The organism is Collimonas sp. GW821-FHT02H07, from assembly GCF_059421505.1.
Map to the genome: position 1 here is coordinate 1 of NZ_JBWKVC010000022.1, position 57089 is coordinate 57089.

Genomic DNA, 57089 nt, shown 5'->3' on the forward strand with positions numbered 1-57089 from the left:
ACACATTTGATTTACGGGGTCCTTCATACCGGCAAACCCTTCGATCCAAATTATTTGACCAGCGGGCTTGCTATTCAAGACGGTATCTGACCCCATTTTTTGTGTGGCAGCCTGAAATTGGCTGCCTCGTCGGGATTGGGCTATGGCGCCACGGGCGTGAGGGTTGCCGGTTTCAGTTTCGACTCCAGCATTTTTCCTTTGCGCGCCCGCTTGCCGATGTGCGGCGCCAGGCCCGATGCCGACAACGCTACCTGCTGGGCTTTGCCGCCACGGCCGACGCCTGTCACCAGCGCGCCGCGCTGGCTGATCGGTTGTGCCGCCAGCAGCTTTTCGTTGGCCTCCAGTTCCATCAGGATTACGCCGCGGCCGCCGTTGCTGAGCGTTTTGCATTCATCCAGTCCGAACACCAGCAGACGGCCTTTTTCCGACAGGCAGGCGATGGCGCTGGCGGTGCTGCCCAGCGCTTGCGGCGGCAGCGGCAGGTCGCCTTCGTCCAGCGTGACGTAGGCTTTGCCGGCCTTGACCCGGCTCAGCATGTCGCCGAGCTTGGCGGTGAAGCCGTAGCCGCCTGAGCTGGCCAGCAGCAAGACGGTATCCAGCGGGCCGGCGAAATAGTGCAGGATGCTGCTGCCGTTGGCGAGGTCGATCAGTGTAGTGATCGGGACGCCGTCGCCGCGCGCATTCGGCAGGGTTGCGACCGACACCGAATAGATGCGGCCGTTGGAGCCGAAGGTCAGCAGGTTATCGACGGTGCGGCATTCGAAGGCGCCGTACAAGGCGTCGCCAGCCTTGAAGCCGAACTGGCTGGCGTCATGGCCGTGGCCGGTGCGAGCCCGTACCCAGCCCTTTTGCGAAATGATGACGGTCACCGGCTCGTCGATGATCTTGGTTTCGACCACCGCTTTTTCGGCGGCCTCGATCAGGGTGCGGCGGGCGTCGCCGAACTGTTTCTGGTCGCCTTCGATTTCCTTGATGATCAGGCGCTTCATCGATGCCGGATTGTCGAGCAGGTCTTGCAGCGTGGCTTTTTCGCTGCGCAGCTCGGCCAGCTCCTGCTGGATCTTGATCGCTTCCAGGCGCGCCAGCTGGCGCAGGCGGATTTCAAGGATGTCTTCAGCCTGGCGGTCGGACAGGTTGAAAGCGGCGATCAGCGCAGGCTTCGGCTCATCCGATTCGCGGATCAGCTTGATCACCTTGTCGATATTGAGCAGGATCGCTTCGCGGCCTTCCAGGATATGGATACGGTCTTCGATTTTCTGCAGCTTGAATTCCGAACGTCGCGTCACGGTGACGAAGCGGAAGCTGATCCACTCGCGCAGGATCATGCCCAGGCCCTTCTGGCGCGGGCGGCCATCGCCGCCTATCATCACCAGATTGATCGAGGCGCTGCTTTCCAGCGAGGTGTGGGCCAACAGCATGTTGGTGAATTCGGTCTGGTCCAGGTTCTTCGACTTCGGCTCGAACACCAGGCGCACCGGCGCATCGCGGCCTGATTCGTCGCGCACCGTGTCCAGCACCGACAGGATGGAAGTCTTGAGCGCGATCTGGTCAGGCGTCAGGGTTTTCTTGCCGAGCTTGATTTTCGGATTGGTCAGTTCCTCGATTTCTTCCAGGATCTTTTGCGACGACGCGCCCGGCGGCAATTCGGTGACGACTGCCTGCCATTGGCCGCGCGCCAGGTCTTCGATTTTCCAGGTGGCGCGCACTTTCAGGCTGCCGCGGCCGCTTTCGTACATCTCGGAAATCGCCGTCGCAGAGGTGATGATCTGGCCGCCGCCCGGGAAGTCCGGACCTGGGATGATTTGCATCAGTTCGGCATGGCTCAGCGCCGGATTGCGGATCAGGGCAACCGCCGCCTTGGCCACTTCCTGCAGATTGTGCGATGGAATTTCAGTGGCCAAGCCCACCGCAATACCCGAGGCGCCGTTCAGCAGGACGAAGGGCAGGCGTGCCGGCAGCAGTTTCGGTTCTTCGGTGGAGCCGTCGTAATTAGGCTGGAAATCGACCGTGCCCATGTCGATTTCTTCCAGCAGCAGCCGGGCGATCGGCGTCAGGCGCGCTTCGGTGTAACGCATCGCCGCCGCGCCGTCGCCATCGCGCGAGCCGAAATTGCCCTGGCCGTCGACCAAGGGGTAGCGCAGCGAGAAATCCTGGGTCATGCGCACCAGCGCGTCATACACCGACTGGTCGCCGTGCGGATGCAGCTTGCCCAGCACGTCGCCCACCACCAGCGCCGACTTGCGCGGCTTGGCGGCGGCGTTCAGGCCGAGTTCGCTCATCGCGTACAGGATGCGGCGCTGCACCGGCTTCTGGCCGTCGGAGACGTCCGGCAAGGCGCGGCCCTTGACTACCGAAATGGCATAGTCGAGATAGGCGCGTTCGGCAAAGGTGGCAAGGGTTAAAGATTCAGCGTCCGGAGTTGGTGCATCTGGTGTTGCAAACAGATCGTTTTGGTCGGTCATGGAGAGTCGTGAATGATTCGGGCTGTTGTTCGGGCAGTTATTCGATTAAAGGAGTTGTCGCCGCAGGCAGCGCTGCGGCTGGCGGAATCAGGCCGACGGTCGGTGCCGGCGCGATGTCGGCCGGCATGCTGCGGCGGCCGGGAATCACCAGCTGGATGCGCTTCAGGCCGTTGCCGCCATTGCCGCCAGATTTGGCCAGGGCAGGCTGGTACAGCTGATAGAACTGCCGCACCAGCTGTACGTAATTGCGGGTTTCCGGATAGGGCGGCACCTGGTTCTTGTATTTTTGCACCGCGCCTTCGCCGGCATTATAAGAGGCGATGACCAGCTCTTGCTGGGCCGGATAGAGCTTGAGCAGGTCGCGCAGATAGCGCGCGCCCAGGCGGATGTTGGTGCGCGGGTCGGTGAGTTTCTGCTCAACCGGTTTTTTCTTGTCGCCGGTGAGGCCGTAGCGTTCGGCGGTGGCCGGCATGATCTGCATCAGGCCGATTGCGCCCTTGGGCGATACGGCGCCGGGGTTGAAACCCGACTCGGCCGCCATCACCGCCTTCAGCAAGGCCGGATCGAGCGCGAACTCTTGCGCTGCCTGGTTCACCAGCGGTTCGTATTTTTTCAGGTTGGGATGCTGCGACAGATAGCGGAACAGGGTGCTGTCGCGCACTGCCGGATCGAGCGGCTTCTGGCCCTTGCCGCTGAGCTGGGAGGAATCGAAAGCGCCGTCGCCGCGCATGAACAGCTGGTAGCGCTCATCCAGTTTTTCAGTCGAAAAATGGCCCATGCCTTCGGCATCGATATAGCCGAAGATATCCGCGCGCGCACTGGTGACGGAGGTCAGCATTGCGAACGTCAGCAAAGTGGCTGCGAGGAGTCGGCCCAAACGATGGCGAAGCAGATTCATCTATTCCTGCTGGCCGAGCTTCGGGCGTATGGCATGACGGCGTTTCATTAAAAGCAATATCCTTTGTGTTGGCAAGTTCAAGTGTGAACCGCGGTGAAACTCACGCGCATGGACAAGGCGGCTGCCCATGCTGCTGCAGGGACGCGATTACATGGAAGATCGGTTGAGCGCTGGCGACCCGGGGTACCGGGTCATGGCTAGTGAATCTCAAAACAGTGCTCATGATAATACGTTTCGCCGTTACCGATGGCCGACGGTAAAATTGTTACCAATTTTGCCATCTCCTGACATCCGTGGCGTATCTTGCGGCCGTACTCAGATATCCGCCTCGGCCTCGTTCCCGTGTTCTTCAATCCAGGCGCGCCGGGCTGCCGCTTCGCCTTTGCCCATCAGCATGTTGAAGCGGTTCTCCGATGCTTCCAGGTCGAAATTGCCGAGCGAGACCGGCAGCAGGCGGCGGGTATCCGGATTCATCGTGGTTTCCCACAGCTGTTCGGCGTTCATCTCGCCCAGGCCTTTGAAGCGCGAAATCGACCAGGCCGTATCCTTGACGCCATCCTTGCGCAATTTATCTTCGATGGCTTCCAGTTCGCCGTCATCCAGGGCGTAGATCTTTTGCGCCGGCTTCTTGCCGCGCGCCGGGGCGTCGACCCGGTACAGCGGCGGCCGCGCGATGCAGATGTTGCCGCGGTCGATCAGTTGCGGGAAATGACGGAAGAACAGGGTCAGCAGCAGCACCTGGATGTGCGAGCCGTCGACGTCCGCATCCGACAGGATGCAGATCTTGCCGTAGCGCAGACCGCTGAAATCGATGGTGTCGCTCTTGCTGTGCGGGTCGACGCCGATCGCGACGGCAATGTCATGGATTTCATTATTGGCGAACAGGCGGTCGCGTTCGGTTTCCCAGGAATTCAAAACCTTGCCGCGCAGGGGCAGGATCGCCTGGAATTCCTTGTCGCGCCCCATTTTCGCCGAGCCGCCGGCGGAATCGCCCTCGACCAGGAACAGTTCATTGCGGGTGATATCGCTGGATTCGCAATCGGTCAGCTTGCCCGGCAACACGGCGACGCCGGAAGATTTCTTCTTCTCGACTTTTTGCGCCGAGCGCAGGCGGTTCTGGGCCTGTTTGATGACCAGGTCGGCCAGCTTCTTGCCGTACTCGACGTGCTGGTTCAGCCACAGTTCCAGCGCCGGCCGGGTATAGGTCGAGACCAGCCGCACCGCATCGCGAGAATTGAGGCGTTCCTTGATCTGGCCCTGGAACTGCGGGTCCAGCACCTTGGCCGACAAGACAAAGGAAACGCGCGCAAACACGTCTTCCGGCAACAGCTTGACGCCCTTGGGCAGCAGCGAGTGCATTTCGACGAAGCTCTTGACGGCGCCGAACAAGCCTTCGCGCAAGCCGGATTCGTGGGTGCCGCCGGCCGAGGTCGGGATCAGGTTGACATAGGATTCGCGCACGATGGCGCCGTCTTCGGTCCAGGCCACCACCCATGCTGCGCCTTCACCCTCGGCGAAGCCTTCGGCGTCGGCGTTGGCATATTGCTCGCCTTCGAACAGCGGGATCAGCGGTTCGGCATTCGAGGATTGCGCCAGCGATTCCATCAGGTAGCCGCGCAAGCCTTGGTCGTACTGCCAGGTCTGGCTGTCGCCGGTCTTGGCGTTCAGCAGCGTCACCTTGACGCCTGGCAGCAGCACTGCCTTGGAGCGCAACAGGCGCTGCAGTTCCGGCTGCGAGATGGCCGGCGAATCGAAATATTTCGGATTCGGCCAGGCGGTGACGCGGGTGCCGGATTTCTTGTCGTCGCGGCCGAGCGGGCGCGACTTGAGCTTCTCAATCACGTCGCCATCGGCAAACACCATGTGGTGCACGCCCGCTTCACGCCACACCGTAATCTCCAAGCGCGAGGAGAGGGCGTTGGTGACCGAGACGCCGACGCCATGCAGGCCGCCGGAAAAGGAGTAGGCGCCGCCGCTGCCCTTGTCGAACTTGCCGCCTGCGTGCAGGCGGGTGAACACGATTTCCACCGTCGGCACTTTCTCTTCCGGATGCATGCCGACCGGGATTCCGCGGCCATCGTCCTCGACGCTGACGCTGCCGTCGGTATTCAGGGTCACCAGGATATTCTTGCAATATCCGCCGAGCGCTTCGTCCGAGGCATTGTCGATCACTTCCTGAATGATATGCAGCGGATTTTCGGTGCGGGTGTACATGCCCGGGCGTTGCTTGACCGGCTCCAGGCCCTTCAGTACACGGATCGATGATTCGCTATAGTCAGATTGCGGTGATTTTTTGGTTGCCATTCAGTCGGTTCAGGTAAATGTGAAATATTGTTAATTTGCAACTAAATTCGGAATTGCTGGTTAATATCCTGACCGCATTCTAATGAAAAAGCAGCCGGGGCGGGCACAATGTGCGCTTGCAATAAACGTATGGGTGGTCAGGCATGGGAGTTGCATGCTGTCGTGCACCATCTCACGGCAACCAGATAGAGGCCCCGTGCCTGGGTTTAGCGCCAATTTTGTTGGTGCATGGCAATGGCATGTTGCTGTTTTTGCACAGTATTTTGATAAAAATAAAAGCTAAATAAAGACGCTGCTATGATGATTCGTCGTGATTCGCGCAACAGGGGGGCATATAAAAATGAAAAATCATAACGCACCATTCGCCATTCGTTTCATCGGATTTTCCGCGCGCGAAATTAATATTTTCGATGCGACATTCTCGGTCGAGCAAAATCGCCAGAAGCAGTATTTTCGCTTATTCGCAGACAGCTTGCAGGAGCCGGACCTGTACCTGGTCAATTCCGACGATCTGAAAGCGCTGGCGATGCTGGCCGACATGGAGCCGAACAATCTGCGGCCGGCACTGCTGGTCGGCACGCCGCATGTGGATCTGCCGTTTGCCAATGTCGAGCGGCCCATCCGCTGGCTCAAGCTGTTCGATGCATTGGATATCCTGATGGAGCGGCGCCTGATCATGCTGGCCAAGCAGAATCCTGCCGATGCCGCGCTGGTGAACAACGTGCCTGAGCGGCGCCGGCGCGAACGGCTCGACCTCGACCTGACCGATCCGCAGGAATACGAGCGCATGCGCAACAAGGCGCCGCAAAGCGACCGCATCCTGGTGATCGATAATCAATCGACCTTTCGCGATGATCTGGCGATGGCTATGGCGCATCACGTGGTGCCGGTGGAGTGGGCCGGCAGCCTGGATGCCGCGGCGGAGGTTTACACGCGGCTCAGCATTTCCGTGGTGCTGATCAACCCCAGGCTGGCGCAGACCGATCCCTACGAGCTGTGCAGCACGATCAAGCGTCAGCATGAGAATACGCGGATAGCCGTGGTTTTTCTGAGCGATAAAGATTTCGCCTACGATCAGGCGCGGGCCAGCCAGGCGGGTTGCGACGGCTTTCTTAACCGCCACCTGGAGCAGCCGCAAATCTTGCTGGCGCTGGGCAAGTTCCTGTCGATGCGGGACCGGGTTTAGGGCCTGTTCACCCTAGGAGGCAGACAAGGAAAACCGCCGGCACGGCAGATTTTCATCTGCCTGTCTGCTATTTACTTACTTATTTACTTATTTGCTTAACAGCCGCATGCCGCGTTCCAGGCCGTCCATGGTCACCGGAAACATGCGGTTGCTCATCAACTGCCGGATCACTTCCACCGATTGCCGGTATTGCCACAAGCCTTCGGGCTCGGGATTGAGCCAGATGAATTTGGGGAAGGCTCGGGTAAAGCGCTGCAGCCATTCGGCGCCGGCTTCCTCGTTGTTGTATTCGACCGAGCCGCCGGGTTGCAGGATTTCGTAAGGACTCATGGTGGCGTCGCCGACAAAGATCAGCTTGGTGTCCGGCGTGTACTTGCGCAGGATATCCCAGGTCGGGAAACGTTCGGCATGGCGGCGCTGGTTGTTTTTCCACACGTAGTCATAGACGCAATTGTGGAAATAGAAAAACTCCATGTTCTTGAATTCGGTCTTGGCCGCGCTGAACAGTTCTTCCGTGCGGGCGATGTGGTCGTCCATGGTGCCGCCGACATCGAGCAGCATCAGCACCTTGATGTTGTTCTTGCGCTCCGGCCGCATCTTGATGTCGAGGTAGCCGGCGTTGTTGGCGGTGGCGCGGATGGTGTCGTCCAGCGCCAGTTCTTCGGCGATGCCTTCGCGCGCGAACTTGCGCAGGCGGCGCAGGGCGACCTTGATGTTGCGCGTGCCTAGCTCGCGCTCATCGTCATAGTCGCGATAGGCGCGCGCATCCCACACCTTGACCGCGGTGCGGTTGCCGCCGCTGCCGCCGATGCGGATCCCTTCGGGATTGCTGCCGCCGTGGCCGAACGGCGATGTGCCGCCGGTGCCTATCCATTTGTTGCCGCCTTCGTGCCGGCCTTTTTGCTCTTCCAGCAACTCCTTGAGGCGGTCCATCAGCTTGTCGTAGCCGAATTTTTCCAGCTGCGCCAGCTGTTCCGGCGACAGCTCGCGTTTCATGCGCTGCACCAGCCAGTCCAGCGGGATTTCGGCGTTCTTTTCAAAGATGGTCTGGATGCCTTTGAAATAACGGCCGAAAGCCTGGTCGAACTTGTCGAAATGGGCTTCGTCCTTGACCAGGGTGGTGCGCGCCAGATAATAGAAATTATCCAGCGTCGGTGAAATGACCTTCTTTTGCAGTGCTTCCAGAAGGATCAGGAATTCCTTGATCGACACCGGAATCCTGGCGTCTTTCAAGGTGAAGAAGAAATCGATCAGCATGTTGGTTGTTCGCGCTTGTCTATCCGATTACCGGTTCTTTCTTGCCATGAAAACCAGGCGCTCGAACAGATGCACATCTTGTTCGTTCTTCAGCAGGGCGCCATGCAAGGGCGGCACCACCGCTTTGGCGTCGCTGCTGTGCAGCGCTTCCGGCGGGATGTCTTCCGCCAGCAGCAGCTTGAGCCAGTCGAGCAATTCGGAGGTGGACGGCTTCTTTTTCAGGCCGGCCACATCGCGCACCTGGTAAAAGGTTTCCAGCGCCTGCGCCAGCAAATCCTTTTTCAGATGCGGGAAGTGCACGTTGACGATCTCCTGCATGGTCGCCTTGTCCGGAAACTTGATGTAATGGAAAAAACAGCGGCGCAGGAAGGCGTCCGGCAATTCCTTTTCATTGTTGGAGGTGATGATCACCAGCGGCCGATGCTTGGCGCGCACCATTTCACGTGTTTCGTAGACGTAAAATTCCATGCGGTCGAGCTCGCGCAACAAATCGTTGGGGAACTCGATGTCCGCTTTGTCTATCTCATCGATCAGCAGCACCACTTGTTCGTCCGCGTTGAACGCTTGCCACAAGACGCCCTTGACGATGTAGTTGTGGATGTCCTTGACCCTGGCGTCGCCCAGCTGGGAATCGCGCAGGCGCGACACGGCATCGTACTCGTACAGGCCTTGCTGGGCTTTCGTGGTCGATTTGATATGCCATTGCATCAAAGGCATGTCGAGCGCGGCGGCGACTTCTTCCGCCAGCATGGTTTTGCCGGTGCCCGGCTCGCCCTTGATCAGCAGCGGTCTTTGCAGCGTCAGCGCGGCGTTAACGGCTAGTTTCAGGTCGTCGGTTGCAACGTAACTGGCGGAACTTTCAAAACGTGTCTCAGGTCGCATTGTGGATAGTCATGTGTAAGCAAATAAAGTCGAGTATAAACGAGATGGCCAATTGGCTGGCCCCGACGGTTCCAATCGTGGCAGCGATAAAACGTTGTCATCGAACGTTGTCATCGCAATCAAGCAACCTGCCTCCACCGTCACCTAGATAGTCAATGAGCGATAGCCAATGAAATTTCTTCTTCTACGCCTGCGGGTGATGTGGCGCCGCTTCCGGCACGGCGAGCAGCGCCAGGCCGATAGCCGGCATTACACCCGGCAAGTCGACGCTTTGATGCGTCGCGCCAATCCCTTTTCTGCCTGGCAGGAACGCGCCGACTGGATCATCGACGTGGTCCACTGGCTGCGCCATGTGCCCAAGGTATCCATGCTGGACGAGGCCGGCCGGCTGCGTTTCAGGCAGGAGCGACTGCATTTCCTGCTGCAATGGCTGGACGGCAACCGCGATCTGCGCCGGGTAGTGCAGGCGACCTTGCAGAAGACCTTGCGCGAAGCCGCCGGGCCGGAACTGTTTTGCGCCACCGGCCTGCCGCACGAGCCTGCATTCTTCAGCGAACTGTCCGAGCATATCGTCAAGCTGGCATTGCCGAAACCGCCGTTCGAAGCGGACTTGTCTGCACTTTTCACTGTGCTGTTTCCGACCCCGGAAGATGCCGACTGGCTGCTGGCGCTGGACCGTCACAGCGTAGCGCAGCTATGGAAGCTGATGGCCGACGACGGTATCGCCCACAACTACCAGAAGCAGATCGATGAAGCGCTGATCTACCTGGCCACCATGGTGCTGGCGGACGGCATCAGCAAGGCGTTCCGGCAGAAACTGGATCCCAAGATGCCGCTGCAGGCAACGCCGTTCATGGTGCTGCGGCGCGAGCTGGAAACCTATTTGTACGTCAACCCGCGCGATGAGGCAGCGCTGCGCAGCGTGCGCATGCTGATCGCAGTCTGCCAGGCGCAGACCGACCGCATCTACGCCCACCTGGACGAACACGGAGTGTCGGTCAGCCTGGTTTACCGGGTCGAACGCATGCGGGCCCAGCTGACGCGCATGGCGCTGCTGACCGATCTGCGTTCCGTGATCTACAACAACGGCAACGGCGGCCGGCAGGACGGGCAGGTTCAGGCCTTGCTGGGCGACCTGATCGCGGCGCATCACCAGCGTTCTTCGGTGCGCGGTTTGATACGGCGCAGCTTCTCTCTGCTGGCGCGCAAGATGGTCGAGCGCAATGCCGACCACGGCGAGCACTACATCGCGCGCGACAGCAAGGAATACCGGGCGATGCTGAAAGCCGCCGGCCGCGGCGGCGTCATCACGGCGTTTACCGTGCTCGGCAAATCCATGGTGACAGCGCTCGGCGCCGCCCGTTTTTTCGAGGGTATTTTTGCGTCGCTGAATTATGCGGTCAGCTTCATGGCGATTTCCGCCGTTGGCGGCGTCCTGGCCACCAAGCAGCCGGCGGTGACGGCGCCGGTGCTGGCATCCAAGATGGGACAGCTGGATACGGTCGAAGGCCTGCGTGCCTTGCTGGCTGAAATCGCCCAGCTGCTGCGCTCGCAGGCGGCGGCCGTATTCGGCAACCTGATGGGCGTGATCCCGGTGATGCTGCTCATTTCCGGCCTCATCCTGCTGACCACCGATGCTCCCATGATGACGGCGGAACATGCCCATGCCAGCCTGCACAGCTTGTCGGTGATCGGGCCGACGCCCCTGTTTGCCGCCTTCACCGGCATCCTGCTATGGCTGTCGAGCCTGGCTTCCGGCTTTGCCGACAACTGGTTTGCCTTGCGCCGCCTGCGCGAAGCGCTGGCGCACCAGCGTCGCCTGGTGTATGTGCTGGGCGCGATGCGGGCGGAGCGCTGGGCCGGCTGGCTGGACCGCAATGTGGCGCAGATTGCCGGCAACGTCTCGCTCGGCTTGCTGCTGGGGATGACGCCGGTGCTGGCGCAGTTCTTCGGCCTGCCGCTGGATGTGCGGCACGTGACGCTGGCCACCGGCAGCCTGACTGCCGCCGCCAGCAGCCTCGGTTGGGAGGCGCTGGCGGCGCCGCAGTTCTGGCTGGCGGTGGCCGGGATTGCCAGTATCGGCATCTTGAATGTCGGCGTCTCATTTGCCTGCGCGCTGACCCTCGCCTTGCGCGCGCGCGACGTGCCGGCGCGTATCAGGCGGCTGGTGTTCCGGGCGGTGCTGCGCCGTGTCAGCGCCTCGCCGCGCTCCTTCCTGTTTCCTGAAGCGGCCATGGCTGCGGCCAAACCAGGGGCGCAGGCAGCATCGGATGCTGCCGATACGATTTCCGGCGATACGCGGCAGGCGGGCGCGGGGCAATCGTCGGATTCGACGCCGCCGGACAGGCATCCCGGCAGCCGTCACGGCTGACGCGGCTTACCTGCCTTACTTGCCTGCTTGCTGCCAAAAGAGCCGGCAGCGGACAACTTCCGCCAAAAGCCGGCAATTCCATGGAAATACGGGGGCTTCAGACAGGGACTGAGGCTGCGCCGCCGATGCTGTCTGGGTGACATCAGCGGGCGTGGACTATGCATGTTTCTTGGGGTAAAATTAGCCGGTTTTGGTGTAGGGTGGCGACGGCGGTCGGCGTCAGGCAGGGCTACCTTATTCCTTGCCTGCGCAGTATATGCCACGCGGCATAGGCCATATATGCCTTGCTTGCGCTGTATATCTCCTGGCATTTGAGGCAGTATTCGTGGCAGTTTCGAATAAACGTTTTCGCTACAATTACCCAGCTACTATGAAAAAACTAATTGCACTTCTCGCGCTTGCGGGTCTTGCCAACATGGCCGCGGCAGCGGATGTGGTCGGCAACGCTAAGGCAGCGGAAAACAAGATATCGATGTGTATCGGCTGCCATGGCATTCCCGGCTATAAGGCCACCTTCCCGGAAGTCTATCAAGTGCCCATGCTAGGCGGGCAGTCGGCGAAATACATTGAAAATGCATTGATCGCCTATAAAAAGGGCGACCGCAAGATGCCGACCATGCGTGGCATCGCGGCCAGCCTGTCCGACCAGGACATGGCGGATATTGCAGCTTACTATTCGCAGCAAAAATAAGGGACCCACACAATGAAAAAGACTCTTGCTGGCGTGGCGTTCCTGCTTTCCACCAGTGCGTTCGTGAGTGCCCATGCTGCAGGCAATATCGCAGCCGGCGAAGCGGCGACGAAAAAATATGCCTGCGCCTCCTGCCACGGCGCCGACTTCCACAGCCCGATCGATCCCAGCTATCCCAAGCTGGCCGGCCAGCCGCAGGATTACCTGCAGCACGCCCTGATCGCTTATCAGCGCGGCAGCGATGGTCCCAACGGCCGCAGCAACGCCATCATGAGCGGCCAGGCCAAGGCTTTATCGCATCAGGATGTGCAGGACATTGCAGCCTACCTGCACAGCCTGCCGACGACTCTGGTGCTGCGCAAGTAAAGCAAACCGGACCCAGGGCAGGGACAGAATAAAAACCACGCAATCGTTCCTGCGTGGTTTTTTTATGCCCCAGGATTGGGGAAGTACAGCGTAAACACGGTCAACTGGTCAGCTGAACGGCTGAGTTCAACCCGGCCGCCGTGCAGTTTCATGATCGATTGCACGATGGCCAGGCCGAGGCCGGCCGACGAGGCCGAATCGCTGCGGGCAGGGTCGGCGCGGTAGAAACGGTCAAACAGGCGCGGAATGGCGGACTCGGCAATCTGGGTTCCCGGATTGCCGATCCGGATGCTGGTGCCGTGGGCTTGCGGCTGCGCTTCCAGGAGGATGGCCTGGCCCGCCGCCGTGTAGCGGATTGCGTTGGCGACCAGATTGCCGATGGCGCGCCGCAATAGCATCGGATCTGCATGCACTGTGCCGGTCGCCGCAATACGCAGGCGCACGCCGCTGTCCTCCGCCACGCCTTCAAAATAATCGGCGATGCGTTGCAATTCGTGACGGCAGTCGAGCTGCTCGCAGGCGGCCGCCGCATGCGCATTGTCGGCACGCGCCAGGAACAGCATATTGTCCAGCATGCGCGCCAGCCGCTCGTATTCCTCGACATTCGATACCAGCAGTCCCTGGTATTCTTCCGCGTTCCGAGGCTGCGCCAGCGCCACCTGGGTTTGCACCATCAGGTTGTTGATAGGCGTACGCAGGTCGTGCGCCAGATCGGCGGAAAACTGCGACAGCCGCTGAAAGCTGTCGTGCAGGCGGTCCAGCATGCCGTTGAAAGCCGCCACCAGCTGCTGCAATTCGTACGGCGCACTGGCGACGTCGAGGCTGCGGTCAAGGCGCTGGGCGGTGATCGAATGCGCCTGCTGGGCGATCAGGCGGGTAGTGCGCAGGCCACGGCGCACCAGCACATATCCCAGCAAAGCCGCCAGCAGGGCGCCGCACAATGCGGCCCCGATAATCTGCTTGCGATAGCTGTCAAGCATGGTCAGGCTGTCGCTGACATTGTGAGCGACAATGATTTGCACCTGCTCGCCGCTGCGGTCGATCTTGCCCCACAGCGCCGTGGCGCGCACCGGCATGCCGGTGGAGGTGCGCAGGTTCTTCCTGGCTTGCTGGTCCGGGGTCTGGTCGATGGGGCTGAGCGGCAGGGCGGGCAGGCTGCCGGCGGCGGGTTGCGTATCGAGCAGCGGCGCGCCGTCCGCGCTGCGCAGTATCAACAGCAGATCGTTGTGGCCGAGTGCGGCATCCATGAACAGGTGCGGATCGTCGCGGATCGCCTGCACCGAACCGGCCTTGCCGACCAGGTGCCGCATCAGCTCGATCTTGCCCAGCAACTCCTGGTCGTCATGGCTCTCCAGCTGGCGCGCCAGCGAATAGTACAGATAGCTGCCGACCAGGGTGAACGTGAGCAAGGTCGCCAGCGCAAACAGCAGCGCCAGGCGTACCGTCAGCGAGCGCGGCGCCGATGGCTTCAAGCGCGGTCCTCCAGCACGTAGCCCATGCCGCGCACGGTATGTATCAGGGGGCGGGCATAGGGTTCGTCGATCTTGATGCGCAGGCGGCGGATGGCGACATCGACCACATTGGTGTCGCTGTCGAAATTCATGTCCCAGACCTGCGAGGCAATCAGCGAGCGCGACAAAACCTCGGTCTGGCGCTTGGCCATCAGATACAGCAAGGAAAATTCCTTGGTGGTGAGGTCGATCCTTTCGCCATTGCGGGTGACGCGGCGCTTCATGACGTCGATTTCCATGTCGGCGATCTGCAGCGTGTCCGATTCGCGGATCGGACCGCGCCGCAGCAGCGTGCGGATGCGGGCCACCAGTTCGGCAAAAGCAAAGGGTTTGACCAGGTAATCGTCCGCGCCCAGTTCCAGGCCCTTGATGCGGTCGTCGACTTCGTCGCGTGCGGTAAGAAACAACACCGGCGTCGAATGGGTCTTGCGCAATTCGCGGATCACCAGCCAGCCGTCCATGCCGGGCAGCATGACGTCCAGCACGATCAGGTCGTAGCCTTCCGTGGTGGCGCAATGCAGGCCGTCGGCGCCGGTCTGCACCCAGTCGACCACGTAACCGGATTCGGTCAATCCTTTGCGCAGGTATTCGCCAGCTTTTGGTTCATCTTCTACCAGCAGGATACGCATGTTTCATCCTTCTGTTGTCCGGGTTGAACCCTGATTATCTTCCATAAAGCCGTGGCGGTGGATTACAAAACCGTAATCCCGCCGTCACCATCCCGTTTCCGTCTTCTTCCTACACTTTGCTTCAACGATGCGGCCCAGATAAGGGCTGCTCGTTGAAACCCTTTAATTTTTGGAGATTGACATGAACGCTAAACAACTATTTTCCATCGTCGCACTGTTGTCTGCTTCGGGAATCGCGATGGCGCAAGCCCCGGTAGCTGAAAAGCCGGCGGGAGCAGTCGTCCAGAATGCCAGCGCAGAAACAAAAGACCGCATGGACAAAAAACAGGCCCAGGCCGACGGCAAACCGGCGAAGTCTTCTGCGCACGACCATAAAGAAGACGGTCCGAAAAAGACGATTCACTCGGGCGCCTGAGCGGCGTATCCGATAACCAGCTTTCCAGCGTCCTGGATTGAACCGATTTACTCAGGGGGCTGGTTGATGAAGCGGATTCCATGGCGCGGCGCAAACCAGTCGCGTCGTGCAGTCCGAGCCATCCCGGTCTTTTTTGGAGTAGACCATGCACAAGTTTTTCTTGCCGCTCGGTTTCGCGGTATTGGTATGCCAACCGTCATTGGCGCAGGAAGCTGCTCCGACATTGGCGCCGATCACTGGCCCGCAGCCAGTTATCAACTACAAGCTGCCGCGCCTTGGCAGCGATGAAATGGCGGGGCCGCTGACGCTGCAGCAAGCGTTGCTGCAGGCTTTCAAGAACAATCCAGAACTGGCCGCCGCGGCGCTGGAAGTAAAGGCGGTCGAGGCGTCGATTCTGCAAGCCGGCGCCAGGCCCAACCCGCAAGTCTCGGCCCTGCTGGAAGATACTCGCAAGGCGACCAGGACTACCACCGTACAGCTGAACCAGACCTTGGAACTCGGCGGCAAGCGCGACGCCCGCATCAAGGCGGCTGAAAAGGGGCGCGACGCAGCGCGAGCCGATTATCTGATCAAGCGCGCCGATGTCCAGGGCGCTGTGGTAGGCGCTTATTTTGCTGCGCTGGAAGCGCAGGAGAACCTGCAACTGCTGCAAAATTCCTTGCAACTGGCCCAACGCGCGAGCGACATTACAGCCAAGCGCGTCGCTGCCGGCAAGGTGGCGCCGATCGAAGCCACCAAGGCACGCGTCGCCGAGGCGGGTGTGCGGGTGGAGCTGCAGCAAGCGAACAGCAGCCTGAATATCGCGCGGCGGACGCTGGCGGCAACCTGGGGCGATATGGCGCCGGCCTTTTCTACAGTCGACGGCCATATCAATGATCTGCCCGACTTGCCCGATCTGGCAGTCGCGCTGGAGCGCTTGCAGAACTCTCCAGCCTTTGTGAAGACCCGAGTGGAAGTCGAGCGCCGCCAGGCGCTGGTCCAGCTTGAGCGCAGCCGCCGCATCCCCGATGTCACGGTCAGCATTGGCGGCAAGCGGGTAGAAGAAAACCGGCAAAACCAGATGATCTTCGGCCTGTCGGTGCCCATCCCTGTGTTCGACCGTAATCAAGGCAATCTGCAGGAAGCCTTGCAGCGCGCCGACAAGGCGCGCGATGAGCTGCGCGGCGCCCAGCTGAAGCTGGATGGCGAGCTGCGCGACGCTTATGAGCGGCTCAAGCTGGGCCGGCAACAGGTGGCCGCCTTCCAAGGCGAGATCCTGCCGGCTGCACAAAACACCTATGAGATTACAACCAAGGGCTTTGAACTCGGCAAGTTCAGCTTCCTGGAAGTGCTGGATGCCCAGCGCGTGCTGTTCCAGGCCAAATCGCAAGCGCTGCGCGCCCTCGCGGAAACCCATCGTGCTGCCACTGAGATAGAGCGCGTGGCAGGCGCTTTCCCGTCAACCGACTCTTTGTAAACAGCCGATATGAAAATCAATTTGAGCAAAAGAAAAGCTATCGCAGCCGCGACGGCCATTCTCCTCCTGTTAGCAGGCGGGCTGTATTTCAGCAGCGCCAACGAGTCCAGCCAGGAGGAAAAGGAAGAGGTGCACCGCGATGCGGTTGCCCATGGCGACGGCGAACACCACGGCGAGACGGCGGCCGAAAAACACGGCCATGCCAATCAGCATGCGGACGGCGAGCATCATCAGAAAGCAGAGGCCGCTAGCAAGGGACCGCACGGCGGCAGAATGTTTACCGAGGATAAGCTGGCGCTGGAAGTGAGTATGGAGGAAGCGGCGGGAGAGGCGCACTTTCAAGCCTGGCTGTTCAACGGCGGCAAGGCGTTGGCGCCGGATGGCGCTACATTGACGCTACAACTGCTGCGGCCCGATGGCGTGGTCGAGAACATCAGCTTCGTGTCGAAAAACGGTTCTCTCCGCAGCAGCGTGGCGATTGCGGAGCCGCATGTGTTCGATGCCAAGTTCCGGCTGCAATATGGCGGGCAGAAGCTGCAGGCGGCATTCGCACAGGAAGAAGGAAAGATTGAACTGAACCAGGCGCAGGTGGCGGCATCCGGCGTCAAGCTGGGAAGTGCCGGCGCTGCGCGAGTCAAGACAGCCATTACGCTGCCGGGAGAAATCCGCTTCAATGAAGACAAGACCGCGCACGTGGTGCCGCGCCTGGCGGGCGTCGTCGAGCAGGTAGCCGTCAACCTGGGGCAGCAGGTCAAGCAGGGACAGCTGCTGGCGGTGGTCGCCAGCACAGGCCTGGCGGAGCAGCGCAGCGAACTGCTGGCGGCGCAGAAGCGTTTCACCTTTGCCCGCACCACCTATGAACGTGAAAAAAAGCTGTGGGAAGAAAAGATCTCGGCGGAGCAGGATTACCAGCAGGCGCGCCAGGTCATGAACGAGGCAGAAATCGCGCTGCAGAATGCACGCCAGAAATTGAATGTGCTGGGCACCGGCGCCGGCAACGGCGGCGCCTTGAACCGTTACGAAATCCGGGCGCCGTTCAGCGGCCTGGTGACCGAGAAGCACATCGCCCTGGGCGAAGCGGTGGCTGCCGATGCCAGCATTTTCACCATTTCCGACCTGAGCACCGTGTGGGCCGAGATCATCGTGCCAGCCAAGGACCTGAACCTGGTGCGGCTGGGTGAGAAAGTCCAGATCAATGCCACCGCCTTCGAGTCGAGCGCGAGCGGCAGCATTTCCTACGTCGGCGCGCTGCTGGGCGAGCAGACCCGCACTGCCAAGGCCCGCGTCACCCTGGCGAATCCGGACATGGCTTGGCGGCCGGGCTTGTTCGTCAATGTCGACGTGGTTTCCAGCGATGTCGAGGTAGCGGTGGCGGTGCCGCCGCAAGCGATACAGGCGCTGGACGGCAAGCAGGTGGTGTTCGTCCGCATCGCCGACGGCTTCATGGTGCAGCCGGTCAGCACCGGGCGCGCCGACGGCAGGCAGGTGGAGATCGTCAAGGGGCTCAAGGCAGGCACGCGTTATGCGGCCGAGGGCAGTTTCGTTCTCAAATCGGAACTCGGCAAGAGCAGCGCCGAACACGCACACTAAGCGCATACCAAGGACCGGATCCCATGTTTGAACGCATCATACGATTCTCGATCGAGCAGCGCTGGCTGATCATGCTGGCCGTGTTCGCGATGGCGGCACTCGGCATCTACAACTACCAGAAACTGCCTATCGATGCAGTGCCGGACATCACCAATGTGCAGGTGCAGATCAATACCGCCGCGCCCGGTTATTCACCGCTGGAAACCGAACAGCGGGTCACCTTTCCGATAGAGACAGTCATGTCTGGCTTGCCGCATCTGCAGCAGACCCGCTCCCTGTCGCGTTACGGCCTGTCCCAGGTGACAGTGATTTTCAAGGACGGCACCGACATCTATTTCGCTCGCCAGCTGGTCAATGAGCGGATCCAGGAAGCCAGGGGCAAGCTGCCTGCCGGGGTGGCGCCGGCCATGGGGCCGATCTCCAGCGGCCTCGGCGAAATCTATCTGTGGACGGTGGAAGCCAAAGACGGCGCAAGGAAACCTGACGGCGGCGCTTACACGGCCACCGACCTGCGAGAAATACAGGACTGGATCATCAAGCCGCAGTTGCGCAATGTCAGCGGCGTTACTGAAATCAATTCGATCGGCGGCTTCGCCAAGGAATATCAGGTGGCGCCGCAGCCGGAGAAGTTGGCGTCGTACGGCCTGACCCTGCAGGATATCGTGACGGCGCTGGACCGCAACAACAGCAATGTCGGCGCCGGCTATATCGAAAAACGCGGCGAGCAGCTGCTGATCCGGGCCCCGGGCCAGGTCAGTTCGATGGACGACATACGCAACATCATCCTGGGCAATGTGCAGGGCGTGCCGATCCGCATCCGCGATGTCGGCGAGGTCGCCATCGGACGTGAGCTGCGCACCGGCGCCGCCACCGAGAACGGCAGGGAAGTGGTGCTGGGGACGGTCTTCATGCTGATCGGCGAGAACAGCCGGGCTGTGTCGCAGGCCGTCGACCGCAAGATGGTGGAAATCAACCGCAGCCTGCCTGCGGGCGTCGAGGCTGTCACGGTATATGACCGCACGGTGCTGGTCGACAAGGCGATCAATACCGTCAAGAAGAATCTGCTGGAAGGCGCCATCCTGGTGATCGCCATCCTCTTCATGTTCCTCGGGAATATGCGCGCCGCCATCATCACTGCGATGGTGATCCCGCTGGCTATGCTGTTCACCTTCACCGGCATGGTGCAGTACAAGGTGAGCGCCAACCTGCTCAGCCTGGGCGCGCTCGACTTCGGCATCATCATCGACGGTGCGGTGGTGATCGTGGAAAACTGCGTGCGGCGGCTAGCCCACGCGCAGGCGCATCACGGCCGACCCCTGACCCGCAGCGAGCGCTTCCATGAAGTCTTTGCGGCATCCAAGGAAGCGCGCCGGCCTTTGCTGTTCGGCCAGGTCATCATCATGGTGGTCTACCTGCCGATCTTCGCTCTGACCGGCGTCGAAGGCAAGATGTTCAATCCGATGGCCTTGACGGTAGTGATCGCCCTGGTCGGCGCAATGATCTTGTCGATTACCTTTATCCCGGCGGCGGTGGCCTTGTTCATCGGCAAGCGCGTATCGGAAACTGAAAACTTCCTGATGCGCGGCGCCAAGCGCTTCTATGCGCCGGTGCTGGAATGGGTCATGCAACGCAAAACCCTGGTGCTGGGCAGCGCGCTTGCAGTGCTGCTGCTGTCCGGGGTGCTGGCGACGCGCCTTGGCAGTGAATTCGTGCCGAGCCTGAATGAAGGCGATATTGCGATCCAGGCCTTGCGCATCCCTGGCACCAGCCTGACGCAGTCGCTGGAAATGCAAAAGCAGCTGGAAAGCACGCTGAAGCGGCAGTTCCCGGAAATCGAACGCGTGTTCGCTCGCAGCGGCACGGCGGAAATCGCTTCCGATCCGATGCCGCCGAACATTTCCGATGGCTACATCATGCTCAAGCCGGAAGCCAGCTGGCCTAAGCCGAAAAAGACAAGGCCGGAACTGCTGGCAGCGATCCAGGAAGCGGCCAACAATGTGCCGGGCAATAACTATGAGTTTTCCCAGCCTATCCAGCTGCGCTTCAACGAACTGATCTCGGGCGTGCGCAGCGACGTCGCGGTCAAGATTTTCGGCGACGACATGACTGTCTTGAACGACACTGCCGACAAGGTCTCTGCGGTGCTGGGCAAGATCGCCGGCGCGGCGGAAGTGAAAATCGAACAGACTTCCGGCCTGCCGATGCTGACCGTGAATATCGACCGCGACAAGACCGCGCGCTACGGTCTCAATGTGGCCGATGTGCAGGATGTGGTCGCTACCGCGATCGGCGGCAAGGAAGCCGGCACCTTGTTCCAGGGCGACCGCCGCTTCGATATCGTGGTGCGCTTGCCGGAAGAGCTGCGCAGCGACCTGGAAGCGTTCAAGCGCCTGCCGATCTCCTTGCCGCGCAGCGCCGGCGGAGAAGGGCGCACCAGCTACATTCCGCTGGGCGAAGTAGCCAGCCTGGAACTGGCGCCTGGACCTAACCAGATCAGCCGCGAAAACGGCAAGCGGCGGATTGTGGTGAGCGCGAACGTGCGTGGCCGCGATATCGGCTCGTTTGTGAGCGAGGCCGAGACCAGGCTGCAACGGCAGGTCAAGATCCCGTCCGGCTACTGGACCAGCTGGGGCGGCCAGTTCGAGCAGCTGCAATCGGCCACGCAACGGCTGCAGATCGTGATTCCGGTAGCCCTGCTGCTGGTGTTTACCCTGCTGTTTGCGATGTTTGGCAACGTCAAGGACGGCCTGCTGGTATTCAGCGGCATTCCGTTCGCACTGACCGGCGGCATCGTCGCCCTGTGGCTACGCGGGATTCCCTTGTCGATTTCGGCGGCGGTCGGCTTCATTGCGCTGTGCGGGGTGGCGGTGCTGAACGGACTGGTGATGATTGCTTTCATCCGCAGCTTGCGCGAGGAAGGCCGTGGCCTCGACCTGGCGATACGGGAAGGCGCGCTGACCCGTTTGCGGCCGGTGCTGATGACGGCGCTGGTGGCTTCGCTAGGCTTCGTGCCGATGGCGATCGCCACCGGCACGGGCGCCGAGGTGCAGCGGCCGCTGGCGACGGTGGTGATCGGCGGAATTTTGTCGTCGACCATCCTGACCTTGCTGGTGCTGCCGATCCTGTATCAACTGTTCCATCGCCGCGACGAGGACGATCCGCAGCCCGCAGCCGAGGAGGCAACGGGCCGGCATTGATTTGCTAGAAAGAAGATTTCCCACCCAAGCGTCCCCTTGGGCTTGTGCGCCCGGATACTTGCCAGTGTCCGGGCGTTTTTTTACAGGCGCTTTTTCACGCACTCGATATAGGCGGCGCCATCCGGCGGCAGGCCGCTGCGCTGCGAGTTCCAGATCATCTCGCCCAGGCATTCCATGATGTGGTGATGCGCCTCGTGCTCCGATTGCAGTCTTTGTGTCAGTGCAATGGCGGCGGCTTTTATTCCTGGCGGCTGGTCGATCGAGATCTGTTCGGCGATCGACAGATGCATCGACAGGTGCAGGAAGGGATTGGTCTGGCCGCTCTCCACCGAATAGTCGGCGCCGAGCGCGGCGTCGACATCTTTCAGGTCGCCGGCGTATTCGGGATGCTGCGCCAGCCAGTCGCTGGCGATGGCTTCCAGCGGCGTCAGGATTTCACCGGCGTGATGCTTGCGGTAGGTCTCGCAGAAAAAACGGCGGACATCGTCTTGGGAGGGATTAAACATGAATAATTAACTGATCAGTCTGGCGATGGAAAAGGCTGCTGCGGCGGCCAGGCCGCCCACCATCAAGGTCTGCAGCGCCGATTTGACAGCGCCGGTGCCGGTGACGCTGCCTTTCAGGAAGCCGAAGATAAACAAGGCCAGCAGGGTGACGACGGTGGAAGCCGCCAGCGCTTGCGGAATCGAGTGCATCAGCATGTACGGCGCCAGCGGAATCAGGCCGCCCACCAGGTAGGAGAGGGCGATGGTGATGGCGCTTTTCCTGGCGGCGCCGGCTTGCGGTTCTTCCAGCCCCAGTTCAAAGCGCATCATGAAATCGCGCCAGGCTATCGGGTTGCGTTCCAGCCCGGCCAGCATCGGTTCGCATTCCTGTTTGGTGACGCCGTATTGCGCCATGATGTCGATCACTTCCTTGCGCTCGCGATGCGGCACCTTGAGGATTTCCTGTTCTTCGCGCTCGCGCTCAGCGTAGTAGTGCTGGCGCTGGGTGCGCCCGGCCAGGTAGCCGCCCAGGCCCATGGCGATCGAGCCGGCGGCAATTTCCGCGACGCCGGCGGTGACTACGATGTCGATGCCGACCGCCGCGCCGCTGATGCCGGCGGCCAGCGCGAATGGCACGGTGAGGCCGTCGGCCATGCCGATCACGATATCGCGTACGGTGTCGCTCGCTTCAAAGTGATGTTCGGTATGTGGATGAGAGTGCGGCATGGATTCAGACCCCTTTTTCCGGCAGCGGCGTTTTCGCCTTGAAGTCGCACAGGTCGGCGATGCTGCAGTTCCAGCAGAGCGGCTTGCGCGCGATGCAAGTATAGCGGCCATGCAGGATCAGCCAGTGATGGGCGTCCAGCAGGAACTCGGCGGGCACCAGCTTCATCAGCTTGTGTTCCACCGCGTCGACATCCTTGCCCGGTGCGATGCCCGTGCGGTTGGAGACCCTGAAAATATGCGTGTCGACGGCAATCGTCGGCACGCCGAAGGCGGTATTGAGCACCACGTTGGCAGTCTTGCGGCCGACGCCGGGCAGCGCTTCCAGCTGTTCGCGGGTGCGCGGCACCTGGCCGTCGTGCAGCTCCACCAGCATGCGGCAGGTTTCGATCACGTTCTTGGCCTTGGTGCGGTACAGGCCGATGGTCTGGATGTACGGGATCAGGCCGTCGATGCCGAGCGCATGGATTTGCGCCGGCGTATTGGCGATCGGGTACAGTTTGCGAGTTGCCTTGTTGACCGAGACGTCGGTCGCTTGCGCCGACAGGATCACCGAGATCAGCAATTCGAACGGCGAGGTGTATTCCAGTTCGGTAGTCGGATGCGGCAGCGCTGCGCGCAGGCGGGTGAATATTTCCCGGCGTTTTTCGGCGTTCATAGGGAGTCCTTGGCAGCCTGTCCGGCTTGTTGTTCTTTCTTCAGGCGAGCGCGTTCGATGGCGGCCTGGATGATGGCTTTCTTGCGCTGCTGCTCGGCTTGCTGTTCTGGCGTCGTTACCGCCTCGGCTGCGACTGCCTTCAGTTTTTCTGCCGCCTTGGCTGCCAGCCGGTCATCATTTTCCTGTTTCTCGCGGCGTAGCCGGAAGCTGTGGAAGTCATGGCGCGCGCGCGCAGCGTCGGCCTGCTGCTGGCTCCATGCATCCCAGCCGGTTTGCTCGCCGCTGACATCCATCATCGCAATACAGTCCACCGGGCAGGGAGCCACGCACAGGTCGCAGCCGGTGCAGAGCTCGGCAATCACCGTGTGCATCTGCTTGGCGGCGCCGGCGATGGCATCGACCGGACAAGCCTGGATGCAGAGGGTGCAGCCGATGCAGGCGGCTTCATCGATGACCGCTACCGGCCGCGGCCGCTCGGCGCCGTTCAGAGGATTGAGCGGGATGACCGGCCGTTGCAGCAGTTGCGCCAGGCGGGCTACGCCTTCCTTGCCGCCGGGCGGACACTGGTTGTAACCGGCGCTGCCGTCGGCGACAGCTTCGGCATACGGCCGGCAGGCAGGATAGCCGCACTTGGTGCATTGCGTCTGCGGCAGCAGCGCTTCGATGCGGTCGGCGAGGGAGGGCGAAGATGGCGCGGGCACTTGTGGCGGGAGGCTGGGTGATGACAACATAGCCCGTATTATACCGGGGCTGCAATGCCGGCGCTGCATGGCGGCGCCACGTCAAATGAAAAAAGCTTGAGAACATCGGCAGGGCGCTGCCCGCTCAGGTACGCCAAATCAGAGGGTAATGTTGTGTGGTGTAAAATAGTGTTTCTTAGATATTTAAGGCAGCACTATGCTTTCTCCATCCTTCTTATTTTTGCTCTTATGGATTCCCCAGATCGTAGTGCATTATTTTTGGGCTGAATCCTTTGACCCGTTTTTGGATGAGGCATGGATAATTGTTGCTATCGCAATGACTGGGTTCCTCATTGGGACATTTGGCGCGAGCCGTTTCAAGCTACCTGAAAAACCATCTCGCATCAGATACGCTTCTCCAAGATGGATAAACCGCTTTATCTATTTTTCGCCATTCTTATTTGTAGGCGTAATTTATTGGTTCGTAACTAACGCTGAATCAACATCACCTATAGCCATACGTCTGGCGATCATCAATGCAAAATTCGCCGGCCTGCAGACCTATGAAATAGCCATAAAATTATTGATTATTTATTCTGCCTTTTGCCTTTATTTTCTTTGCTATACAGAGAACTTGAATCGCAAATTGGTAACGTTATTGATGATTGTCGGCACGATCACCTCGATTTTAACAACAGGCCGGCTGCAATTGCTTGTGTTTACGATCGCGGCAATCGCAATTCTGAAGCGCCGGGGGGCAATTAAGACCCGGCATATGTTAATTTTTGCCGCCCTATTTGTGGTGCTATTTTTGGGTATTGCCGTAGTTCTTGGCAAGGGCGAGGGCGATGATGGGTTAATGGATCAGATCGGCTGGAATCTGCAGGTATATTTATTCAGTAGCCTATCATGCTTCAATAATTTCCTGAGCACTGGAAGCCCGACAGTCGACGGCTTGTCAATGATGCCTTCATTCTTGCGGCCGGTGTTTGACCTGTTGCCACGCGATCCAGTCAATGAGTTTGCGCAGATCCCATTCAATTGCAACACATATAGCGCACTGTTCCCAGTGACCCATGATTTTGGGTCAATCGGCGTTTTATGCCTGTTCATTTTCTTTGGCATATTTCACCAACGTCTTTATATGCGTTATCGATCTTGGGGGAGCCCTCTATCGATATACCTCTATGCGTTATCCCTGTACCCGCTCATGATGACAGTTTTCGAAGATGCATATTTTTCATCATATGGTATCTGGTTGATGTTCTGGCTTCCAGTAATTTCCAATTCAATATTTCCAAGAATAAGATTTCGCGCAAAGAAAGCTATCCCAATTGCCAAACATGAAGCTGCATAACAACTTCTACGAGTAGAGTGTCGATCTGTTTGTAAAATTGACTTTGCGGAAAATACTGTGGCTTGCGGAAATAATTGATTTCATAAATTGGCCGCAAAGCGTTGCTGAATAATACTTTCCAGTGAATTAAAAAAACAAAGCCGTTCCTGTGCAAGGAACGGCTTCATGGCCACGACGTCGGCAGATAGCGCTAACGTTCAGGCGTTGGCTTTGATGAACGCGGTTATTTTCGGGCAAATGATCTCGCGCCAGCGGCGGCCGGAGAAGATGCCGAAATGGCCGCATTTTTCAGCGGTGAAATGCTGCTTCTTGGCTTTCGGAATGGCGCTGCACAGGTCGTGGGCTGCCTGGGTTTGCCCCGGGCCGGAAATGTCGTCCAGTTCGCCTTCGATGGTGAACAGCGCCACCGTCTTGATATCCTGCGGACGGACCAGCTTCCCTTCGATTTCCCAGGCGCCTTGCGGCAGGCTGAAATCCTGGAACACCGTCTTGATGGTTTCCAGATAGTATTCTGCCGGCATGTCCAGCACCGCATTGTATTCGTCGTAGAACTTGCGGTGGCTTTCCGCGGATTCGTTGTCGCCCTCACGCAGATGCATGTAGAAATCCCAGTGGCTCTGGGCATGGCGGCTGCGGTTCATGGCGACAAAGCCGGCGTGCTGCAGGAAACCCGGGTAGACCTTGCGGCCGAAGCCAGGGTAGTTGGCCGGCACGCTATAGATGACGGTATTTTCGAACCAGCTGAACGGTTTGTCCGTGGCCAGATTGTTGACTTCGGTCGGCGATTTGCGCGGATCGATCGGACCGCCCATCATGGTCATGCTTTTCGGCAGGTGGCTGTCTTTTTCCGTCGCCATCAGCGAAATCGCCGCTAGTACCGGCACGGTCGGCTGGCAGACGGAGATCACGTGCAGGTCCGGGCCCAGCAGGCGGATGAAGGCCTGCACGTAATATATATAGTCATGCAGATGGAAAGCGCCGGCGCTGGCCGGCACCATGCGGGCATCGGTCCAGTCGGTGATGTAGACATCGTGTTCCGGCAACAGGCCGCGCACGGTATCGCGCAGCAGCGTCGAATGGTGGCCGGACAGCGGCGCTACCAGCAGCACGGTCGGCTGTTTCAGGGCAGCAACTTCCTTGTTGCTTAAATTTTTCTTAAAATGCAACAAACGGCAAAACGGCAGGGAGGTGACGACTTCTTCGGAAATCCCGACTTCCTTATCCTTGATCAGCGTGTTGGCGATGTCGAATGTCGGCTTTTCATATTCCTTGCCGATACGGTACATCAGCTCGTAACCGGCGGCGATGCGTTGCGCAAACGGCGTGTGGGCTAGCGGAGAGATGGGATCGGTGAAGAGCCGGGTGCCTGCATCTGCCCATTGCACCAGAGGATGCAGCAGAGAGCGGTTGAATTCGTGGAATTGATAGAGCATGCCTTACCTCTTGGGTGGTCCAGTACAACGGGATCGGCAGTTGCAAATTATGCAACGCAAGTCCCATTTTATCTTATGCACAGAAATGCCGCAAAATCCTGTAGTTTCACAACAACGGTATAAATCGAAATACATTTAAACGGCTGGCCGCAAATATACCACCTGCCAGCGCGCCATGCAGGTTTTCGAACAGGCTTCTATTTTGCAATCAGGTCCGGCGACATGACCGCCTTGAGGAAGTTGGTGGTGATGTCGCCGCGCTCGCGTTGTGCAATCCACCAGATGCTGCCTTTCCGGATAGACCATTCCTGCATCTGGCCGGCTACCAGCAAGGCCGCGGCCTGGCCCAGCGTCGGCTGGTGGCCGATGATCAGCACCGGTTCACGGTTGTTGGGCCAGTTGGCGACGGCCAGCAATTGCTCGGCGCTGCAGTCGGGGGCGAGATCGGGATGGATCTTGAATTTGCGGCCGAGCGCCTCGGCGGTCTGCAGCGTGCGGGTGGCCGGGCTGCTGATGATCTTGCAGCTGTGCGGCAGGTTGCGGTCCAGCCAGTCAGCCATTTTCCACGCCTGCTTGTGGCCTTTGCCGGTCAGGGCGCGGCCTTCGTCCGGTTCGCCGATTTCCGCCTCAGCGTGACGCCATAGGATCAATTCCATGTGTTTTCCTTGCTCACTTGTTGGCAGAATGGGAGGGCGACTGCGAGGGAGAAAGCGCGCCCAGCGCCAGCATCAGGTGGCGTTGCGCATTGTATTGTTTTTGTCGCCGATGCTGCCTGGGCTTGCTCCAGTTGCCGTCGGAACCAAGGTTCCAGGCGTTGGTGTTGTCTTTCAGGTAAGGCGTCAGGCCTTCGTTGATGACGCGCCGCTTGAGCAACTTGTCGAGTATTGGGAAGCCGACCTCGACGCGCCGGAACAGATTGCGGTTCATCCAGTCGGCGCTCGCCAGATAGACGTCATGCTGCAGATTGTTGCGGAAGTAATAGATGCGGCTGTGCTCCAGGAAGCGGCCGATGACGGAGCGCACATGGATATTCTCGGACAGGCCGGGAACGCCGGGCCTGAGCGCGCAGGCGCCGCGCACGATCAGCTCGATCTTGACGCCGTCGGCCGAGGCTTGGTAGAGCGCGCGGATGACCGATTCGTCCAGCAGCGCATTCATCTTGGCGACGATGCGCGCCGGCCGGCCCTTGCGGGCAATCTCGGCTTCATTGTGAATAGCCCGGATGATTTCCTTTTGCAACAGGAAGGGCGCCAGCCACAGGTAATCCATTTTCTTGGGCTTGGTCAGGCTGGTCAGGTGCATGAAGACTTCATTGACCTCGGTCGCCAGCTTCTGGTTCGAGGTGAGCAGGCCGAAGTCGGTATACAGTTTAGTGGTGGTCGGATGGTAGTTGCCGGTACCGAGGTGGGCGTAATAACGCAGCTCGCCGTTGCCGTCCTTATCGCGCTCGCGGCGGATCACCAGCGACAGCTTGGCATGGGTCTTGAGGCCGACCACGCCGTACACAACCTGGGCGCCGGCGCGTTCCAGCTTGTCGGCCCAGTTGATATTGGCTTCCTCGTCGAAGCGCGCCATCAGCTCCACCACCACGGTGACTTCCTTGCCGCGTTGCGCCGCCAGGATCAGCGCTTCCATCAGATCGGAATTCATGCCGGTGCGGTAAATAGTCTGCTTGATGGCGACGACATTGCCGTCGAAAGCCGCCGAGCGGACGAAATCGACTACCGGCTGGAACGACTGAAAAGGGTGGTGCAGCAGGATGTCTTTCTGCTTCAGCTGCTCGAAAATGTCGCCGCCCGAGTCCAGCTGCGGCGGCAGGCCGGCAGCGAAGGGCGGGAAGCGCAGCTCGGGAACATTGATCTGATCGATCATTTCCGACAGCCGCACCATATTGACCGGGCCGTCCACGGCGTACAAGCGGTTGGGGGCGATGGCAAACTGTTCGAGCAGGAAATGCGCCAGATGATGCGGACAGTTGCGCGCCACCTCCAGCCTGACGGCGACGCCGAACTGACGGCTCTGCAATTCGCTTTGCAGGGCTTGCCGCAGGTTTTTCACTTCTTCTTCATCCACCCACAGGTCGCTGTTGCGGGTGACCCGGAATTGCGAATAGGCCAGTATCTGCCGCCCGCTGAACAGATCGCCTATGTGGGCATGGATGATCGACGACAGCAGGCAGAACGAAGCGCCGCTGGGCGACAGCACATCCGGCAGCCGGATCACGCGCGGCAGCACGCGCGGCGCCTTGATGATGGCGATCGAGGTGCTGCGGCCGAAGGCATCCTTGCCTGCCATTTCGACAATGAAATTGAGGCTTTTGTTGACTACCTGGGGGAAGGGGTGGGCTGGATCCAGCCCTATGGGGGTCAGCAGCGGCCGGATTTCCTGGTCGAAGAAGGTTTTTACCCAGGCCCGCTGTTCGTCGTTGCGGTCGCTGTGCCGCAGCAGGTGGATGCCGCTGGCCGACAGCTGCGGCAGAATTGTCTTATTCAGGATGGCGTATTGGAGGTCAACGATCTGGTGGCACTCGATGCTGGTGCGTTCCAGCGCGGCAACCAGGGCCGGCGGATCGGCGCTTACTCCTTCAATCTGACTGTTGGCCAGCAGGCTGGCGATGCGGACTTCAAAGAATTCATCGAGATTGTTGCTGACTATGCATAAGTATCGCAATCGTTCCAGCAGCGGTATATGGCGGTCTTCAGCCTGGGCCATGACGCGGCGATTGAAGGCAAGTTGCGACAATTCGCGATTCAAAAAGCTGGGGTTGGCGCCTAACCGGGCGCTTAGCTGCTTAGTATCTTCGTCCGACTTGGTTTTTTTGTTCATGAATCAGGCGGCTGGTCTCATGGTTAGGGCGGAGTGTATGCAGTGAATATGACAGCTTGATGAAGAAAATGGAAGAGCTTGAGAGGTTCGGCAATGTTATCCGGCGCAGGCGGACCCGCCCGGCACGCCCAGTATAGCCATCTTTAATTGCGGTGCAGCAATTGTTATTTTACTGGCAATCAAATGCCCTTAACAATCATTTTTTCTTCGTCATAAAGCTGTCATAAATCTTGGTTAGAGTTCGCCCTGTCTTAGGGGCTGTTGTGAAACTGGCTTCCTTGCCAAGAGATCAATTTCACAACAGTCTCGACCTGGGCACACCACATTTACAGTCAACAAGGGAGTAATAAATGCGATTGAATTACCTCGTTAAAGCCGCCATTCTCGCAATGGGTTCGACACTGGCGGTTTCTTCAGTCATGGCTGCCGAAATCACCGGCGCCGGCGCTTCTTTTCCTTATCCTATTTACTCGAAGTGGGCTGAAGCCTACAAGGGCGCAACCGGCAACAGCCTGAACTACCAATCGATCGGTTCCGGCGGCGGCATCAAGCAGATCAAGGCCAAGACCGTGGATTTCGGCGCTTCCGACATGCCGCTGAAGGTGGAAGACCTGAACGCTGACAACCTGGCGCAGTTCCCTGCGATCATGGGCGGCGTGGTGCCTGTCGTCAACCTGGACGGCGTGACTCCAGGTCAAATCAAGCTGACCGGTCCTGTTCTGGCCGACATCTACCTGGGCAAGATCACCAAGTGGAACGCGCCTGAAATCACCGCGCTCAACCCAGGCGTCAAGCTGCCTGCGGCCGACATCACCGTGGTGTACCGCGCTGACGGTTCGGGCACTTCCTTCGTCTTCACCAGCTACCTGTCGAAGACCAGCCCTGACTTCAAGAGCGGCGTTGGCGCCGGTACTGCTGTCAAATGGCCAGTCGGCGTGGGCGGCAAGGGCAACGAAGGCGTTTCCGCCAACGTGCAAAAGATCAAGGGTTCGATCGGCTATGTTGAATATGCCTACGCCAAGAAAAACAAGCTGCTGCATACGCAGCTGAAGAATCGCGACGGCGGCTTCGTGCAGCCTGACGACGAAACTTTCAAGGCAGCCGCAGCTGGCGCCGACTGGGCCAAGACACCAGGTTTTGCAGTCGATTTCACGGACGCAGCCGGCAAGACCAGCTGGCCTATCACCAGCGCTTCGTTCATCCTGATCCACAAAACCCAGCCTGATGCAGCCAAGGGCAAGGAAGTCCTGAAGTTCTTTGAATGGGCTTACAAGAACGGCGGCGCATCTGCCACTGAACTGGATTACGTCGCGATCCCTGCTTCGGTCGTGAAACTGGTGGAAGAATCCTGGAAAGCGCAGATCAAGGACAACGCCGGCAAGGCAGTCTGGTAATTGTTGCAAGCGGCCGCCAGTCCGGCTTTGCCTGGCGGCGGCAGTGTCTGCCGATGCAGATGGTTCAGAAGTACAGCGGGCAGCGGCTCTGGGAAGATTGAGCGCTGCCCGTGTCGTTGAATATTGTTTAGCCGTAAATAGTCTCCACGCGAAACATCTCCAGGTCGAGCGCGGTCCGGCTGCTGGACGTTTCTGCCGCCGCATCTTATTCTTCATCGGATATCGCTACTCATGAGTGCAAATATTCCTGTCATGGCACAATCGATCTCTCCCCAGGCAAGCACCGCTGAACAGGCGGGCATATCGCACCAGACCTTGCTGGCGACCATGCGCAAGCAACGGATTCAGGATTTCCTGTTCCACAAGGTCACGCTGCTGTTTTCGCTGATCGTGCTGTTCGTCCTGCTGGGGATCATCGTCTGCCTGGCGATCGGCGCCTGGCCGGTATTCCGCGAATTCGGACCTTCCTTCATCACCACCGTCGAATGGGATCCGGTCAACGACCATTACGGCGCCATGATCGCCATCGTCGGCACCCTGGTGACTTCCTTCATTGCGCTGGTGATTGCATTCCCGGTCAGTTTCGGCATCGCCCTGTTCCTGACTGAAATCTGCCCGGCCAAATTGCGCCGGCCGCTCGGCACCGCGGTAGAACTGCTGGCCGGCGTGCCAAGCATCATCTACGGCATGTGGGGCTTGTTCGTGTTTGCGCCGCTGTTTGCCGAATACGGCCAGCCTTTCCTCGCTTCCACGCTGGGCAACGTGCCGTTCATCGGCGTCTTGTTCAGCGGCCCGAAAATGGGCATCGGCCTGCTGACTGCCGGCCTGATCCTGGCGGTCATGATCATTCCGTTCATTTCCTCGGTGATGCGCGATGTCTTCGAAGTCGTCCCCGCCGTATTGAAAGAATCGGCCTATGGCCTCGGCTGCACCCGCTGGGAAGTGGTGCGCAAGGTGGTCCTGCCGTATGCCAAGACCGGCGTCGTCGGCGGCGTCATGCTTGGCCTGGGACGGGCCTTGGGCGAGACCATGGCGGTGACTTTCGTGATCGGCAATGCGCAGCGCCTGTCGTGGTCGCTGTTCGCCTCCGGCAACAGTATCGCCTCCACCCTGGCCAATGAAATCGCCGAAGCTTCCACCACGCTGCACGTATCGGCCTTGTTTGCGCTGGGCCTGATCCTGTTCGTGATCACCTTCATCGTCTTGTCGATCGCCAAAATCATGTTGATGGGCATGTCCCGTAAAGAAGGCGCGAAATAATGAACTCTCCGCAAACCAATATCGACGTCCTGGCCACGCCGCTGGTCAACCCGGTCTACCGCAAGCGCCTGCTGATGCACCGCTTCGGCATGGTGCTGTCGTTCCTGGCGATGGCGCTGGGACTGGCCGTGCTGGCCTGGATCCTGGCGACCCTGGTGATCAAGGGCTTCGGCGCCCTCAACATGGGCATCCTGACGCAAAACACGCCGGCGCCAGGTTCCGGCGCCGGCGGCTTGCTCAATCCGATCATCGGCAGCCTGATGCTGGTCGGCCTGGCGACGGTGTTCAGCACGCCGATCGGCATCCTGGCCGGCATCTACCTGGCCGAATACGGCGAGGAAAGCAAGCTGGCGCAGGTGACGCGCTTTGTGACTGACATCATGCTGTCGGCGCCATCGATCGTCATCGGCCTGTTCGTGTACGCGATCTACGTCGCCAAGGTTGGCCATTTTTCAGGCTGGGCCGGTTCCTTCGCGCTGTCGCTGATTGCGGTGCCGGTCGTGGTGCGGACTACCGACAATATGCTGAAACTGGTGCCGGGCAATCTGCGCGAAGCGGCTTTCGCGCTCGGCGCGCCGCGCTGGAAGGTCGCCTTGCTGGTGCGTCTGCGTGCGGTCAAGGCCGGTGTTGTCACCGGCGTGCTGCTGGCGGTCGCGCGTATCGCAGGCGAAACCGCACCGCTGCTGTTCACGGCGTTGAACAACCAGTTCTTCAGCACCAACATGAACAAGCCGATCGCCAACCTGCCGGTCGTCATCAGCCAGTTTGCGATGAGCCCGTTTGACAACTGGGTGCCGCTGGCTTGGGGCGGGGCGTTGCTGATCACCTTCAGCGTGCTGGCCTTGAACATCGTATCGCGGTCATTATTCAGCCAGAAGATTCCGGGTTAATTTCCAGGCTAATTTCAGGCTCATGTATTCACTTAGATTGCCATCCCTATCATGCAAACCTCAATGAAACCGAATCAACTCGATATGACTTCGATAAAGGCGCCAATGAAGCAGCCGACCATAGAAATCTCGCAGCTGAATTTCTTTTACGGTAATTTCCAGGGCTTGAAGAATATCAATCTGCAAGTGAATGAAAAGAAGGTGACGGCATTCATCGGTCCTTCAGGTTGCGGCAAGTCGACCTTGCTGCGTACGCTCAACCGCATGTACGACCTATATCCGGGCCAGCGCGCCGAAGGCAAGATCATCTACGCCGGCCGCAATATCCTGGAACCAGGGCAGGATCTGAACATGCTGCGCGCCAAGGTCGGCATGGTGTTCCAGAAACCGACGCCGTTTCCAATGTCGATCTATGACAACATCGCTTTCGGCATCCGCCTCTACGAAAACCTGCCTAAGGGCGAAATGGACGAGCGCGTCGAATGGGCGCTGTCGAAAGCCGCCTTGTGGGGCGAGGTCAAGGACAAGCTGAACAAGAGCGGCCTGAGCCTGTCCGGCGGCCAGCAGCAGCGCCTGTGCATCGCCCGCAGCGTCGCGGTGCGTCCCGACGTGCTGCTGCTGGATGAGCCGACTTCGGCGCTGGACCCGATCTCGACCGCCAAGGTGGAAGAACTGATCAGCGAGCTGAAGCAGGACTACACGATTGCCATCGTTACCCACAACATGCAGCAGGCCGCGCGCTGCTCGGACTATACCGCCTATATGTACCTGGGCGAGCTGGTGGAATTCGGCGAGACCGACCAGATTTTCATGAATCCTGCGCGCAAGGAAACCCAGGATTACATTACCGGCCGTTTTGGTTGAGCCGGCCCGGGCCAACAATACACTCTGCAAAGAACAGAAGGAAATCAGATGACAGGCGAACACTCTTCAAAGCAGTACGACACGGACCTGGAAACCATCCGCTCCAAGGTGTTGCTCATGGGCGGCCTGGTCGAGCGGCAATTCCAGGAAGCGATCAACGTTTTCCGCAACGGCAACCTGGATGCGGCCGAGCGCGTGATCAAGGATGACGACCAGGTCAACCGCCTGGAAGTCGAACTGGACGATGCCTGCAGCCACCTGATCGTGCGCCGCCAGCCGACCGCCAACGATCTGCGCACCGTGATGGCGACCATCAAGGTGATTACCGATCTCGAACGCATCGGCGACGAGGCCGCCAAGATCGCCCGCACTGCGATCCATTTGCACAAGCGCGGCATCGGCACCATCGACCATACCGAAACGGTGCGCGTGATCGCCAGCGGCGCCGCCGATCTGCTGCACGATGCGCTGGACGCGCTGGCGCGGCTGGACGAAAAGCAGGCGATGCGCCTGATCGCCCAGGACGCCGTGATCGACCGCGATTTCCGCTCGATCATGCGCAACCTGATCACTTTCATGATGGAAGATCCGCGCACCATTTCGGCCTCCATGGATACCCTGTGGGTGGCAAAGGCGGTCGAACGCATAGGCGACCACGCCAAGAATATTGCCGAATACGTGATCTATATTGTCGAAGGCAAGGATATCCGCCATACCGATTACGCGACCAGCCAGCTCGACGACGAAGTTTAATGTTTTTGATGAATATTAACTACGCATTGAAAAATGGCCGCCGATAAAACCTCTATCCTGATTATCGAAGATGAGCCGGCAATTGCCGAATTGATAGGCTTCACCATCAAGGAAGCAGGCTGGACCCCATCCATCGTTCATACCGCTGCCGACGGCTGGGAATTCGTCCAGCGCCGCATGCCGCACCTGGTGTTGCTGGACTGGATGCTGCCCGACCAGAGCGGCTTGCGCCTGCTGTCGCAAATGCGCGCCGACCGCCAGCTGCAATCGATGCTGGTGATGATGCTGACCGCGAAAAGCATGGAAGAGGACAAGGTCCAAGGCCTGGACAACGGCGCCGACGACTACATGACCAAGCCATTCTCGCCGCGCGAGCTGACCTCGCGGGTGAAGGCGCTGCTGCGGCGCAAGGGCGGCGATGAGGCGCCCGGCATGATGTCGGCCGGCGCGGTGTCGCTCGATCCGGCCAGCTGCTCGGTGTGCCTGGAGAACCAGAAGATCGATATCGGCCATGCCGAATATCGCCTGCTGAAATTTTTCATGGCGAATCCGGACCGGGTGTTTTCCCGCAGCCAGTTGCTGGACAAGGTATGGGGCGACCACGTAGTGATCGAAGAGCGCACCGTCGACGTCCACGTGCTGCGCTTGCGCAAGGCGCTGCGGGAATCGGAGCACCTGATCCGCACAGTGCGCAGCGTCGGCTACATGCTTTCGGCAAAGTAGCGCAGAATACAAGCCAGTTTCGCTTCCGGCAGAGCGTCGGCCCGGATCATCCGGCCGAACGGCTAAACCGATGCTTCCATCGCAAAATAGTGATTTATGAATCCACAGATGCTGTTCTGGATCCCGGCCTTGCTGCGGATCCTGTTGATCTTTGTCGTCTCAGGCGTGGTCTGGGCCTTGTTTGGCGCCACCCCCGGCCTGCTGCTGGGACTCGCCCTGATGTCGGTGGCGGTGGTGGTGCAGCTGCACTACCTGTTCCGCCTCAGCGGCTGGCTGGACAATCCGCGCAGCGAGAAGCTGCCGGACGGCTGGGGCGCCTGGACCGATATTTTTTCGCGGCTTTACCGGTTGCGGCGCGACGACGAAAAGCACCAGACCGAACTGAGCGAATGGCTGGCGCGTTTCCGCCAGGCCATGCATCTGCTGCCGGACGGCGTTGTCATCATGGACGACGTGCTGTTCCTGGAATGGTGCAATCCGGCCGCCGAACGGCATCTGGGCCTGCAGCACGGGCGCGACAAAGGGATGCGCGTCACCAACCTGATCCGCACCCCGGATTTCATCGACTACATCATCCTCGGCCGTTACGACCAGCCGCTGACGCTGAGCTTGCGCGAACGCAAGCTGATCGTGCAGATCATCCCGTTCGAAAACCGCCGCCAGATCCTGGTGACGCACGACGCCACCGAATCGGAGCGGATCGACATGATGCGGCGCGACTTCATCGCCAATGCTTCGCATGAGCTGCGCACGCCGCTGACCGTCATCAACGGCTTCCTGGAGATCGCCCAGGCCCAGCCCGACCTGGACCAGAAAACCCGCTCCGCGCATTTGCAGCTGATGACAGAACAGGGCCATCGCATGCAAAGCCTGATCGGCGACATGCTCACCCTGACCCGGCTGGAATCGGTCGATTATCCCTTGCGGCCGGAGCGCGTGAATATCGACGCCATGCTGCACAACCTGCTGCTGGAAGCGGAAATCCTCTCGGCCGGCAAGCATGTGCTGTCGCTGACGGTCGACGGCCCGGACATCAACGGCAGCAGCGACGAGCTGCGCAGCGCCTTCAGCAACCTGATTGCCAATGCGGTGCGCTACACGCCGGCCGGCGGCAAGATCCAGATCGCCTGGCAAAATAGCAAGGCCGGTCCGCAGCTGGTGGTCAGGGATTCGGGCATCGGCATCAGCAGCGAGCACATTTCCCGTCTGACCGAGCGCTTTTACCGGGTCGACAAGAGCCGTTCGCGGGAAACCCAGGGCACCGGCCTCGGCCTGGCGATCGTCAAGCACGTCCTGCTGCGCCATCACGGCACCCTGGGTGTCGAGTCGCGGCCGGGCGAGGGCAGCGTCTTCACCGTCAGGCTGCCGGCAAGTTCGATTGTTGCTGAAGAGGAAGCGTGAGCGTCCGCGGCATGGGCTGAAATCGCCAACATCGGCTACAATTCTGCGGCGACAGCCTGTCGCCCCATTTGCCCGCCAACCTGCCGACTGCCATGCCATCTTTGCACTTATCCCCGCGTTTCGCCATCAGCCTTGCCCTGTGCGCCGTTCTATCCGCTTGCGGCGGCGGCCAGATCGCACCGCCGACGCCGCCGGTGGCGGTTGTGCCAACGGTGCAGCCGAAAGTCAGCAAGCCGGTCAAGATCGGCCTGGCGCTGGGTGGCGGCGCAGCGCGCGGCTTTGCCCATATCGGCGTGATCAAGGCGCTGGAGTCGCAAGGCATCGTGCCTGACATCGTGGTGGGCACCAGCGCCGGCAGTGTTGTCGGCGCCTTGTACGCGGCCGGCAACAATGGCTTTGCGCTGCAAAAGATCGCGCTGCAGATGGACGAGGCGGCGATTTCAGACTGGTCGGTGCCGTTTTTTGCCAAGGTCAGCGGCGTGCTGAAGGGCGAGGCGATCCAGAACTACGTCAACAAGACTATCCACAATGTGCCGATTGAAAAACTGAAGATCCCGTTCGGCGCAGTGGCGACCGATCTGAATTCCGGTGCGCCGATCTTGTTCCGTCGTGGCAATACGGGAACCGCGGTGCGCGCCTCTTCGGCCGTTCCCGGCGTGTTCCAGTCGGTGCTGGTCGGCGGCCGGCAATATGTGGATGGCGGCCTGGTGTCGCCGGTGCCGGTGCGTTTTGCTCATGAAATGGGGGCGGATTTCGTGATCGCCGTAAATATTTCCGCATCGCCGGAAGCGCAGGCCGCTTCCAGCTCGGTCGATGTGCTGCTGCAGACTTTCGCCATCATGGGCCAAAGCATCAACAGCTATGAATTGAAAGATGCGGACATCGTCATCCGTCCTGAGCTGGGAGCGATGAAGGGCAATGACTTTGCCGCGCGCAATACCGCGATCCTGGCGGGCGAGCAGGCTGCCATGGCGCAAATGGCAGCCATCAAGAAGAAGCTGAAGGACAAGCGCGAAGAATGACTGGGCGTGCTGCAATCTTGTTAACGGTAGCCGGCATCCATTTGTGCATTTGATAATCAGCTTACCTTTGGGATCTGCGCTGCTGCCACGCACTGAACGAAAAAATGTGGTGTTTTGGGCGTTTGGCTGTAATTGGCAAGTGGAGAGTAGCGTCAAATAACAAAAATCCCCTGGCAGTCTGAACTGGCAGGGGATTTTTTGCACTGATTGTAATTGAGCGCTGCTTATTGCTGATTGTCGCTGCCCGGTTCCGGGTCGTTGATGCGGCGCGCCCCATTGAAGCGCGCTTTCCAGTAGGCCAGGTCCATGCTCTCGATGCGCACCTTGCCGCCGCTGGACGGGGCATGGATGAATTTATTGTCGCCGAGATAGATGCCGACGTGAGAGAAGCTGCGGCGCAAAGTGTTATAGAACACCAGGTCGCCCGGCTTCAAATCCTGCTTGTCGATTTTTTCGCCGCTGCGGCTCAGCTCCGCCGCCGTGCGTGGAACATTCACGCCCCAGGCGTCCTTGAATACATAGCGCACCAAGCCGCTGCAATCGAGGCCGTTTTCCGGGTTGTTGCCACCGTATTTGTAATGAATTCCAATCATGCCCATCGCGCTCACTGCCAAGTCCGAGGCGCGGTCTGTAAATTGCTGGAGTTTGCTGCGGGTGGTGAGGGGCTGGGGTTGTGGCTCAAAGACGGTAATGTCAGAAGCCCGCGCGGGGCTGCACAGCCACAAACTGGCGATCAGCGTGCAAGCCAGGACCAAGGTCTGGAGATGAGGGAAGGCTTCTTTAATCGTCATCGTGTTAGATGGGCTCTGTGACATTGCGACCGCATGAATGTAAGTGAATAAGATTCGCCTGTCAAACCGGAGAGGCGAAAGGGGGCTACTTTACCATGACAATATTGCAATTAATATCGGACGAATCTGAAAGGTGGCCGGTGTGCTGCGATTTTCGTGGTTTCTTTAAAGCAAATATCGCGCCAGAAATTATCTGGGCGGGGGATGTTGGTGGTTGATGTCTATTGCGAGGCACTAAAGTACAATAATCAGTTATTTTCACAAGGAGCAAAAATGAAATCGAAACAAGTGTTGACACTCGATGATGTCAAGAAAATTGCCGCTGCAGCAGAAGCGGAAGCGCTGGCGAATCACTGGGCGGTGACGATTTCCATCGTCGACGATGGCGGTCACCTGCTGTGGCTGCAGCGCATGGACGGCGCGGCGCCGATTTCGGCGCACATTTCGCCGGCCAAGGCCAAGACTTCCGCTCTGGGCCAGCGCGAATCGAAGATTTACGAAGACATGATCAATAACGGGCGTTTTTCGTTCATTACTGCACCAAACCTGGAAGGCCTGCTCGAAGGCGGTGTGCCTATCGTCGTTGGCGGCGAGTATCTGGGTGCGGTCGGCGTATCCGGCGTGAAATCGACTGAGGACGTGCAGATCGCCAAGGCTGGTATTGCTGCCCTGGGCCTGTAAGCGGAAACCGTGACATGCAGTTGCGGAGAAGGGGCGGGATTGCCGTCCCGGCAATCTGCAACTGTGTGTGTCGGTGTTTGAATGCCAAGCCGGCAAGCTGACAATTATTGGCAGATTTGACGGTTTAGCAGGTATGGACAGGCGTCGTTCGTCAGGTTTGTTGTCGCTGCATCAACGGCAATCGTCTTGCATAATTATTTATACAAAAATCCTCGGTATGGCATCGGTTCAGATTGCCGGGTAGGTGGTTGTCGGCTATAATTGCAGGGTTTAGCCCAATTTACTCCGCCGTAGCGCATACCACCTTCCATTTCGTCCCAAAAAGACTGATAAACCGTCAAATCAACGCTGTTTGGGCGCTGTTTGGGGATTCATAGCGGTCGTTTGGCGCAGCGCAGCGGCGGTAACAACATCAGGAGTTACCCCTTGCAGCCATTTTTTTCTGGCCTCACCGTACCGGCCATCCTCGCGCTAGCAGATGGGACGATTTTCCAAGGTATTTCCATTGGCGCCGTTGGTCATACGACAGGTGAAGTCGTATTCAACACCGCCATGACCGGCTACCAGGAAATCCTCACCGATCCAAGCTACAGCCGCCAGATCGTCACTCTCACTTACCCGCATATCGGCAATACCGGCGTCAATAAAGAGGATGTCGAATCTTCCCAGATCCACGCAGCCGGCCTGATCATCCGCGATCTGCCGCGCCTGGTATCGAATTTCCGTTCCACCCAAAGCCTCGATGCCTATCTGCAGGAGTCGAATATCGTCGCCATCGCCGGCATCGATACCCGCAAGCTGACGCGCATCCTGCGTGAAAAAGGCGCGCAGGGCGGCGCCATCGTTGCCGGCGAGCCGGACATTGCCGCGGCAACCGCCAAGGCGCTGGAACTGGCGCGCGGCTTTCCCGGCCTGGCTGGCATGGACCTGGCCAAAGTGGTGTCGACCACCAAGGCTTACAGCTGGAGCGAGACGGAATGGCGTCTCGGCCGCGGCTACGACCAGCAGATCACCCCCAAGTACCACGTGGTGGCGTTCGACTACGGCGTCAAGTTCAACATCCTGCGCATGCTGGCGCAACGCGGCTGCAAGATCACCGTGCTGCCGGCTCAGGCTACGGCTGCCGATGCGCTGGCGCTCAATCCGGACGGGATTTTCCTGTCCAACGGTCCGGGCGATCCGGAACCCTGCGATTACGCGATTGCGGCCACCAAGGAACTGATCGAGCGCGGCGTGCCGACTTTCGGCATCTGTCTCGGCCACCAGATCATGGCGCTGGCTTCCGGCGCCAAGACGCTGAAGATGAAATTCGGCCACCATGGCGCCAATCACCCGGTGCAGGACCTGGACAGCAAGCAAGTGCTGATCACCTCGCAAAATCACGGCTTCGCCGTCGATGGCGCAACCCTGCCGGCCAATTGCCGCGTGACCCACGTATCGTTGTTCGACGGTTCGCTGCAAGGCTTCGCCCGCACCGACAAGCCTGCGTTCTGCTTCCAGGGCCATCCGGAAGCGTCGCCTGGCCCGCATGACATCGCCCCCTTGTTCGATCGTTTCATTCAATTGATGAATCAAACGATGTTGGAGAAAAATAAAAATGCCTAAGCGTAGTGATTTAAAAAGTATTCTGATCATCGGCGCCGGCCCGATCATCATCGGCCAGGCTTGCGAGTTCGACTATTCCGGCGCCCAGGCCTGCAAGGCCTTGCGCGAAGAGGGTTACAAGGTAATCCTGGTCAACAGCAACCCTGCAACCATCATGACCGACCCGGAGATGGCGGACGTCACCTATATCGAGCCGATCACCTGGCAGGCGGTGGAACGCATCATCGCCAAGGAAAAGCCGGACGCGATTTTGCCGACCATGGGCGGCCAGACCGCGCTGAACTGCGCGCTCGACCTGCATCGCCATGGCATCCTGGAAAAATACAAGGTCGAGCTGATCGGCGCTTCGCCGGAAGCCATCGACAAGGCCGAAGACCGCTCCAAGTTCAAGGAAGCGATGACCAAGATCGGCCTCGGCTCGGCACGTTCCGGCGTCGCCCACACCATGGATGAATCGTGGGGCGTGCAGAAGGAACTCGGCTTCCCGGTCATTATCCGGCCTTCGTTCACCATGGGCGGCACCGGCGGTGGCATCGCCTACAACGCGGAAGAATTCGAAACCATCTGCAAGCGCGGCCTGGAAGCCTCGCCGACCAAGGAACTGCTGATCGAAGAATCGCTGATCGGCTGGAAAGAGTACGAGATGGAAGTGGTGCGCGACAAGGCGGACAACTGCATCATCGTCTGCTCGATCGAAAACCTGGATCCGATGGGCGTGCATACCGGCGACTCGATCACCGTGGCGCCGGCGCAGACCCTGACCGACAAGGAATACCAGATCATGCGTAACGCCTCGCTGGCGGTATTGCGCGAGATCGGCGTCGACACCGGCGGCTCCAACGTGCAGTTCTCGGTCAACCCGGCCGATGGCCGCATGATCGTCATCGAAATGAATCCGCGCGTCTCGCGTTCTTCGGCGCTTGCCTCCAAAGCTACTGGTTTCCCGATCGCCAAGATCGCGGCCAAGCTGGCGGTCGGCTTCACGCTGGACGAGCTGCGCAACGAAATCACGGGCGGCGCGACACCGGCATCGTTCGAGCCTTCGATCGATTACGTGGTCACCAAGATTCCGCGTTTCGCGTTTGAAAAATTCCCTACCGCCGACAATCATCTGACCACGCAGATGAAATCGGTGGGCGAGGTGATGGCGATCGGCCGCACCTTCCAGGAGTCGTTCCAGAAAGCCTTGCGCGGCCTCGAAGTCGGCGTCGACGGCATGAACGAAAAGACGCAAGACCGCGAAGTGATCGAAGAAGAACTCGGCGAGCCTGGTCCGGACCGTATCTGGTATGTCGGCGATGCATTCGCACAAGGCTTCACGCTGGAAGAAGTGCATCAGCTGACCCATATCGACCCATGGTTCCTGTCGCAGATCAAGGAAATCGTCGATATCGAACTGTGGCTGGAAAACAGCCAGACGCTGGAAGCGCTGGACCGCGACACGCTGTTCCGCCTCAAGCAGAAGGGCTTTGGCGACCGTCGCCTGGCCAAGCTGTTGAAGACCACCGATACCGCGGTGCGCCTGAAGCGCCTGGCCTTGAATATCCGTCCGGTCTACAAGCGGGTGGATACCTGCGCCGGCGAATTCTCGACCAATACGGCTTACATGTACTCGACCTACGAGGAAGAGTGCGAATCGAATCCGACCGACAAGAAGAAGATCATGGTGCTGGGCGGCGGTCCTAACCGCATCGGCCAGGGTATCGAATTCGATTACTGCTGCGTGCATGCAGCGCTGGCGATGCGCGAAGACGGCTACGAGACCATCATGGTCAACTGCAATCCGGAGACCGTATCGACCGACTACGACACCTCGGACCGCCTGTATTTCGAGCCGGTGACGCTGGAAGACGTGCTGGAAATCGTCGACAAGGAAAAGCCGTACGGCGTGATCGTGCAGTACGGCGGCCAGACGCCGCTGAAGCTGGCGCTGGACCTGGAAGCCAATGGCGTGCCTATCGTCGGCACTTCGCCGGACATGATCGACGCCGCCGAAGACCGCGAGCGTTTCCAGAAACTGCTGCACGACCTGAACCTGCGCCAGCCGCCAAACCGCACCGCGCGTACTGAAGAAGACGCCTTGCGCCTGGCGCAGGAAATCGGCTATCCGCTGGTGGTGCGCCCCTCCTACGTGCTGGGCGGCCGCGCGATGGAAATCGTCCACGAGCAACGCGATCTCGAGCGCTACATGCGCGAAGCGGTCAAGGTCTCGCACGATTCGCCGGTATTGCTGGACCGCTTCCTGAACGACGCCATCGAAGTCGACGTCGACTGCTTGTCCGATGGCGAGCGCACCTTTATCGGCGGCGTGATGGAGCATATCGAACAGGCTGGCGTGCACTCCGGCGACTCGGCTTGTTCGCTGCCGCCTTACTCGCTGTCGCCGGCAACCATCGAAGAGATCAAGCGGCAGACGTCGCTGATGGCCAAAGGCTTGAACGTGGTTGGTTTGATGAACGTGCAGTTTGCGATTCAGCAGATCGATGGCCAGGACGTGGTGTTCGTGCTGGAAGTCAATCCGCGCGCCTCGCGTACCGTGCCGTTCGTCTCCAAGGCGACCGGCTTGCAGCTGGCCAAGATCGCAGCGCGCTGCATGGTTGGCCAGTCGCTCGACAGCCAAGGCATCAAGGAAGAAGTCGTGCCGAAATACTTCAGCGTCAAGGAAGCGGTGTTCCCGTTCGTCAAGTTCCCGGGCGTCGACACCATTCTCGGCCCGGAAATGAAATCCACCGGTGAAGTCATGGGCGTTGGCAAAACTTTCGGGGAGGCGTTCGTCAAGTCGCAGCTCGGCGCCGGCGTCAAGCTGCCGAGTTCCGGCAAGGTCTTCCTTAGCGTCAAGGGCAGCGACAAGCCGCGTGCAGTGCAGGTTGCCAAGGATCTGGTGGCGATCGGCTTCACGGTGGTGGCGACCAAGGGTACCGCGGCGGCAATCAGTGCCGCCGGGATTCCTGTGGAAACCGTCAACAAGGTGGTCGAAGGACGTCCGCACGTGGTCGACATGATCAAGAACAATGAGATTTCATTGGTGATCAACACGGTCGAAGAAAAGCGCAGCGCGATTGTCGACTCACGGGCGATCCGTATCTCGGCCCTGGCGGCACGCGCCACGACCTATACCACGATTGCCGGTGCAGAAGCCGCGGTCGAGGGCATGCGTCATCTGGACGAGTTGCATGTCTATGATTTACAAGGCCTGCATAAAACCTTACACTAAGGTCAGATCAGGATGCGCCTAGGCGCATCCTGAATCGCTTCCGGGCTGTATTTGCTGTCTGGAAGCGGCCGAAACGTACAATTCAGCTACAGAAGTTCCTGCGGAGGTCAAAAGCGCATCGGTGCGTTTTTGACCTCCGTGACCTTTTATTGTGTACGTGATAAATCCTGCGTCATAAACCTTATTAAATATTTGTTGAATAGCATCCCTATGAGCTCAGTACCTCTTACCAAGCATGGCGCGCAATTGTTGAAAGATGAGTTGCATCATTTGAAGACCAAAGAGCGCCAGGCTGTCATCAAGGCCATTGCAGAAGCGCGCGCGCATGGCGATCTTTCGGAAAACGCGGATTATGATGCGGCAAAAGAGCGGCAAGGTTTTGTCGAAGGCCGGATTGCCGACCTGGAAGGGAAGCTGGGCGCCGCGCAGGTTATCGATCCTGCAACCCTGGATGCGGACGGGCGCGTAGTGTTCGCCTCTACGGTCGATCTGGAAGACCTGGAATCGGGCGACAAGGTGACTTATCAAATCGTCGGCACCGACGAGGCCGACATCAAGCTGTCCAAGGTTTCCGTGACTTCGCCGATCGCCCGCGCGCTGATCGGCAAGACCGCCGGCGATGTGGTCGGCGTGCAAGCCCCGTCCGGCATTCGCGAGTATGAAATCCTGGAAGTCCGCTACGTCTAAGGCGTGGCCATGATGGCGCCCGGTGGCGTCAATGCAGCATTCGATTGGAAAATCCGGGAGCAGCGATGTTTGTAGTGCGATGCAGATTGTTAGTCGCGACCTTGTGGGTCGGTAGTTTGTGGACGATAGGCGGCCTGGTTGCGCCGGTCTTGTTCTCCACCCTGGCGGATCGCGTGCTGGCCGGCACGATCGCCGGCAACCTGTTTCGCATCGAAGCCTGGCTGACGGTGGCTTGCGGCGTCCTGCTGATACTGCTGTTCAGCTATCGCACCCATGACGATTCGGCGCCGCTGCGCAAGACCTTGCTGCGTTTCACCTTGCTGATGCTGGCTTGCACCGTGGTTGGATATTTCTGCTTGCAGCCTTTCATGGCAAGCCTGCGTGAAGCAGCGGCTCTGGCAGGGGGCGTCATGAGCGACAGCGCCAGGACCCAGTTCGGCATCCTGCACGGGGTTTCCAGCGGGATTTACCTGATCCAGGGCTTGCTTGGGGTCGGATTGATCTTGAAATTGCGCAGCCTGCGCTAGAGGCAAGGCCTCTCAGAGCATGGGGAGGGCGCCGGCAGAATGCTTGCGCCGCCGTAGCGGAATACGGCCCCCCCCTTGGTATTGCGATGTGATGGCTGCCGAAGCGGCCGGTCCAAGTCGTGAAAATTAACGGCCCAATGCCGATTTCTTGCTGCTTTTCTGGCGCGGTTTGGCGCGCTTGATGTTGCCGCCCTGGGTCACGCGCTCATTGCCTTTGACCATGACCTTGGTCACCGACGGCCGCTTGGTGCCGCTCGGGCTAGGCTTGACGATGGTGACTTCGCGCATGCCGCGGCCGCGGGTTTCGCTGCGTTCCTTGGCGGCGTCTTTCTGTGGGCGATACAAGACCAGCAGCTTGCCGATGTGCTGCACCGGCGCTGCGCCAAGTTTTTCACAAATAGTTTCGTAGATGGCGATCCGTGCCTCGCGATCATCACCGAATACACGCACTTTAATCAGGCCGTGCGCATTCAGGCTTAAATCGATCTCTTTCATCAGGGATGGCTTCAAGCCATCTTCGCTGATCAGGACCACAGGATCCAGACCGTGGGCCTGGGAACGGAGCTCGCTACGCTCGGCAGATGTAAGTTTCAACATAAAAATTCCTTAAAAACGGTATTCTACGCGAATGGCAAAGAAGAAATTAAACAAAAACTGGCTGCACGACCACATTAACGACCCTTATGTGAAGCTGGCGCAGAAAGAAGGCTACCGTGCGCGGGCTGCTTACAAGCTGAAAGAAATCGACGAACTGGACAAGCTGATCAAGCCTGGCCAGATCATTGTCGACCTTGGCTCCACCCCCGGCAGCTGGTCGCAGTATGCCCGCAACAAGCTGGCCGGCCAGGATGGCGGCGGTATCCACGGCATGATCATCGGCCTCGACATCCTGCCGATGGAGCCTATCGCTGACGTTCATTTCATCCAGGGCGATTTCCGCGAGGCCGACAGCGTGCGCCAGCTGGAGCGCTTGCTGGACGGGCGCAAAGTGGACCTGGTGCTGTCCGACATGGCGCCCAACCTGTCCGGCATCGCCATATCCGACGCGGCGCGGGTCGAGGAAATTATCGATTTGGCAATTGAATTCGCGCAGATGCACATGAAACCGGCCGGCGCCTTGCTGGCGAAGTGCTTCAACGGCACCGGCTACAACGAAGTACTGATGAAATTTCGCCAAGAGTTCAAAACCGTGGCGTCGAGGAAACCCAAGGCCAGCCGCGATAAGTCGTCCGAAATCTTCCTCCTCGGGAAAACATTGAAAAATCCACGTTAATCAGCAATTTTTCCTTGAATTCCCATGGATGCGGCCGCATATCCTGCCAAAGGGACTAGTCTGGAATCCGGCAGCAGCGGCTGAAACAATATTTGTTTAGCTATTTTTTCGGCCGTGGCCCGCTAACTCGGGCCTGTCTCCTAGCAAGCTGTACCTATTCCGAGTAAAATCAAAGGAATATCTCGATGCTGTACCTATGTCAGGCGCGCAGCGCGTCCAAGGAGTTCTAGTGAACAACATGTTTTCCAAAGCCGCCATCTGGGTGGTCATCGCCCTGGTGCTTTTCACCGTATTCAAGCAGTTCGATGGGCGCGGACTGGCCAGTGGCGCAGGGCCGATTGCCTATTCCGATCTGATCACTGAAATCAGGGCAGGGCACATCACCGATGCGACGATCGAAGGCAGCAGCATTGTCGCCAGCACTTCGGATGGCAAGAAAGTGAAAACCGCCATTACCGTGCTGGATCGCGGCCTGATCGGCGACTTGGTCAACAACAACGTCAAATTCGAAGTCAAGCAGCCGGAAGAGCCATCGTTCCTGCAGCAGATCTTCATCTCCTGGTTCCCGATGATCCTGTTGCTGGGCGTCTGGATTTTCTTCATGCGCCAGATGCAGGGCGGCGGCAAGGGCGGCGCTTTCTCGTTCGGCAAGTCGAAAGCGCGCATGCTGGATGAGAACAGCAATTCCGTGACTTTTGCCGATGTCGCCGGTTGCGATGAAGCCAAGGAAGAAGTCTCCGAGCTGGTCGACTTCCTGCGCGATCCGACCAAGTTCCAGAAACTGGGCGGCCGCATTCCCCACGGCGTGCTGATGGTTGGTCCTCCAGGCACTGGTAAAACCTTGCTGGCGCGCGCCATCGCCGGCGAAGCGAAGGTGCCGTTCTTCACCATTTCCGGTTCGGATTTCGTTGAAATGTTTGTCGGTGTCGGCGCCTCCCGTGTGCGCGACATGTTTGAAAACGCCAAGAAGCACGCTCCCTGCATTATCTTCATCGATGAAATCGATGCGGTCGGCCGTCATCGCGGCGCCGGCATGGGCGGCGGCAACGACGAGCGCGAACAGACCTTGAACCAGATGCTGGTCGAGATGGACGGCTTTGAAGCTAATTCCGGCGTGATCGTGATCGCCGCCACCAACCGTTCCGATGTGCTGGACAAAGCCTTGCTGCGTCCGGGCCGTTTCGACCGCCAGGTGGTGGTCGGCTTGCCGGATATCCGCGGCCGTGAGCAGATTTTGAATGTGCACATGCGCAAGGTGCCGATTTCGACTGACGTCAAGGCCGATATCCTGGCGCGCGGCACCCCTGGTTTCTCGGGCGCCGACCTGGCCAACCTGGTCAATGAAGCAGCTCTGTTTGCTGCCCGCCGCGCCAAGCGCCTGGTGGAGATGCAGGATTTCGAGGATGCCAAGGACAAGATCGTCATGGGTCCTGAGCGCAAATCGGCAGTCATGCGAGAAGAAGAACGTCGCAATACCGCGTATCACGAATCCGGTCATGCCGTGGTCGCCAAGCTATTGCCCAAGGCTGATCCTGTGCACAAGGTCACCATCATGCCGCGCGGCTTTGCGCTCGGCCTGACCTGGCAGCTGCCTGAGCACGACCGCGTCAACATGTACAAGGACAAGATGCTGGAAGAGATCGCCATCCTGTTCGGCGGCCGTATTTCCGAAGAGATTTTCATGCACCAGATGTCTACCGGCGCTTCCAACGATTTTGAGCGTGCCACCAAGCTGGCGCGCGCTATGGTGACCCGTTACGGCATGTCGGAAAGCCTGGGCACCATGGTCTACGAAGATACTGAGCAAGACGCTTACTTCGGCCGCATGTCATCCAAGACCGTGTCGGAAGCCACTCAGCAAAAGGTCGATGCGGAAATCCGCAGCATCCTCGATCAGCAGTACGCGTTATCGCGCCGCCTGCTGGAAGAAAACAAGGAAAAGGTCGAAGCCATGACCAAGGCCTTGCTCGACTGGGAAACCATCGATGCCGACCAGATCAACGACATCATGGAAGGCCTGGAGCCGCGTTTGCCGAAGGCTGGCAGCTCGGTGCGCAAGGCGCCTAGCGACAGTTCATCCGGCGGCGTGTCGCCGAGCGCCACTGCGCCGGCCTGATCCGCTAACCACGCCTGGCCGGCGTAGCTTGTGAACGCGCGATATGCCAGAAAGATTGAGCAGCAAGGGTGAGGAGCGATCCTCACCCTTTTTATTTGAGCGCAGGCTTTGTGACGATGGTTGAAACTATCTCGTCCATGATAAATCTGTCCGCCTCAAGCAAGCTTTTTCCAGAACCAATATAACTCACTCACTATGCAACAATTTTTCCAATGCGGCCGCTACCGGCTGCCGGTCAATACGCCCGAGGCGCTGCCGCTGGTGATGGGCATTCTCAATGTCACGCCCGATTCGTTTTCCGATGGCGGCAAATTCCATGCGCTGGATTTTGCCTTGTCGCATGCGGAGCAGATGATTGCCGACGGCGTCGATATCATCGACATCGGCGGCGAATCGAGCCGCCCCGGCAGTCCGGCGCTGTCGCTGGAAGAAGAGCTGGATCGCGTCATGCCGGCGATCTACGCCTTGCGCGATTGCGGCAAGCCGCTTTCCATCGATACCTACAAGCCGGCAGTCATGCGCGAGGCGATCGTCGCCGGCGCCGACCTGATCAACGATATCAACGGCTTTCGCGGCGCTGGCGCGCTGGAGGCGGTGAGCGACAGCGATTGCGGCTTGTGCGTCATGCATATGCAGGCGGATCCGCAAACCATGCAAGCCCGGCCCGAATATCAGGATGTGGTGGCCGAAGTCAGCGCCTTTTTGAGCGAGCGCGTTACTGTCCTGGAGCTGGCCGGTGTTGCAAGAAATCGCATCAGTATCGATCCAGGCTTTGGCTTTGGGAAGACCTTGGCGCATAATGTTGCATTGTTGCAAAGCATAGGCGATATCCAGCGCAGGCTGGACCTGCCGCTGCTGGCGGGCATCTCACGCAAGTCGATGCTGGGCGAGCTCACCGGGAAGCCGGTCGAGCGGCGCCTGGCGGGCAGTCTTGCGGCGGCGCTGGCGGCGGTGGCCCAGGGCGCTCGGATCGTGCGGGTGCACGATGTGGCGGAGACGGTTGATGCGCTCAAGGTCTGGCACGCAGCGAATATATCAACAGCAATGTGATTGCGATTCACACGAAAACTGACAGAAGGTTGAAATGACAAGAAAATATTTTGGCACCGACGGTGTCCGTGGCCGCGTAGGCGTGGCGCCGATTACCCCTGATTTCGTCATGAAGCTGGGTTACGCCGCCGGCAAGGTGCTGGCGCAGGCGAAAGCGGGCAGCAGGCCGACTGTCCTGATCGGCAAGGACACCCGGGTTTCCGGCTACATGCTGGAAGCGGCGCTGGAAGCCGGCTTTGCCGCCGCCGGCGTCGACGTCATGCTGGCCGGCCCGATGCCGACGCCGGCCATTGCGTACCTGACGCGGGCCCTGCGCCTGGCGGCCGGGGTGGTGATTTCGGCTTCGCACAACCCGTATGAAGACAACGGCATCAAGTTCTTTTCCGCACAAGGCAACAAGCTGCCGGATGCGGTGGAGACTGCGATCGAGGAGGCGCTGGAGCTGCCCATGGACTGCGTCGCCTCCGACAAGCTGGGCAAAGCCAGGCGACTGGACGACGCCGCCGGACGCTATATCGAATTCTGCAAAAGCACGTTTCCTAACGAGCTGGATTTGCGCGGCCTGACGATCGTGGTCGATAGCGCCCACGGCGCCGCCTATCATATCGCGCCGCATGTGTTCCACGAACTGGGCGCGGAAGTGATTGCCATCGGCAACCAGCCCAACGGCTTCAACATCAATGCCGGTTTTGGCGCTACCGCGCCGGATGCGCTGGCGCTGGCAGTGCGCGCCAATCGCGCCGATATTGGCATCGCGCTGGACGGCGATGCCGACCGCCTGCTGATGGTCGATGCGACGGGCCGTATCTACAACGGCGACGAGCTGCTCTACGTGATGGTCAAGGACCGCATGAAGATCGGGCCGGTGAAAGGCGCGGTCGGCACCCTGATGACGAATATGGCGCTGGAAGTAGCGTTCCGCAACATGGGCGTCGCGTTTGCGCGCGCCAATGTCGGCGACCGCTACGTGCTGGAAGTGATGAAGGAGCGCGGCTGGAACCTTGGCGGCGAGGGCTCCGGCCATCTGCTGTGCCTGGACAAGCACACCACCGGCGACGGCATCGTCTCTGCCCTGCAGGTGCTGTCGGCACTGAAGCGCACCGGTGAAACCCTGGCGCAGCTGACGGCCGATATCGCACTCTATCCGCAGACGCTGATCAACGTCAAAGTCGCTGCGGGTTTCGACTGGAAAAAGAATCCCGCGATGGTGGCGGAGAAAGAAGCCGTGGAGCGCGAGCTGGGCGACAACGGCCGCGTGTTGATCCGCGCCTCCGGCACCGAGCCGCTGATCCGGGTCATGGTGGAAGCCAAGGGGGCCGACCTGGCGCAAGCGATGGCGCGCCGGATTGCGGATAAAGTGGGCGCCTGAACTGCTGCCGAGTTGCTGAATTGCTGGATTGAATAGAGTTAATGCCTGATGTCGAAATATCAAACCCACATTCTGATTGTCGAAGATGAACCAGGCATTGCCGAGCTGCTGCGCTTTACGCTCGACGACGCAGGCTTTTCCTGTGAGATTGCGTATAGCGCCGCCGAGGCGCGTCAGGCTATCGTCGGTGTCTTGCCCAAGGCGGTATTGCTGGACTGGATGCTGCCGGATACCTCCGGCCTGGCATTGCTGCAGGAGTGGCGCGGCCAGCCGCGCAGCGCCACGCTGCCGGTCATCATGCTGACGGCCAAGGGCATGGATGAAGACAAGGTCAGGGGGCTCAACGCGGGCGCCGACGACTATGTCACCAAACCGTTTTCACCGAAGGAACTGATCGCGCGCATCCAGGCGCTGCTACGGCGCAAAGTGCCGGAGCTCGGGCAAAGCCTGCTGACGCACGGCTTGATCCGCATCGATACCGACCGCTACCAGGTCACTGTCGACGATCGGGAAGTGGAACTGGACCAGGCAGAATTCAAGCTGTTGCGTTTCCTGGTGGCGCATCCCGACCGGATTTTTTCGCGCGCGCAATTGCTCGATAAAGTCTGGGGCGACCATACTTTTATCGAGGAACGCACGGTCGACGTCCACATCATGCGCCTGCGCAAATCGCTCGGCCTGGCCGCCGATTACGTCAAGACGGTGCGCGGCGTCGGCTACAAGCTCAACGCTGAGCCTGCAGCGTGATCATGCTGGTCGCCAGCACGCGCAGCGCACGCAAATTCTGGGTGCCGGCGCTGCTCTGGTTTGGCCTCTTGTCCTTGATTGCAGTGGCGGTAGGGGCTGCCTTCGGCGCAGTCGCCGGCCTGCTGTTCTACAGCTTGTCGCTGGCGAGCCTGTTGTTTTTGCAGATGCGCTCGCTCTATCAGATCGAACAATGGCTGGACGCTCCGGTCGGCAGGCCGCGGCCGAAGACATGGGGCTTGTGGGCGCATGCATTCGCGGCGCTGGAAGACATCCGCCATGAAGACGAACGCTCGCGCGCCGAAATGGCGGAGTGGCTGGCGCGCTTCCGCCAAGCCATGAGCCTGCTGCCGGACGGCGTCGTGATTGTCGACGGCGTCATGCATCTGGAGTGGTGCAATCCGGCGGCGCAGAGCCATCTGGGGTTGGACCTGAAGCGCGATGAAGGACGTTTGCTGACCAACCTGATCCGCTCTCCGGATTTCGTCGACTACATGCTGTCGGGCCGGTTCGAACAGCCTTTGCCTTTCATGCACCACGATCGGAAAATCCTGGTGCAGCTGATTTCCTTCGAAAGCCGGCGCCAGATCCTGGTGACGCACGACGTCACGCAAAATGAAAAAATGGATACCATGCGGCGCGATTTCATCGCCAATGCATCGCATGAGCTGCGCACGCCGCTGACGGTCATCAACGGTTTTCTGGAGCATGCGCTGAGCAGCGAAATGAGCGAGGAAACCCGCCAGCGCCAGCTGCATCTGATGGCGGAGCAGGGGCAGCGCATGCAGCGGCTGGTGGCCGACATGCTGACGCTGACACGGCTGGAATCGCTGGTGCAGCCGCCCTCCGGCGACACGGTGCGCATCAAGCCCCTGCTCACCCGCATCGTAGAAGAGGCGAGGGCGCTGTCGGGCGGCAAGCACAGCATCACTTTGCGGCAGGTGCAGGAGGTCGACCTGAAAGGCAATCACGACGAACTGGAAAGCGCATTTGTGAATTTGCTGTCGAATGCGGTGCGCTATACACCCGACGGCGGCCGCATCGATGTCAGCTGGGCCATGGAGGACGATAGTGCGGCCTTGATCGTGGCCGACGATGGCATCGGCATCGCCGCAGAACATTTGAGCCGGCTCACCGAGCGCTTCTATCGCGTCGATAAAACCCGCTCGCGCGCGACGCAGGGAACGGGTCTCGGGCTGGCGATCGTGAAGCATGTTTTATTGCGACACCGCGGCCGCCTGGAAATTTCTTCCGAATATGGCAAGGGCAGTCGTTTCAAAGTCATTTTTCAACGCGCGCAATTGGCCTTGCGACAGGATTGAAATCCTGTCGGATAAATCTGTAAATGATTTTGCGCTGTCGATTTGCTTAAAACATCGGCAGCTTTTTTACAAATTTGCTGACGTATTAAGCAGAACTGAAAAAAGTTTGAATATTTGTCGAAAAAGACGGTTTTTTTGTCGCATATTTTTCTGAAATCTGGTCTAATCCGTCTCTCAAGTTTTTCAGCAGATAAGTTGTTGGCGGTACCGTTATTGGGTTGGTTTTTGCAGCAAAATTTAAAAATTTTCCTGTATAAAAATTTGACAAAAATCGGAATACTGTTTATTATCTTGCTTCTCGGAGTGTAGCGCAGCCCGGTAGCGCACCTGGTTTGGGACCAGGGGGTCCAAGGTTCGAATCCTTGTACTCCGACCATATTTAAGCTGTAAGATCAAGGACTTAGAAGAGAAATCTTCTAGGTCCTTTTTCTTTGTGCGCGACTTTTTGCGCGACTATCCGTTGACCACCCTGAGCAACGTGGGGGTATCCCGCGTTTTCTGCACAAGATTTGCCATCTCGATAAGCCGTGCAATTGTCGGCGTAGCGTAGTGCTCCGACATATTGTTTACCGCATGGCCCATCAATACTGCTCGATCCTCGGAAAGGATGCCAGCATCACGCAGGCGCTGCCCAAATGTGTGTCGTAAATCATGGACACGCACTTGCTCAAGGCCAGCTCGTTTCCGTGCCTTCTGCCAGGCATTGCTGTTGATAGTGCCGACCCTGTCCGGTTCATGTTCCTTGAGTTTCTTGTTTTTAACTTGTTTCTTGTAGGTAAAAACAAACTCAGGGTGAATATCCCGGCATGCATCTATCACTTTGGCAGCCACATCATTCAAAATTACAACGTGGGATCGATTGCTTTTGAATACCTCTGGCGGGATTACAAAGACGCTGCGTTTGAGATCCGGAATATATCGTTCCCAAGACCACTGTAACCCGCAGATATTTTCGTCACGCAAACCTGTATTTACAGCAAATAGAGCCATTTGTTGCAAGTGGGATGGCAGTTCGGCGAAAAGCTTTGCCTGCTGCTCCCAAGTGATCGGGTAGGGCTGCCTGCGCTTCTCTGGCAGCATCTCGATCAGAGGGGCTGACGGCAACCACGGCAGGCCATCATCCCCACGCCACACCCGTGCAGCTCTTACAAGCACGGTTCTTACTACTTCCAACGTTCGATTTACCGTCGTCGGTGAAACTTTATCGACTTCTAATCGGTGATATCTGAATTCATCCATTGTTCCCGAGTGAATCAGCGGGAGCGGTCGAGTACCGATAAACGGTAAAATCATTTTAAGATGCCAAACAATATCGTCCATCGATCTGACATCTTTGCGTTGGCACTCTAAGAGATAGCGTTCCGCCGCATCGCAGAACAGACGTTCAGAAGATCTTTTACTTTCTGCGTCGATTCTGTTTTGTTCCTGCCGGAGCCAAACTTCGGCTTCGTCCTGGCTGACTGCTCCAAGTCGGGCAAATATCCGCCGTCCCTGGTACTGCTTGTTGATAATTTTCTCGCCATTTTCGGCGGATTGTATGCCTTTGGTTCTTGTGCGCATGTCGCTACTTCCTTTAATTTGCGACTTGGACGCCCGTTGCGATTCTTATAATCGTCTGCCCATGCGTCTAAGTCAAGCCGGTCGAACCCGATGCCACGTTCGCCGATAGGTATTTCAGTCATGTCGGGACGTACCTCGACATCGAATCGATTACGGTCCATGCCCAGGTATCCAGGAGCATCGCGATACCGTATATAGCGAGGTTGGATATTCATGGCTAACCCCGCTGTGATTGCATGGCCGCATCGATGGCATGGCGCAGCGATATGCCCTCAGCAATCAACACATAATTTCGATCATAGAAGCTAGTCTTTATTGGAGTGCCTCGCGGACCGCGCTGCCATTGATGTGCGTGGATATGCTCCTGCGCATCTAGCCAATCTATGCGCAGAGTGTCATCGCTACCTAATCCAGTTGCTGGATAATTTCCGTGTTGTACGACGGCTCGGCCGAATTCAGTAAACTCATAGTGCTGCGCATGTGTTCTATGGATGAGGCCTAAGCGTGCAAGGCGCTGGACCATCGGCGTGGCGACATTGTGACCTTCGCCATCTTCGAAGCAATCCTTCATGCGGCGCAACGCTACGAATTCGTCAGGCAAAATTGTAATCATCGTCTTTTTCTTTCTCCGCTTGGGATTGCATGGCGACGTCGATGGCGGCGCGAGGACTTTCGAAAGCATCAGGCTGCGTTTCGTCAATATTCGGCCACAATAGCCAGAAGCCCTTCTTGGTTTCGCCGTGTACTGTTTTTTCGCCATGGAAAACAACTGCTTTCTGATCGATCAGATAATCGAGGCGCTGTGTATCCAGCAGGTCACCGTAAATTGGTCGAGGCGTAGGTTGCTCGGTGGGCGTGACAGTTTTTTTTGTCACCTTGGTTTTTCCTGCGGATCTGGCCGTCTCTAAATGTCCCGCAAGTACTTTGCCGGCACCGCTGCCGTGCTTTTTCACGACCTCAAGAGCGACATGAGCCGCAACCTCTTTGCGCGCCACCATGCCTTGCACGTCACTGTTGGACTCTGCCAACGTCAGCATCTGCGAAACGTAATTCACGGATTTCCCAACCTTTGATGCTACTTCTTGATTTGTCCAGCCGAATCCGACCAGTTTCCGAAACTGCAAACCTTGTTCCAGAGGTGTTAGCGGCTTCCCCTGCGCGCTGGTGAGCATGTGGGCGATGCGCTCGGCGTCATTGCCGCGGAACTGGCGCGCATCGATCCGCAATATTTCTAAGCCCTCGGAGATCAACTGCAGGATTGCTGTCAGGCGATGGTGGCCGTCGACCAGAATGATTCGGCCGTCGTCGACGCGCACAACCAATGCATCCAGTTCAGCACCGGCTTTGATCGATGCCTTGATCGAATCAACATGTTCTTGATCGATTGGGCGTCCGTTGAATCCTGGTTCAATCTCGATGATGCGGGGATCAACCTGGAATCGAGTGGTTTTCTGGACACCGTCAGCTTTGCGTTCTGCCAGCACCTTGAGCGACACTGCTCCTGTTATGTTTTCTGTCATTTTTTATTGGCCTCATTTCGGGGTATGATTGGTTGTATTTTTAACAGTATGAAATGGCTGTTTATCATGGTAAATTTTCATGGAAAACTATTTGTGGAATATAAATGCCACAATTGAGACCGAGCGCGAAGGGCGCAAATTAAAATCGCGAGCACGATCGCTAATGGTGATAAATATCGTTGGGCAGCTTTGGTTGACGAGGTATCGCTGCAATCGCCGGCGGTTGAGTCGTCCGATACCTGGAACGCAGCTCGTGATCAGGGAACGGCGTTTGCGAAAGATCTCATCGACGGCATTAAGTAACTTCAACATGCGGGCTCGATTCAAGAGTAATGGTCCTTCATTGGGAGCTGGCCATGTGGCAGGTAATTGAGTACAAAGGCTTTGAAATTCATGTACTTCCTGTTTGCGACGATGAACCAGCGCAACCAGGAGTACCGTATTCGTATATCGGATATATTTCCAGGCTTGGTGCCGACATTCGCGTCGCTGGGATGCAGGTGTTTTTTTCTCATAGCAATACCACTTTTGATAGTCCAGGTGACGCTTGGGACGATGGTTGTGTAGTAGGTCGGTCGATTGTTGACGGAACTCATCCCAATCGCTCTGTAGCAGGGTTGTAGCAACCGCCGCCTTTGCAATCTCGAGCTCATGGGCGCAATTAAGTCTCATGTTGGTGCTACTCGAGTCCAGCCAGCGATTTGATTTCTCTCGTAGTCATACCCGTGATTTCATGCAGCTTTACCAACAACGTAGAACCGAGTGGTTGCACGCCGTTGCGTACCTTGCTGATGACTGGCGGCGCGACTTCGATTACCCGAGAAAGAGCTGCATCATTCTTCAGTAGCAGCATCTCCAATACGGTATCGAGCATGTGAGCGACGGTGTTAGTTGATTCGTTGGTATTCATTGCGGTCCTTATAAGTAGAGTCGTTCAATCGGAAAT

General features: G+C 58.9%; 49 protein-coding genes and 1 tRNA gene. 30 read left to right on the top strand and 20 right to left on the bottom strand.

Going from position 1 to position 57089, the window contains the following annotated elements; translation table 11 throughout:
• Positions 1-140: 140 nt before the first annotated feature.
• The 3 genes from parC to AC07V8_RS23785 all read right to left on the bottom strand — a co-directional run bounded on the left by parC (position 141) and on the right by AC07V8_RS23785 (position 5664).
• Positions 141-2462, bottom strand: a complete 2322-nt coding sequence (gene parC / locus AC07V8_RS23775; protein ID WP_494680713.1) for a DNA topoisomerase IV subunit A — start codon at positions 2460-2462, stop codon at positions 141-143.
• A gap of 37 nt (positions 2463-2499) precedes the next feature.
• Positions 2500-3300 (bottom strand): lytic transglycosylase domain-containing protein, encoded by an 801-nt coding sequence (locus AC07V8_RS23780; protein WP_494680714.1) that lies wholly within the window; start codon positions 3298-3300, stop codon positions 2500-2502.
• Between the two features lie 375 nt (positions 3301-3675).
• The gene (locus AC07V8_RS23785) at positions 3676-5664 is read right to left on the bottom strand and encodes a DNA topoisomerase IV subunit B (protein WP_494680715.1); all 1989 of its coding nucleotides are present in this window, start codon (positions 5662-5664) and stop codon (positions 3676-3678) included.
• A gap of 340 nt (positions 5665-6004) precedes the next feature.
• On the opposite strand from AC07V8_RS23785, the gene AC07V8_RS23790 reads away from it, so the two are divergent.
• On the top strand, positions 6005-6850 hold the full coding sequence (locus AC07V8_RS23790; RefSeq protein WP_494680716.1) for a response regulator: 846 nt from the start codon (positions 6005-6007) through the stop codon (positions 6848-6850).
• 87 nt (positions 6851-6937) lie between these two features.
• Here AC07V8_RS23790 and AC07V8_RS23795 read toward each other — a convergent pair whose 3' ends face one another.
• Both AC07V8_RS23795 and AC07V8_RS23800 read right to left on the bottom strand, forming a co-directional pair.
• Positions 6938-8107 carry a vWA domain-containing protein gene (locus AC07V8_RS23795; protein WP_494680717.1) on the bottom strand — a complete coding sequence of 390 codons (1170 nt, stop codon included), beginning with the start codon at positions 8105-8107 and terminating at the stop codon, positions 6938-6940.
• A gap of 27 nt (positions 8108-8134) precedes the next feature.
• Complete coding sequence (locus AC07V8_RS23800) at positions 8135-8989, bottom strand: AAA family ATPase (protein WP_098496614.1); 855 nt, start codon at positions 8987-8989, stop codon at positions 8135-8137.
• Positions 8990-9158: 169 nt separating this feature from the next.
• Here AC07V8_RS23800 and AC07V8_RS23805 point away from each other — a divergent pair, with 169 nt between their 5' ends.
• From AC07V8_RS23805 to AC07V8_RS23815, 3 genes are all read left to right on the top strand, one after another.
• The gene (locus AC07V8_RS23805) at positions 9159-11360 is read left to right on the top strand and encodes a site-specific recombinase (protein WP_494680718.1); all 2202 of its coding nucleotides are present in this window, start codon (positions 9159-9161) and stop codon (positions 11358-11360) included.
• Between the two features lie 370 nt (positions 11361-11730).
• Positions 11731-12051, top strand: a complete 321-nt coding sequence (locus tag AC07V8_RS23810) for a c-type cytochrome (protein WP_098496616.1) — start codon at positions 11731-11733, stop codon at positions 12049-12051.
• A 12-nt stretch (positions 12052-12063) separates the two neighbouring features.
• Positions 12064-12417: a c-type cytochrome gene (locus tag AC07V8_RS23815; protein WP_098496617.1), complete on the top strand. Its 354-nt coding sequence runs from the start codon at positions 12064-12066 to the stop codon at positions 12415-12417.
• 62 nt (positions 12418-12479) lie between these two features.
• Here the strand turns inward: AC07V8_RS23815 and AC07V8_RS23820 are convergent, their stop codons facing one another.
• A complete protein-coding gene (locus AC07V8_RS23820) occupies positions 12480-13889 on the bottom strand; it encodes a heavy metal sensor histidine kinase (protein WP_494680719.1) in 1410 nt (469 codons plus the stop codon).
• Positions 13886-14557, bottom strand: a complete 672-nt coding sequence (locus AC07V8_RS23825) for a heavy metal response regulator transcription factor (protein ID WP_494680720.1) — start codon at positions 14555-14557, stop codon at positions 13886-13888. Before AC07V8_RS23825 ends, AC07V8_RS23820 begins: the two co-directional genes overlap by 4 nt.
• 181 nt (positions 14558-14738) lie before the next feature.
• Here AC07V8_RS23825 and AC07V8_RS23830 point away from each other — a divergent pair, with 181 nt between their 5' ends.
• From AC07V8_RS23830 to AC07V8_RS23845, 4 genes are all read left to right on the top strand, one after another.
• Positions 14739-14972, top strand: a complete 234-nt coding sequence (locus AC07V8_RS23830; RefSeq protein WP_494680721.1) for a hypothetical protein — start codon at positions 14739-14741, stop codon at positions 14970-14972.
• Positions 14973-15117: 145 nt separating this feature from the next.
• Complete coding sequence (locus AC07V8_RS23835; RefSeq protein ID WP_494680722.1) at positions 15118-16428, top strand: TolC family protein; 1311 nt, start codon at positions 15118-15120, stop codon at positions 16426-16428.
• A 9-nt stretch (positions 16429-16437) separates the two neighbouring features.
• Entirely contained in the window at positions 16438-18018 is a 1581-nt protein-coding gene (locus tag AC07V8_RS23840) for an efflux RND transporter periplasmic adaptor subunit (protein ID WP_494680723.1), read from the top strand.
• Between the two features lie 23 nt (positions 18019-18041).
• Positions 18042-21215, top strand: a complete 3174-nt coding sequence (locus AC07V8_RS23845) for a CusA/CzcA family heavy metal efflux RND transporter (RefSeq protein WP_494680724.1) — start codon at positions 18042-18044, stop codon at positions 21213-21215.
• A gap of 80 nt (positions 21216-21295) precedes the next feature.
• Here AC07V8_RS23845 and AC07V8_RS23850 read toward each other — a convergent pair whose 3' ends face one another.
• From AC07V8_RS23850 to rsxB, 4 genes are read right to left on the bottom strand one after another with little or no spacing between them, the layout of a single operon-like run.
• Positions 21296-21721 carry a DUF1841 family protein gene (locus tag AC07V8_RS23850; protein WP_494680725.1) on the bottom strand — a complete coding sequence of 142 codons (426 nt, stop codon included), beginning with the start codon at positions 21719-21721 and terminating at the stop codon, positions 21296-21298.
• A gap of 6 nt (positions 21722-21727) precedes the next feature.
• Complete coding sequence (locus tag AC07V8_RS23855; protein ID WP_494680726.1) at positions 21728-22426, bottom strand: VIT1/CCC1 transporter family protein; 699 nt, start codon at positions 22424-22426, stop codon at positions 21728-21730.
• Positions 22427-22430: 4 nt separating this feature from the next.
• Entirely contained in the window at positions 22431-23081 is a 651-nt protein-coding gene (nth, locus tag AC07V8_RS23860) for an endonuclease III (protein WP_494680727.1), read from the bottom strand.
• Positions 23078-23812, bottom strand: coding sequence for an electron transport complex subunit RsxB (gene rsxB, locus AC07V8_RS23865; RefSeq protein WP_494680728.1), 735 nt, complete (start codon positions 23810-23812; stop codon positions 23078-23080). The genes nth and rsxB overlap by 4 nt, the downstream gene beginning before the upstream one ends.
• A 166-nt stretch (positions 23813-23978) precedes the next feature.
• Between rsxB and AC07V8_RS23870 the strand changes: the two genes are divergently transcribed.
• On the top strand, positions 23979-25118 hold the full coding sequence (locus tag AC07V8_RS23870; RefSeq protein ID WP_494680729.1) for an O-antigen polymerase: 1140 nt from the start codon (positions 23979-23981) through the stop codon (positions 25116-25118).
• Positions 25119-25315: 197 nt separating this feature from the next.
• On the opposite strand, the gene AC07V8_RS23875 is transcribed toward AC07V8_RS23870, so the two are convergent.
• The 3 genes from AC07V8_RS23875 to ppk1 form a co-directional block, all read right to left on the bottom strand.
• Positions 25316-26551 (bottom strand): polyhydroxyalkanoate depolymerase, encoded by a 1236-nt coding sequence (locus AC07V8_RS23875; RefSeq protein ID WP_494680730.1) that lies wholly within the window; start codon positions 26549-26551, stop codon positions 25316-25318.
• Positions 26552-26748: 197 nt separating this feature from the next.
• Entirely contained in the window at positions 26749-27207 is a 459-nt protein-coding gene (locus tag AC07V8_RS23880; RefSeq protein WP_098496636.1) for a SixA phosphatase family protein, read from the bottom strand.
• A 13-nt stretch (positions 27208-27220) separates the two neighbouring features.
• On the bottom strand, positions 27221-29377 hold the full coding sequence (gene ppk1 / locus AC07V8_RS23885) for a polyphosphate kinase 1 (protein WP_494680731.1): 2157 nt from the start codon (positions 29375-29377) through the stop codon (positions 27221-27223).
• Between the two features lie 389 nt (positions 29378-29766).
• Between ppk1 and pstS the strand changes: the two genes are divergently transcribed.
• The 8 genes from pstS (at position 29767) to AC07V8_RS23925 (ending at position 37684) form a co-directional block, all read left to right on the top strand.
• The gene (pstS, locus tag AC07V8_RS23890; RefSeq protein WP_494680751.1) at positions 29767-30771 is read left to right on the top strand and encodes a phosphate ABC transporter substrate-binding protein PstS; all 1005 of its coding nucleotides are present in this window, start codon (positions 29767-29769) and stop codon (positions 30769-30771) included.
• 231 nt (positions 30772-31002) lie between these two features.
• Entirely contained in the window at positions 31003-32031 is a 1029-nt protein-coding gene (gene pstC, locus AC07V8_RS23895; RefSeq protein ID WP_098496639.1) for a phosphate ABC transporter permease subunit PstC, read from the top strand.
• On the top strand, positions 32031-32921 hold the full coding sequence (gene pstA / locus AC07V8_RS23900) for a phosphate ABC transporter permease PstA (RefSeq protein WP_494680733.1): 891 nt from the start codon (positions 32031-32033) through the stop codon (positions 32919-32921). Before pstC ends, pstA begins: the two co-directional genes overlap by 1 nt.
• A gap of 63 nt (positions 32922-32984) precedes the next feature.
• A complete protein-coding gene (gene pstB, locus AC07V8_RS23905; RefSeq protein WP_230411388.1) occupies positions 32985-33785 on the top strand; it encodes a phosphate ABC transporter ATP-binding protein PstB in 801 nt (266 codons plus the stop codon).
• A gap of 48 nt (positions 33786-33833) precedes the next feature.
• Positions 33834-34538, top strand: coding sequence for a phosphate signaling complex protein PhoU (gene phoU, locus AC07V8_RS23910; RefSeq protein WP_211441636.1), 705 nt, complete (start codon positions 33834-33836; stop codon positions 34536-34538).
• Between the two features lie 33 nt (positions 34539-34571).
• A complete protein-coding gene (locus AC07V8_RS23915) occupies positions 34572-35261 on the top strand; it encodes a winged helix-turn-helix domain-containing protein (RefSeq protein WP_098496642.1) in 690 nt (229 codons plus the stop codon).
• A gap of 96 nt (positions 35262-35357) precedes the next feature.
• Positions 35358-36662: a phosphate regulon sensor histidine kinase PhoR gene (phoR, locus tag AC07V8_RS23920; protein WP_494680734.1), complete on the top strand. Its 1305-nt coding sequence runs from the start codon at positions 35358-35360 to the stop codon at positions 36660-36662.
• A gap of 92 nt (positions 36663-36754) precedes the next feature.
• Entirely contained in the window at positions 36755-37684 is a 930-nt protein-coding gene (locus AC07V8_RS23925; protein ID WP_494680735.1) for a patatin-like phospholipase family protein, read from the top strand.
• Between the two features lie 224 nt (positions 37685-37908).
• Here AC07V8_RS23925 and AC07V8_RS23930 read toward each other — a convergent pair whose 3' ends face one another.
• Positions 37909-38475 (bottom strand): C40 family peptidase, encoded by a 567-nt coding sequence (locus AC07V8_RS23930; protein ID WP_494680736.1) that lies wholly within the window; start codon positions 38473-38475, stop codon positions 37909-37911.
• Positions 38476-38748: 273 nt separating this feature from the next.
• Here AC07V8_RS23930 and AC07V8_RS23935 point away from each other — a divergent pair, with 273 nt between their 5' ends.
• The 5 genes from AC07V8_RS23935 to AC07V8_RS23955 all read left to right on the top strand — a co-directional run bounded on the left by AC07V8_RS23935 (position 38749) and on the right by AC07V8_RS23955 (position 45189).
• Positions 38749-39156, top strand: a complete 408-nt coding sequence (locus AC07V8_RS23935; protein ID WP_211441632.1) for a GlcG/HbpS family heme-binding protein — start codon at positions 38749-38751, stop codon at positions 39154-39156.
• 426 nt (positions 39157-39582) lie between these two features.
• Entirely contained in the window at positions 39583-40761 is a 1179-nt protein-coding gene (gene carA / locus AC07V8_RS23940; protein ID WP_494680737.1) for a glutamine-hydrolyzing carbamoyl-phosphate synthase small subunit, read from the top strand.
• Positions 40754-43975, top strand: coding sequence for a carbamoyl-phosphate synthase large subunit (carB, locus tag AC07V8_RS23945; RefSeq protein ID WP_494680738.1), 3222 nt, complete (start codon positions 40754-40756; stop codon positions 43973-43975). Before carA ends, carB begins: the two co-directional genes overlap by 8 nt.
• Before the next feature lie 210 nt (positions 43976-44185).
• Positions 44186-44662, top strand: coding sequence for a transcription elongation factor GreA (gene greA, locus AC07V8_RS23950; RefSeq protein WP_092394134.1), 477 nt, complete (start codon positions 44186-44188; stop codon positions 44660-44662).
• A gap of 65 nt (positions 44663-44727) precedes the next feature.
• Complete coding sequence (locus AC07V8_RS23955) at positions 44728-45189, top strand: DUF4149 domain-containing protein (protein WP_494680739.1); 462 nt, start codon at positions 44728-44730, stop codon at positions 45187-45189.
• A gap of 126 nt (positions 45190-45315) precedes the next feature.
• On the opposite strand, the gene AC07V8_RS23960 is transcribed toward AC07V8_RS23955, so the two are convergent.
• A complete protein-coding gene (locus tag AC07V8_RS23960) occupies positions 45316-45786 on the bottom strand; it encodes a YhbY family RNA-binding protein (RefSeq protein ID WP_211441628.1) in 471 nt (156 codons plus the stop codon).
• Positions 45787-45817: 31 nt separating this feature from the next.
• On the opposite strand from AC07V8_RS23960, the gene AC07V8_RS23965 reads away from it, so the two are divergent.
• The 7 genes from AC07V8_RS23965 (at position 45818) to AC07V8_RS23995 (ending at position 53439) form a co-directional block, all read left to right on the top strand.
• Positions 45818-46462, top strand: coding sequence for an RlmE family RNA methyltransferase (locus tag AC07V8_RS23965; protein ID WP_494680740.1), 645 nt, complete (start codon positions 45818-45820; stop codon positions 46460-46462).
• A gap of 229 nt (positions 46463-46691) precedes the next feature.
• On the top strand, positions 46692-48578 hold the full coding sequence (gene ftsH / locus AC07V8_RS23970; RefSeq protein WP_494680741.1) for an ATP-dependent zinc metalloprotease FtsH: 1887 nt from the start codon (positions 46692-46694) through the stop codon (positions 48576-48578).
• Between the two features lie 195 nt (positions 48579-48773).
• Complete coding sequence (folP, locus tag AC07V8_RS23975) at positions 48774-49628, top strand: dihydropteroate synthase (RefSeq protein ID WP_494680742.1); 855 nt, start codon at positions 48774-48776, stop codon at positions 49626-49628.
• A 34-nt stretch (positions 49629-49662) separates the two neighbouring features.
• On the top strand, positions 49663-50997 hold the full coding sequence (glmM, locus tag AC07V8_RS23980) for a phosphoglucosamine mutase (RefSeq protein WP_494680743.1): 1335 nt from the start codon (positions 49663-49665) through the stop codon (positions 50995-50997).
• 48 nt (positions 50998-51045) lie between these two features.
• Entirely contained in the window at positions 51046-51744 is a 699-nt protein-coding gene (locus AC07V8_RS23985) for a winged helix-turn-helix domain-containing protein (RefSeq protein WP_494680744.1), read from the top strand.
• Positions 51745-51746: 2 nt separating this feature from the next.
• Positions 51747-53063 (top strand): phosphate regulon sensor histidine kinase PhoR, encoded by a 1317-nt coding sequence (gene phoR / locus AC07V8_RS23990; RefSeq protein ID WP_494680745.1) that lies wholly within the window; start codon positions 51747-51749, stop codon positions 53061-53063.
• 299 nt (positions 53064-53362) lie between these two features.
• A tRNA-Pro gene (locus AC07V8_RS23995) sits at positions 53363-53439 on the top strand.
• Positions 53440-53516: 77 nt separating this feature from the next.
• Here the strand turns inward: AC07V8_RS23995 and AC07V8_RS24000 are convergent.
• From AC07V8_RS24000 to AC07V8_RS24010, 3 genes are all read right to left on the bottom strand, one after another.
• Positions 53517-54623, bottom strand: a complete 1107-nt coding sequence (locus tag AC07V8_RS24000) for a tyrosine-type recombinase/integrase (RefSeq protein ID WP_494680746.1) — start codon at positions 54621-54623, stop codon at positions 53517-53519.
• Between the two features lie 217 nt (positions 54624-54840).
• Positions 54841-55236 (bottom strand): hypothetical protein, encoded by a 396-nt coding sequence (locus tag AC07V8_RS24005; protein ID WP_494680747.1) that lies wholly within the window; start codon positions 55234-55236, stop codon positions 54841-54843.
• Complete coding sequence (locus tag AC07V8_RS24010) at positions 55217-56143, bottom strand: ParB/RepB/Spo0J family partition protein (protein WP_494680748.1); 927 nt, start codon at positions 56141-56143, stop codon at positions 55217-55219. The genes AC07V8_RS24005 and AC07V8_RS24010 overlap by 20 nt, the downstream gene beginning before the upstream one ends.
• 356 nt (positions 56144-56499) lie before the next feature.
• Here AC07V8_RS24010 and AC07V8_RS24015 point away from each other — a divergent pair, with 356 nt between their 5' ends.
• Complete coding sequence (locus AC07V8_RS24015) at positions 56500-56766, top strand: hypothetical protein (protein WP_494680749.1); 267 nt, start codon at positions 56500-56502, stop codon at positions 56764-56766.
• A gap of 56 nt (positions 56767-56822) precedes the next feature.
• Here the strand turns inward: AC07V8_RS24015 and AC07V8_RS24020 are convergent, their stop codons facing one another.
• Positions 56823-57053: a hypothetical protein gene (locus AC07V8_RS24020; RefSeq protein ID WP_494680750.1), complete on the bottom strand. Its 231-nt coding sequence runs from the start codon at positions 57051-57053 to the stop codon at positions 56823-56825.
• Positions 57054-57089: the final 36 nt, after the last annotated feature.

Excerpts from the sequence above, each read along its gene's own strand:
- AC07V8_RS23830 (WP_494680721.1), top strand. The coding sequence starts at position 14,739 with ATGAACGCTAAACAACTATTTTCCATCGTCGCACTGTTGTCTGCTTCG.
- AC07V8_RS23815 (WP_098496617.1), top strand. The coding sequence starts at position 12,064 with ATGAAAAAGACTCTTGCTGGCGTGGCGTTCCTGCTTTCCACCAGTGCG.
- AC07V8_RS24000 (WP_494680746.1), bottom strand. The coding sequence starts at position 54,623 with ATGCGCACAAGAACCAAAGGCATACAATCCGCCGAAAATGGCGAGAAA.
- AC07V8_RS23825 (WP_494680720.1), bottom strand. The coding sequence starts at position 14,557 with ATGCGTATCCTGCTGGTAGAAGATGAACCAAAAGCTGGCGAATACCTG.
- AC07V8_RS23985 (WP_494680744.1), top strand. The coding sequence starts at position 51,046 with ATGTCGAAATATCAAACCCACATTCTGATTGTCGAAGATGAACCAGGC.
- pstS (WP_494680751.1), top strand. The coding sequence starts at position 29,767 with ATGGGTTCGACACTGGCGGTTTCTTCAGTCATGGCTGCCGAAATCACC.
- greA (WP_092394134.1), top strand. The coding sequence starts at position 44,186 with ATGAGCTCAGTACCTCTTACCAAGCATGGCGCGCAATTGTTGAAAGAT.
- AC07V8_RS23805 (WP_494680718.1), top strand. The coding sequence starts at position 9,159 with ATGAAATTTCTTCTTCTACGCCTGCGGGTGATGTGGCGCCGCTTCCGG.
- nth (WP_494680727.1), bottom strand. The coding sequence starts at position 23,081 with ATGAACGCCGAAAAACGCCGGGAAATATTCACCCGCCTGCGCGCAGCG.
- AC07V8_RS24005 (WP_494680747.1), bottom strand. The coding sequence starts at position 55,236 with ATGATTACAATTTTGCCTGACGAATTCGTAGCGTTGCGCCGCATGAAG.
- carB (WP_494680738.1), top strand. The coding sequence starts at position 40,754 with ATGCCTAAGCGTAGTGATTTAAAAAGTATTCTGATCATCGGCGCCGGC.
- AC07V8_RS23935 (WP_211441632.1), top strand. The coding sequence starts at position 38,749 with ATGAAATCGAAACAAGTGTTGACACTCGATGATGTCAAGAAAATTGCC.
- AC07V8_RS24015 (WP_494680749.1), top strand. The coding sequence starts at position 56,500 with ATGTGGCAGGTAATTGAGTACAAAGGCTTTGAAATTCATGTACTTCCT.
- folP (WP_494680742.1), top strand. The coding sequence starts at position 48,774 with ATGCAACAATTTTTCCAATGCGGCCGCTACCGGCTGCCGGTCAATACG.
- AC07V8_RS23965 (WP_494680740.1), top strand. The coding sequence starts at position 45,818 with ATGGCAAAGAAGAAATTAAACAAAAACTGGCTGCACGACCACATTAAC.
- AC07V8_RS23785 (WP_494680715.1), bottom strand. The coding sequence starts at position 5,664 with ATGGCAACCAAAAAATCACCGCAATCTGACTATAGCGAATCATCGATC.
- AC07V8_RS23790 (WP_494680716.1), top strand. The coding sequence starts at position 6,005 with ATGAAAAATCATAACGCACCATTCGCCATTCGTTTCATCGGATTTTCC.
- AC07V8_RS23960 (WP_211441628.1), bottom strand. The coding sequence starts at position 45,786 with ATGTTGAAACTTACATCTGCCGAGCGTAGCGAGCTCCGTTCCCAGGCC.
- AC07V8_RS23925 (WP_494680735.1), top strand. The coding sequence starts at position 36,755 with ATGCCATCTTTGCACTTATCCCCGCGTTTCGCCATCAGCCTTGCCCTG.
- phoU (WP_211441636.1), top strand. The coding sequence starts at position 33,834 with ATGACAGGCGAACACTCTTCAAAGCAGTACGACACGGACCTGGAAACC.
- phoR (WP_494680745.1), top strand. The coding sequence starts at position 51,747 with ATGCTGGTCGCCAGCACGCGCAGCGCACGCAAATTCTGGGTGCCGGCG.
- AC07V8_RS23870 (WP_494680729.1), top strand. The coding sequence starts at position 23,979 with ATGCTTTCTCCATCCTTCTTATTTTTGCTCTTATGGATTCCCCAGATC.
- AC07V8_RS24010 (WP_494680748.1), bottom strand. The coding sequence starts at position 56,143 with ATGACAGAAAACATAACAGGAGCAGTGTCGCTCAAGGTGCTGGCAGAA.
- AC07V8_RS23955 (WP_494680739.1), top strand. The coding sequence starts at position 44,728 with ATGTTTGTAGTGCGATGCAGATTGTTAGTCGCGACCTTGTGGGTCGGT.
- AC07V8_RS23835 (WP_494680722.1), top strand. The coding sequence starts at position 15,118 with ATGCACAAGTTTTTCTTGCCGCTCGGTTTCGCGGTATTGGTATGCCAA.
- AC07V8_RS23855 (WP_494680726.1), bottom strand. The coding sequence starts at position 22,426 with ATGCCGCACTCTCATCCACATACCGAACATCACTTTGAAGCGAGCGAC.
- pstA (WP_494680733.1), top strand. The coding sequence starts at position 32,031 with ATGAACTCTCCGCAAACCAATATCGACGTCCTGGCCACGCCGCTGGTC.
- AC07V8_RS23810 (WP_098496616.1), top strand. The coding sequence starts at position 11,731 with ATGAAAAAACTAATTGCACTTCTCGCGCTTGCGGGTCTTGCCAACATG.
- ppk1 (WP_494680731.1), bottom strand. The coding sequence starts at position 29,377 with ATGAACAAAAAAACCAAGTCGGACGAAGATACTAAGCAGCTAAGCGCC.
- AC07V8_RS23930 (WP_494680736.1), bottom strand. The coding sequence starts at position 38,475 with ATGACGATTAAAGAAGCCTTCCCTCATCTCCAGACCTTGGTCCTGGCT.
- rsxB (WP_494680728.1), bottom strand. The coding sequence starts at position 23,812 with ATGTTGTCATCACCCAGCCTCCCGCCACAAGTGCCCGCGCCATCTTCG.
- AC07V8_RS23850 (WP_494680725.1), bottom strand. The coding sequence starts at position 21,721 with ATGTTTAATCCCTCCCAAGACGATGTCCGCCGTTTTTTCTGCGAGACC.
- AC07V8_RS23915 (WP_098496642.1), top strand. The coding sequence starts at position 34,572 with ATGGCCGCCGATAAAACCTCTATCCTGATTATCGAAGATGAGCCGGCA.
- pstC (WP_098496639.1), top strand. The coding sequence starts at position 31,003 with ATGAGTGCAAATATTCCTGTCATGGCACAATCGATCTCTCCCCAGGCA.
- AC07V8_RS24020 (WP_494680750.1), bottom strand. The coding sequence starts at position 57,053 with ATGAATACCAACGAATCAACTAACACCGTCGCTCACATGCTCGATACC.
- AC07V8_RS23880 (WP_098496636.1), bottom strand. The coding sequence starts at position 27,207 with ATGGAATTGATCCTATGGCGTCACGCTGAGGCGGAAATCGGCGAACCG.
- pstB (WP_230411388.1), top strand. The coding sequence starts at position 32,985 with ATGAAACCGAATCAACTCGATATGACTTCGATAAAGGCGCCAATGAAG.
- AC07V8_RS23875 (WP_494680730.1), bottom strand. The coding sequence starts at position 26,551 with ATGCTCTATCAATTCCACGAATTCAACCGCTCTCTGCTGCATCCTCTG.
- AC07V8_RS23845 (WP_494680724.1), top strand. The coding sequence starts at position 18,042 with ATGTTTGAACGCATCATACGATTCTCGATCGAGCAGCGCTGGCTGATC.
- AC07V8_RS23840 (WP_494680723.1), top strand. The coding sequence starts at position 16,438 with ATGAAAATCAATTTGAGCAAAAGAAAAGCTATCGCAGCCGCGACGGCC.
- glmM (WP_494680743.1), top strand. The coding sequence starts at position 49,663 with ATGACAAGAAAATATTTTGGCACCGACGGTGTCCGTGGCCGCGTAGGC.
- AC07V8_RS23795 (WP_494680717.1), bottom strand. The coding sequence starts at position 8,107 with ATGCTGATCGATTTCTTCTTCACCTTGAAAGACGCCAGGATTCCGGTG.
- AC07V8_RS23780 (WP_494680714.1), bottom strand. The coding sequence starts at position 3,300 with ATGCTGACCTCCGTCACCAGTGCGCGCGCGGATATCTTCGGCTATATC.
- AC07V8_RS23800 (WP_098496614.1), bottom strand. The coding sequence starts at position 8,989 with ATGCGACCTGAGACACGTTTTGAAAGTTCCGCCAGTTACGTTGCAACC.
- phoR (WP_494680734.1), top strand. The coding sequence starts at position 35,358 with ATGAATCCACAGATGCTGTTCTGGATCCCGGCCTTGCTGCGGATCCTG.
- parC (WP_494680713.1), bottom strand. The coding sequence starts at position 2,462 with ATGACCGACCAAAACGATCTGTTTGCAACACCAGATGCACCAACTCCG.